The 57,671-nt window shown below is 47.6% G+C and carries 36 protein-coding genes (2 of these 36 only partly in view); 18 read left to right on the top strand and 18 right to left on the bottom strand.

The window, feature by feature from the left end; translation table 11 throughout:
- From cobA to nirB, 5 genes are all read right to left on the bottom strand, one after another.
- Positions 1-436 carry the start of a uroporphyrinogen-III C-methyltransferase gene (gene cobA / locus NYE43_RS01875; protein ID WP_340928047.1) on the bottom strand. The gene continues 1,016 nt to the left of window position 1, outside the view, so only the first 436 of its 1,452 coding nucleotides appear in the window; it begins with the start codon at positions 434-436; its stop codon lies off the left edge, out of view.
- Positions 437-495: 59 nt separating this feature from the next.
- The gene (gene nirD, locus NYE43_RS01880) at positions 496-816 is read right to left on the bottom strand and encodes a nitrite reductase small subunit NirD (protein WP_024120163.1); all 321 of its coding nucleotides are present in this window, start codon (positions 814-816) and stop codon (positions 496-498) included.
- A 31-nt stretch (positions 817-847) separates the two neighbouring features.
- Positions 848-3,265 (bottom strand): NADPH-nitrite reductase, encoded by a 2,418-nt coding sequence (gene nasD / locus NYE43_RS01885; protein ID WP_340928045.1) that lies wholly within the window; start codon positions 3,263-3,265, stop codon positions 848-850.
- A gap of 120 nt (positions 3,266-3,385) precedes the next feature.
- Positions 3,386-5,518: an assimilatory nitrate reductase catalytic subunit NasC gene (gene nasC / locus NYE43_RS01890; RefSeq protein ID WP_185848304.1), complete on the bottom strand. Its 2,133-nt coding sequence runs from the start codon at positions 5,516-5,518 to the stop codon at positions 3,386-3,388.
- Between the two features lie 6 nt (positions 5,519-5,524).
- Positions 5,525-7,843, bottom strand: a complete 2,319-nt coding sequence (gene nirB / locus NYE43_RS01895; RefSeq protein ID WP_340928043.1) for a nitrite reductase large subunit NirB — start codon at positions 7,841-7,843, stop codon at positions 5,525-5,527.
- Between the two features lie 181 nt (positions 7,844-8,024).
- On the opposite strand from nirB, the gene NYE43_RS01900 reads away from it, so the two are divergent.
- The 6 genes from NYE43_RS01900 (at position 8,025) to zinU (ending at position 13,321) form a co-directional block, all read left to right on the top strand.
- Entirely contained in the window at positions 8,025-9,230 is a 1,206-nt protein-coding gene (locus tag NYE43_RS01900; RefSeq protein WP_024120167.1) for an MFS transporter, read from the top strand.
- A gap of 128 nt (positions 9,231-9,358) precedes the next feature.
- Complete coding sequence (gene folE2, locus NYE43_RS01905; RefSeq protein ID WP_185848301.1) at positions 9,359-10,267, top strand: GTP cyclohydrolase FolE2; 909 nt, start codon at positions 9,359-9,361, stop codon at positions 10,265-10,267.
- A gap of 2 nt (positions 10,268-10,269) precedes the next feature.
- Entirely contained in the window at positions 10,270-10,845 is a 576-nt protein-coding gene (locus tag NYE43_RS01910; RefSeq protein ID WP_024120168.1) for a L,D-transpeptidase, read from the top strand.
- Between the two features lie 84 nt (positions 10,846-10,929).
- Positions 10,930-11,997 (top strand): lysine N(6)-hydroxylase/L-ornithine N(5)-oxygenase family protein, encoded by a 1,068-nt coding sequence (locus NYE43_RS01915; protein ID WP_260627292.1) that lies wholly within the window; start codon positions 10,930-10,932, stop codon positions 11,995-11,997.
- Positions 11,976-12,098, top strand: coding sequence for a hypothetical protein (locus NYE43_RS01920; RefSeq protein ID WP_260627291.1), 123 nt, complete (start codon positions 11,976-11,978; stop codon positions 12,096-12,098). Before NYE43_RS01915 ends, NYE43_RS01920 begins: the two co-directional genes overlap by 22 nt.
- A 29-nt stretch (positions 12,099-12,127) precedes the next feature.
- The gene (gene zinU, locus NYE43_RS01925) at positions 12,128-13,321 is read left to right on the top strand and encodes a zinc metallochaperone ZinU (protein WP_024120169.1); all 1,194 of its coding nucleotides are present in this window, start codon (positions 12,128-12,130) and stop codon (positions 13,319-13,321) included.
- Between the two features lie 47 nt (positions 13,322-13,368).
- On the opposite strand, the gene NYE43_RS01930 is transcribed toward zinU, so the two are convergent.
- Together NYE43_RS01930 and NYE43_RS01935 are read right to left on the bottom strand one after the other, a co-directional pair.
- Entirely contained in the window at positions 13,369-14,049 is a 681-nt protein-coding gene (locus NYE43_RS01930; RefSeq protein WP_026014657.1) for an amino acid ABC transporter permease, read from the bottom strand.
- Positions 14,050-14,058: 9 nt separating this feature from the next.
- Entirely contained in the window at positions 14,059-14,922 is an 864-nt protein-coding gene (locus tag NYE43_RS01935) for a transporter substrate-binding domain-containing protein (RefSeq protein ID WP_185848300.1), read from the bottom strand.
- A 167-nt stretch (positions 14,923-15,089) separates the two neighbouring features.
- Between NYE43_RS01935 and NYE43_RS01940 the strand changes: the two genes are divergently transcribed.
- From NYE43_RS01940 to NYE43_RS01960, 5 genes are all read left to right on the top strand, one after another.
- Complete coding sequence (locus tag NYE43_RS01940; RefSeq protein ID WP_185848299.1) at positions 15,090-16,226, top strand: zinc-dependent alcohol dehydrogenase; 1,137 nt, start codon at positions 15,090-15,092, stop codon at positions 16,224-16,226.
- Between the two features lie 12 nt (positions 16,227-16,238).
- Positions 16,239-16,694, top strand: coding sequence for an RDD family protein (locus NYE43_RS01945; RefSeq protein ID WP_185848298.1), 456 nt, complete (start codon positions 16,239-16,241; stop codon positions 16,692-16,694).
- A gap of 81 nt (positions 16,695-16,775) precedes the next feature.
- Positions 16,776-17,111, top strand: a complete 336-nt coding sequence (locus NYE43_RS01950) for a YckD family protein (protein WP_185848297.1) — start codon at positions 16,776-16,778, stop codon at positions 17,109-17,111.
- 151 nt (positions 17,112-17,262) lie between these two features.
- Positions 17,263-17,991 (top strand): AAA family ATPase, encoded by a 729-nt coding sequence (locus tag NYE43_RS01955; RefSeq protein WP_024120175.1) that lies wholly within the window; start codon positions 17,263-17,265, stop codon positions 17,989-17,991.
- Positions 17,992-18,063: 72 nt separating this feature from the next.
- Positions 18,064-19,497, top strand: a complete 1,434-nt coding sequence (locus NYE43_RS01960) for a glycoside hydrolase family 1 protein (protein WP_095714429.1) — start codon at positions 18,064-18,066, stop codon at positions 19,495-19,497.
- 35 nt (positions 19,498-19,532) lie between these two features.
- Here NYE43_RS01960 and NYE43_RS01965 read toward each other — a convergent pair whose 3' ends face one another.
- The 5 genes from NYE43_RS01965 to hxlA form a co-directional block, all read right to left on the bottom strand.
- Positions 19,533-19,931: a competence protein ComJ gene (locus tag NYE43_RS01965; protein WP_024120177.1), complete on the bottom strand. Its 399-nt coding sequence runs from the start codon at positions 19,929-19,931 to the stop codon at positions 19,533-19,535.
- A 26-nt stretch (positions 19,932-19,957) separates the two neighbouring features.
- Complete coding sequence (gene nucA, locus NYE43_RS01970; protein WP_024120178.1) at positions 19,958-20,395, bottom strand: DNA-entry nuclease; 438 nt, start codon at positions 20,393-20,395, stop codon at positions 19,958-19,960.
- Between the two features lie 184 nt (positions 20,396-20,579).
- A complete protein-coding gene (gene tlpC, locus NYE43_RS01975) occupies positions 20,580-22,304 on the bottom strand; it encodes a methyl-accepting chemotaxis protein TlpC (protein ID WP_185848296.1) in 1,725 nt (574 codons plus the stop codon).
- Between the two features lie 112 nt (positions 22,305-22,416).
- Entirely contained in the window at positions 22,417-22,974 is a 558-nt protein-coding gene (hxlB, locus tag NYE43_RS01980; RefSeq protein ID WP_185848295.1) for a 6-phospho-3-hexuloisomerase, read from the bottom strand.
- 5 nt (positions 22,975-22,979) lie between these two features.
- Positions 22,980-23,612, bottom strand: coding sequence for a 3-hexulose-6-phosphate synthase (hxlA, locus tag NYE43_RS01985; protein ID WP_003224929.1), 633 nt, complete (start codon positions 23,610-23,612; stop codon positions 22,980-22,982).
- Positions 23,613-23,843: 231 nt separating this feature from the next.
- Here hxlA and hxlR point away from each other — a divergent pair, with 231 nt between their 5' ends.
- From hxlR to NYE43_RS02025, 6 genes are all read left to right on the top strand, one after another.
- The gene (gene hxlR / locus NYE43_RS01990; RefSeq protein ID WP_003241118.1) at positions 23,844-24,206 is read left to right on the top strand and encodes a transcriptional activator HxlR; all 363 of its coding nucleotides are present in this window, start codon (positions 23,844-23,846) and stop codon (positions 24,204-24,206) included.
- 576 nt (positions 24,207-24,782) lie between these two features.
- Positions 24,783-35,540 carry a surfactin non-ribosomal peptide synthetase SrfAA gene (gene srfAA / locus NYE43_RS01995; RefSeq protein WP_185848294.1) on the top strand — a complete coding sequence of 3,586 codons (10,758 nt, stop codon included), beginning with the start codon at positions 24,783-24,785 and terminating at the stop codon, positions 35,538-35,540.
- A gap of 12 nt (positions 35,541-35,552) precedes the next feature.
- Positions 35,553-46,307 (top strand): surfactin non-ribosomal peptide synthetase SrfAB, encoded by a 10,755-nt coding sequence (gene srfAB, locus NYE43_RS02010; RefSeq protein ID WP_445662050.1) that lies wholly within the window; start codon positions 35,553-35,555, stop codon positions 46,305-46,307.
- Between the two features lie 37 nt (positions 46,308-46,344).
- On the top strand, positions 46,345-50,172 hold the full coding sequence (srfAC, locus tag NYE43_RS02015; protein WP_185848292.1) for a surfactin non-ribosomal peptide synthetase SrfAC: 3,828 nt from the start codon (positions 46,345-46,347) through the stop codon (positions 50,170-50,172).
- Positions 50,173-50,199: 27 nt separating this feature from the next.
- Positions 50,200-50,928 carry a surfactin biosynthesis thioesterase SrfAD gene (gene srfAD / locus NYE43_RS02020; protein ID WP_095714068.1) on the top strand — a complete coding sequence of 243 codons (729 nt, stop codon included), beginning with the start codon at positions 50,200-50,202 and terminating at the stop codon, positions 50,926-50,928.
- Positions 50,929-51,032: 104 nt separating this feature from the next.
- A complete protein-coding gene (locus NYE43_RS02025) occupies positions 51,033-52,277 on the top strand; it encodes an MFS transporter (RefSeq protein ID WP_095714069.1) in 1,245 nt (414 codons plus the stop codon).
- 88 nt (positions 52,278-52,365) lie between these two features.
- Here NYE43_RS02025 and NYE43_RS02030 read toward each other — a convergent pair whose 3' ends face one another.
- On the bottom strand, positions 52,366-52,896 hold the full coding sequence (locus NYE43_RS02030) for a YcxB family protein (protein ID WP_106021043.1): 531 nt from the start codon (positions 52,894-52,896) through the stop codon (positions 52,366-52,368).
- A 49-nt stretch (positions 52,897-52,945) separates the two neighbouring features.
- A complete protein-coding gene (locus tag NYE43_RS02035) occupies positions 52,946-53,887 on the bottom strand; it encodes a DMT family transporter (protein ID WP_185848291.1) in 942 nt (313 codons plus the stop codon).
- A 123-nt stretch (positions 53,888-54,010) separates the two neighbouring features.
- Here NYE43_RS02035 and NYE43_RS02040 point away from each other — a divergent pair, with 123 nt between their 5' ends.
- Positions 54,011-55,345: an aminotransferase-like domain-containing protein gene (locus tag NYE43_RS02040; protein WP_185848290.1), complete on the top strand. Its 1,335-nt coding sequence runs from the start codon at positions 54,011-54,013 to the stop codon at positions 55,343-55,345.
- On the opposite strand, the gene NYE43_RS02045 is transcribed toward NYE43_RS02040, so the two are convergent.
- From NYE43_RS02045 to tcyB, 4 genes are all read right to left on the bottom strand, one after another.
- A complete protein-coding gene (locus tag NYE43_RS02045) occupies positions 55,340-56,014 on the bottom strand; it encodes a 4'-phosphopantetheinyl transferase family protein (protein ID WP_095714074.1) in 675 nt (224 codons plus the stop codon). The genes NYE43_RS02040 and NYE43_RS02045 overlap by 6 nt on opposite strands.
- Positions 56,015-56,118: 104 nt before the next feature.
- Positions 56,119-56,766 (bottom strand): YczE/YyaS/YitT family protein, encoded by a 648-nt coding sequence (locus tag NYE43_RS02050; RefSeq protein ID WP_024120192.1) that lies wholly within the window; start codon positions 56,764-56,766, stop codon positions 56,119-56,121.
- Positions 56,767-56,890: 124 nt separating this feature from the next.
- On the bottom strand, positions 56,891-57,634 hold the full coding sequence (gene tcyC / locus NYE43_RS02055; protein WP_024120193.1) for a cystine ABC transporter ATP-binding protein TcyC: 744 nt from the start codon (positions 57,632-57,634) through the stop codon (positions 56,891-56,893).
- Positions 57,635-57,647: 13 nt separating this feature from the next.
- Positions 57,648-57,671, bottom strand: partial view of a cystine ABC transporter permease TcyB gene (gene tcyB / locus NYE43_RS02060; protein WP_024120194.1) — the 3' end only. Its footprint extends 681 nt past the window's final position; only the last 24 of its 705 coding nucleotides appear in the window; its start codon lies off the right edge, out of view — the gene reads right to left on this strand; the stop codon is at positions 57,648-57,650.

Raw genomic sequence — 57,671 nt, forward strand, 5'->3', positions numbered from 1 at the left:
TCATGGCGAAAGACGAAGCGAAATCCCGGTGCGTGACGGGGATTCCCGCATACAGCGGCGCTGCGATTCCCGAGGTGATGCCCGGTACCATTTCATAGCGGATGCCATGCTGGTGGAGAGCGTCTGCTTCCTCGCCGACTCTGCCAAACACGCTGGGATCTCCGCCCTTTAAACGGACAACAGTTAATCCCTCCGACGCTTTTTCGATCAGCAGGGCATTGATCTCTGCTTGTTTCATAAAATGGCGGTCCGGCAGTTTTCCGCAATAAATGAACTGGCAGTCTGGTGATGCGTATTCGAGCAGCTTTGGGTTTGCGAGCCGGTCATACAAAATGACATCCGCTTCCTCCAGCGCCTGTTTTCCTTTTATGGTGATGAGCCCTGGATCTCCAGGTCCGGCGCCCACAAAATATACGATTCCGTTTTTCATGATCATGTCATCCTTCCGTCACTGTAAAAAATGAAGGATCACTTTGAAAGTGATCCGGTCTTTGATCAATATACGAGATAAACGTATTCTCCTTCGATCAGCGTTTCGTATGTTTTGACACAGCCGTGATCCGGCTCTTGAACGATTCCGTCTTCCAAGGAGATTTTCCAGTCGTGCATCGGACAGAAGACATATTCGCCGCTGACGATACCTTCTGCAAGGACGCCGCCCTTATGGGGACAGCGGTTTTCAATGGCGCGGATGCTCCCGTTTGAAAGCTTAAAGACCGCAAGCTCCTTATCTTCAATATACACTGTTTTTCCTAATTGTTCAGGCAATTCTTCGATTTTTCCGATACATACTTTTGTGACGTCTTTGTTCACCATGTCCATTCCTCCTCAATGTTTGTTTCTGTCATTATGATGTGGTCACGACATTTTCAAATAATTCTTTAGAGGTTTGTTTATCTTCCAGGAAGTCCTTCCACGGATCTTTGTGGACAGAGAGCGTTTCATTCATTCGGTCGTTCAGCTCCAGCCGTTTTTCCGGATCGTTTAAAATATCTTGGACATGGGATAAACCGACGCGCTCCAGCCATGCGGACGTGCGTTCTAAGTAGTTTGCGGTTTCCCGGTAGTATTGAAGATAAGCGCCTGCGTATTCCAAGACTTCTTCATTTGTTTTCACCTTCATCAGCAAGTCGCCGGCACGCAGATGGGTTCCGCCGTTTCCGCCGACGTAAAGCTCCCAGCCTCCGTCGATGCCGACAACGCCAAGATCTTTAATGCCGGACTCTGCACAGTTTCGCGGGCAGGCAGATACGGCCATTTTCACTTTATGAGGCGTGTTGAGTCCTTCAAATTTTTTCTCAAGGTCGATGCCTAAGGCCATGGAGTCTTGTGTGCCGAAGCGGCAGAATTGTTCGCCTACACATGTTTTTACCGTGCGGAGTGTTTTTCCGTACGCGTAGCCTGACGGCATATCAAGATCGGCCCATACCTTTGGCAGGTCTTCTTTTTTCACGCCGATCAAGTCAATACGCTGGCCGCCTGTCATTTTGACGAGCGGGATCTCGTATTTGTCGACGACATCAGCGATTTTGCGAAGATCTTGAGAGTTGGTTACACCGCCGTACATCCGCGGTACGACAGAGTAGGTTCCGTCTTTTTGAATATTGGCGTGCATCCGTTCATTAACAAAGCGGGATGTTCTGTCATCCTCATATTTGGACGGATTGATCATGCCTAAGTAGTAGTTCAGAGCCGGACGGCATTTGGAACAGCCTTCTGGCGTTCTCCAGCCGAGCACGTTCATGACTTCTCTTGTATGTGACAGCCCTTTGGCTTTGATTTCTTCGACTACCTCGTCTCTCGACAATGAGGTGCAGCTGCAAATCGCTTCTTTTTGGGCTGATGCGTCAAAGTCTGATCCCAGCGTATACTGAAGGATGTCTTCTACGAGCGGCTTACAGCCTCCGCATGAGCGGGACGCGCCGGTGCATGCTTTGATTTCATCTGTTGATGAACAGCCCTGTTCCTGGATGGCCTGAATAATTGCTCCTTTTGACACGCCGTTACAGCCGCAGATGATTTCATCATTGCTCATGGCAGCGGTCAGACTTGTGCCGGCTTCTTGGTTGAGAGGCTGTAAAATTGAGATTTTAGAGGTTTCAGAGATATCTGCTTCTTTTTGAATCATCGAAAACAGGCGGTTGCCCTCACTGCTGTCGCCGAATAATACGGCTCCGACAATCTGATTGCCTCGCAGCACGACTTTCTTATAAATGCCATCCTGTTCATCAAAGACCTTAATCGCTTTTTTCTCGTCTGATTCGTTAAAGTCACCGGCAGAAAAGACCTCGACTCCTGATACTTTCAGTTGAGTGGAGAGAACGGAGCCTTCATAAGGTTTCGTTTCAACACCGCAGATATGTTTAGCGAGCACTTTCGTCTGTTCATAGAGCGGCGCCACGAGTCCGTATGCGATTCCTCGGTGCTCGGCGCATTCACCGACCGCATAAACGTGCGGGATTTCGGTTTGCATATAATCGTTGACAATGATGCCGCGGTTGACTGGAATTCCGCTTTCGGCCCCAAGCGCTGTATTCGGACGGATGCCGACGGCCATGACGACCAAATCGGCTTCAACACTTGTGCCGTCTTTGAATCTGACGCCCTCGACCCGGTCATCTCCGAGAATTTCTTCTGTTTGCTTTTCAAGCAGAAAGGTCATTCCTTGTTTTTCTAATTCGTTTTGCAGCAGGCGTCCGGCCGTTGCGTCAAGCTGGCGTTCCATCAGGAAGGGAGCGAGATGGATAACGGAGACTTCCATACCGAGATTCAGCAAACCGCGCGCAGCTTCTAAGCCAAGCAAGCCTCCGCCAATGACGGCTGCTTTTTTATATTGTTTTGACGCGGCGAGCATCGTGTCTGTGTCTTTTATGTCCCGGAAAGCTGTGACGCCTTTTTTGTCTGCACCCGGAATCGGCAGGATAAAAGGGACAGAACCCGTAGCCAGGATCAGTTCATCATAAGGCTGTATTCTGTCTGCATCGGTGATGACGGTTTTGTTTTCGGTGTCCACTTTAATAACTGTTTCATTGGTATACAATTGTATATTGTTTTCTTCGTACCAGTTCCAATCGTTTAACGTAATATCTTTGATATCTGTATCGCCTTGCAGCACTTTTGACAAAAGGATTCGGTTGTAGTTGGGATGCGGTTCGGAGCCAAAAATTGTGATTTGAAATGCGTCTTTTGAAACATTCAGTATCTCTTCAATGGCCCTTACCCCGGCCATTCCATTACCAACAAGAACTAGCTGTTTTTTTCCCATCAGATGATCCGCTCCTTATCAATGTTTTTTCCAGCGTAGCACAGCGAAAAGAAATATTTAAGATGCATGTTATAAAATGTAACAAAAAATACGAAAATTTCTAAAAATTTTATGAAAATTTTAAATAGGTCTGACTCGGACGGCGCATACCTTAAAACCGGGCATTTTACACGCTGGATCTAGGCTGTCGCCAATCAAATCATTTACGTTTTGGGCATCCGCCCAGTGGATGGGAACAAATACTGTGTCTTTTCTGATGTGTTCTGACCATTTGCTGCGGACGGTGATGCTTCCGCGAGTAGATTCGATGTTCACGAGAACGCGGTCTTCGATATTGTAGGCTGCTGCTGTTTTCGGATGGATTTCCATAAATGATTCAAAATGTCTTGCGGCCAAAGAGGCGCTTTTTCTCGTTTGGACACCTGTTAAATAATGAGACATAACCCTTCCGGTCGTTAAAAACAACGGATATTCGGCGGTCGGCTTATCTTTTGGAACAACGGGTTCGTTTGGGATCACACTTAATGCCGCTTTTTGATCCGGATGTGCAAATGAGTCCTCAAATAAGCGCCCGGTTCCGGGATGATCAGGCTCCGGACACGGCCAGTGAATCCCGCCTTCTTGTCTGAGCCTGTCATATGTGATGCCGGAATAATCGGCGATTCCGCCGCGGCTCGCTTCTCTCAATTCGTTAAAGATATCCTCCGCAGACGTGTAGGAAAAATAACGGCCTTTTCCGAGAACGGACGCGATTTTGCAAATGATCTGCCAATCATGCTTTGCTTCTCCCGGGCAGGGGCGGCTCGCTTCCCTCAATGTCACGCGGCCTTCGACATTTGTCATCGTGCCTTCGTCTTCTAAGTAAGAGGATGCGGGCAAAATGACATCAGCGAATTTCGCAGTTTCAGATAGAAACAAGTCGATCGCAACAAAGAATGTCAGTTTCGACAGCGCCTGTTTGACAAGGTTGGCATTTGGGCTGGAGACTGCTGGATTGGAACACATTAGAAACAGCCCTTTAATGTCTCCATCGTTGATTTTTTCCATCATTTCATAGGCTGAGACGCCTTTTCGCGGGAGCTCATCCGGATTGACTCCCCACACTTTTGCAATATAAGCCCGATGTTCTTCGTTTTCAATGGAACGGTAGCCGGGAAGCTGATCTGCTTTTTGGCCATGCTCTCGGGCGCCTTGCCCATTGCCCTGGCCGGTGATCGCTCCGTAGCCCGAGTAAGGCTTGCCGATTTTTCCTGTGATCAGCACCACATTTAAGAAGCCTTTCACAGCTGCGGTTCCGTCGGTTTGCTGTTCAATGCCGCGGGCTGTAAACAGCATGCCGGACGTTTCCTTGGCAAACTTCATAGCGGCCTTTCGTATTTGCTCTAAAGGAACACTTGTCTGTTCGGCGATGTCTTTCAGATTTAAAGCGCCGGTATGCTGTTTGAGCTCATCAAATCCGTTTGTGCGCGTGCGAATGAAGTCTTCGTTTATCAGCTGTTCGTCTATGATGATTTTGACTAAACCGTTGGCAAGGGCTGCGTCTGTTCCGGGTTTGATTTTCAGATGAAGGTCAGCTATTTTTGTCGTCGCTGTTTCCCGGGGGTCAATAGCAATGAGATAAGCCCCGTTTTCTTTCGCTTGTTCAAAATACGGCATGATGGTCGGCTGGCATTCCGCGATATTGGTGCCGGCCAAAATGATCACTCGGGTGTGGGGGATTTCCGCTAAGGGATTCGTCAAGCCTCTGTCTGCTCCGAATGTTTGGTTGGCTCCGGTTGCTGCGGCGGACATACAGAGCCGGCCGTTGTAATCGATGTATTTTGTCTGTAAGCCGACTCGTGCGAACTTTCCTAACAGATAAGCCTCTTCATTCGTAATCGAGGCGCTTCCGTAGACAGCCATCGCATCATGACCGTGTTTGTCTTGGATCAGGGTGACTTGCTCTTTTATATAGTTCAGCGCTTCAGCCCAGGAAACAGGCACAAACTCACCGTTTTTTTTGAGCAGCGGCCGGGTGATGCGGGAGGAGTGCAGGGCATGCTGGTGGGCGTTCATCCCTTTCAAGCATAAACGGCCTTGTGTCGTGGGATTGTCGATGCCGATGGCTGTATACTTTTTCCGTGTGACGACGGTTTGTTCCACAAGCTGCATTTTGCATTGCATGCTGCAAAACGGACATTGGGTGTCGTATGTTTTTTCTGATTGGACGTCTTGCTGTTTTTCGCGGAAATATCTAAGCAGTCGTTCAGTCAAAATGCCTCATCCTTTCTTAAGTGCGCCAGCCTGTATAGGCTGATCTTGTATCAATGACAGGTCAGTTTGAAGGTTTTCCAGCAGCTGCGTCCGCAAATCCTGTTCAAATAATACCTCTCTGATATGAATGATGCCGAGGCGGTCAATCCACTGATGAACCGCTTCTGCGTAGTGAGCCGTTTCGCGATAATACTGAAGAAGGCCTTTCATCATAATGGCAGTATTTTCTTCGCTATCCGTCACACAAAACAGCATTCCGGCACGGGCATGCCCTCCCCGGATGCCGCCAGTGTAAATGTCCCAGCCCTCTTGTGTTCGAATGGCGCCGATATCCTGTATAGCAGCGGCGGTGCAGTCTTTTTCACACGACAAGCTGATGGATATGTGATCGGGCATGGAAAGCATGTCAGTATGTCTTTCGATATGGCTTGCCAGCTTTTGAATAGAGCGATCTTCCCCGCACGTACATGCTATGACACTTTGCAGCGAGCGGCGGTGCTGATGAGTGAAAACTGGCATGTGCAGTTCTTTTCTGATGTTTGCAAGGTCATTCGGCCGGATTCCGGAAAGCTTCAGCCTCTGGCCGTGAGTTATTGAAACATTGGGGATGCCGTATGTCTCGATGATGTTTGCGATGTTTCTGAGTTCCTTTGCATTTGTCAGCCCGCCGTACATTTGCGGAATGAGGGTGCATGTATCCTTGGGCGATGTTTCAGGAGACTGGATATACCCAGGCTGCAGCAATTCCATGTAATAGTGAAGCGCCGGAACACAAACGCGGCAGCCGTTTTTCGTTTTCCAGCCAAGCTGATTCATTGCCTCAGCAGGATCGGGGAAATGACATCGGTGCAGTTCGGCGATGACTTCATCTTCCGTCAAATCAGTGCAGCCGCAAAACGAAGGCTGGCCGGCTGGTTCTGTATATTCGCTGCTTTCCATGTATTTCAGAAGGTCTTCAACGAGCGGCTTGCAGCCTCCGCAAGAGCCGGATGCTTTTGTGCACTGCTTAACTTCTTCGACCGTTGTTAAGCCTTTCGTGTGCACCGCTTCTTCAATCAAACCTTTTGTCACCGAGTTGCATTGGCAAATGGGTTCAGTGGGAGGCATGGATGCAAATGAAATGCCGCTTTGATCCGGTTCGATCAGCTGCTTTTTGACAATGGAAATGTCTCTTTGTTTAAGCAGGCTGTCGAGAAGCCGCTGTTTATCACGTGTGTCTCCGAATAAAATTACACCAGCCAGTTTGTCGTTCTCAAAGAGGACTTTTTTGTAGCAGCCGGCATGTTCATCATGAAGCTTAATGCTCGTCGTGCCTGCGTCTTCGTGCACCTTTCCTGCCGACCACACATCAATTCCCGCTATTTTTAGGGCTGCAGATTGGGCAGAGCCACGATATCCTTCACATGGAGCGCCGCAGATGTGTTGAGCGAGGACTTTTCCTTGTTCATAAAGAGGCGCGACCAATCCGTATACCATTCCGTTGTGCTCGGCGCATTCCCCGACGGCATACACATTCGGTTTGCTCGTCTGCATGAATTGATTGACGATGAAGCCGCGGTTTGCGGCGATTCCTGCTGATGCAGCCAATTGGATATTGGGTCTTACACCAGCCGCCATCACAATCAAGTCTGCTTTTATCGAAGTTCCGTCTCTGAACCGGATACCATCTGCCCGGGAGCCTCCTGTAATGGATGCTGTGTCTTTCTCTAAAAGAAAGGTTAAGCCTTTTCGTTCCAGCTCAGACTGCAGCAGACGAGACGCTGTTTGATCGAGCTGTTTTTGCATAATGCTGGGAGAGTGGTGAATGACGCTGACATCCATGCCCAGATGCCGCAGGCCGACAGCCGCCTCAAGGCCTAATAAGCCGGCGCCGATGACCGCTGCTTTTTGATAACGTTCCGCCATGCTGATAAAAGCTTGGCAGTCTTCTATTGTCCGAAAGCCGTAAACACCTTCTTTGTCTGTCCCGGGTATGGGGAGAATATGAGGGGAGGAGCCTGTTGCCAGAATCAATTTGTCGTAGGACAGGCTGCGTTTTTGATCTGTGATGACTTGCTGCAAGTCTGTGTTGATTTGAACGACTGTTTCTCCTGTGTAAAGTGTAATGCCTTGCTTGGCGTACCATTCACTGCTGTTCAGCACAATGTCATTGAGCGATGCCTCCCCCTGTAAAACGGAGGATAAGAGAATGCGATTATAGTTGGGATGCGGTTCGCTGCCGAAAATGACAATCTCAAACATGTCACGATGAAGCTTTAATATTTCTTCAATACAGCGAATTCCGGCCATTCCGTTCCCTGCTACAATTAATCTTTGTTTCTTCATTTGCCAGACCTCCTTTGCCTCAGCTTGTAAGTTTTTCTCCTATCAAAAATTATGGCACAATGCTCAGTTAACGCATTAAACGTGTCACATTAGCTTACACATGTCTTTTCCGAAAAAATAAGGTCATATATTCTTAATTCAGAAAATTGAAATTTTTGTAGGGTCAAGAAAGGGGAATGTTATGAAGCTGTCGGAACTGAAAACAAGCGGTCACCCGTCCACTTTGCTCTGCTCGTTTTTATACTTTGATGTAAGTTTTATGATATGGGTTATGCTTGGGGCGCTTGGTGTTTATATTTCTCAGGATTTTGGCCTGTCTCCCTTTGAAAAAGGGCTTATCGTGGCTGTGCCGATTTTATCGGGATCTGTGTTTCGGATCATATTAGGCGTATTAACGGACAGAATCGGGCCGAAAAAAACAGCTGTGACCGGAATGCTGGTGACAATGATCCCGCTGCTTTGGGGAACTTTTGGCGGCCGTACGCTGACTGAGCTTTACGCGATCGGCATTCTGCTTGGCGTGGCAGGCGCGAGCTTTGCTGTTGCGCTTCCTATGGCAAGCCGGTGGTATCCGCCTCATTTGCAGGGACTGGCGATGGGGATAGCCGGTGCGGGTAACAGCGGCACCTTGTTTGCGACACTGTTTGGCCCCCGGCTTGCAGAGCAGTTCGGCTGGCACAGTGTGATGGGAATTGCGCTTCTTCCTCTGATCATCGTCTTTATTCTATTTGTTTTCATGGCGAAGAATTCTCCTGAACAACCGGCGCCGCAGCCGCTCAAAAACTACTTGCAGGTGTTCGGACAAAAGGAAACGTGGTTTTTCTGTCTGCTGTACAGCGTTACTTTTGGAGGATTTGTCGGGCTGTCCAGCTTTTTGGCGATATTCTTCGTCGATCAATACCAGCTGTCAAAAATTCACGCGGGAGATTTCGTCACATTATGTGTAGCAGCGGGCAGTTTTTTCCGGCCTGTAGGGGGCTGGATTTCAGATCGAGTCGGGGGCACGAAGGTTCTTTCTGTTCTGTTTGTCATCGTGGCTCTTTGCATGGCCGGAGTCAGCAGTCTGCCGTCTCTTTCAATGGTTATCATCCTTTTATTTGTCGGAATGATGGGACTCGGAATGGGCAACGGAGCAGTGTTTCAGCTCGTCCCGCAGCGCTTCCGGAAAGAAATCGGAATGGTGACGGGGATCGTCGGCGCAGCAGGAGGCATCGGAGGGTTCTTTCTGCCAAACATTTTAGGGTCATTAAAACAGATGACAGGCACATATGCCATCGGATTTATCACGTTTTCCTGTATCGCATTGCTGGCGTTTGTGCTTGTGATTGCCGCAGGATATTACTGGAGAAAAAGCTGGAGCGCGGAAAGCAGCCCGGCGGATGTTTGATGTTGGATGGGAGACACGCGATTGCGCGTGTCTTTTTTTGCTGTTTTCAACTTTCTCTTGATTTTAACTCGTGAAACAATCAGAATAAATAGTAATTATTACGATTTAAAACGGAAGGAGTTTTCTGATTGGAACAACACATTCTGCTCCCGGAAAAAACGGAGCGTCTTCGATATTTTGGGTCGGTCAGTCCCGTGAAAGGGCAAAAGCCTGTGGAAAAGGAGAACATGAAGGATCTTCAGAATATCAGAAAAGACTATTTTTTTGATATTCAGCAAGTAGGTGTCACCAATGTGTCTCACCCGGTCACTGTTGCCTCAGCGATGAAGCCTTGTCAGCAAACGACAGCAGCGAATTTTACCATGACCGCCAGCCTGCAGCGGAATCAGAAAGGCATCAATATGAGCCGATTAACAGAGCAGCTCCAACGCTATCATCAAAACGGCTGGATTCTCACATTTTCTTCTCTTCAGCAATTTACGAAAGAGCTTGCAGAAAACATGGATCAAATCTCGGCTTGCGTCGAAGTGCGGTTTCCATGGTATTTCGAAAGAAAGAGTCCAATGCTTGAGAAAGCGGGGCTGATGCATGCTGAGATGTTGATGTCTGTCACCTATCACGAAGATCAGCCGTTTAAACAGCGGGCCGGTATCTCGGCGAAAGTAACGACTCTTTGCCCTTGCTCTAAGGAAATCAGTGAATACAGTGCCCACAATCAGAGAGGAACGGTCAGCATTTTGGCCGATATTCATCCGGCGGCACTGCTCCCAGTCGATGTCAAAGCCGATTTGCTTCACGTTGCAGAATCAAATGCCAGCGCGAGACTGCACCCGGTGCTAAAGCGGCCGGATGAAAAGGCCGTAACGGAAACCGCATATGAAAATCCCAGATTTGTTGAGGATCTGGCCCGTCTCATTGCAGCAGACTTATATGAGCTTGAATGGGTGTCGGCCTTTGATATTGAATGCAGAAATGAAGAATCAATTCATCTGCACGATGCCTATGCGAAGCTTAGGTTTTCGAAACAGGAGGAATGACTATGAAACTTTCATTCTTATTAATTGCTGTTTTTGCGCCGGCAATTCTGCTGTCAGCCTGTTCTTATCATGCGGACGAGAAAGCGGGAGCTCAAATGAAGAAAACAGACAAACACATAGCGGCAGAGAAAACAAGCATTGATTGGACAAAGCCTTCCGGCGGAGAATACCCCGATATCAAGCAGCTGAAAAATGTCTGGATTGATGTGGACGTGAAACAGCAGAAGGCTTATATCAATGCCGGAAGCAAAACCATCTATACCATGATCGTTTCATCAGGACTCGATCAAACCCATGATGATTCCACACCGAAAGGCACATTTCATATCGAGCCTGAACGGGGAGAATGGTTTTTCTCTGAAGGATATCAGGAAGGGGCGGAATACTGGGTCTCATGGAAAAACCATGGAGAATTTCTTTTTCACAGCGTACCCATGACAAAGGACAAAAAAGTCATTGAAAAGGAAGCAAAAAAATTAGGGGCAAAAGCATCCCATGGCTGTATCAGACTATCCATTCCAGATGCGAAATGGATATACGAAAACATACCTGAACACACAAAAGTTGTGATCAGCTGAATAGAAAGCAGTTGACAAAAAGGAAAAAAGAACATACGATTTAAATCGTAATAATTACGTTTTGTTCGGAAAGGAGTTACTCCTATGTATAAATGGCTTATCATCGGCGGCGGAATTCAAGGGTCGACCTTGGCTGTGTATCTGGTGAAGAGCGGAAAGGTGTCTATCCATGATCTTGCGGTCATTGATCCTCATGAACAGCCCCTTGAGTGCTGGAAGCGAAATACGGCCCGCATTCGGATGAATGATTTACGCTCTCCATCGGTCCATCACATGGATACCGAGCCGTTCAGCCTGCAAACGTATGCGGATAAAAGCCAGTGGCCGGAGGTATTCTTCGGGAGGTATAAGCGCCCCTCTTTATCGCTTTTTAATCAGCATTGTGAAACTGTATTGGATGAGATACATATTGATCAGGCGTGGAAGACAGGCATGGTGACAGACTTGAGAAGAAAAAACGGATTGTGGGAAGTGAGGACAGATGCCTCCGAAACAATCAGGGGCGAAAGAGTTGTACTAGCCATGAGTTTTTCACAACAGCCTTGCTGGCCGGAGTGGGCACAGCCATTTCAGAATGACGGCATTTATCATGTGTTTGACAGGGATGTGCAAGGGTTAAAACAGGAAGGCGTAAAAGCGGCAGTTGTGGGCGGAGGGATCACGGCGGCTCATTACGCCATAAAGCTCTCAGATGACGGGCGCGACGTGACGATGTTCGTGAGGGATCCGTTCCGCACCTATGATTTTGACAGTGATCCGGGCTGGCTTGGCCCGAAGTATATGAAAAGATTCAGCAAAACGTCAGACTATCAAAAGAGAAGACAATGGATCACAAATGCCAGACATCGCGGCTCCTTCCCGAAGGACATCTCAAGAAAGCTTGCTGTCTATAGAGAAGAGGGCAGGATAAAGGTCATTCAGGATGAAGTGATATCATGTCAAAAAACAGCTGACGGCCGGCTGCAGATACAGCTGAAGAAAAATGAATCGTCATACACATTCGAACATATCGCGCTGGCAACAGGCTTTGCCTCTGACATCAGCCGATTCGAGTGGGTTCAAAAAGCAGCGCAAGCAGAGCAATTGCTTTTTGCCGGCTGCGGCTTTCCGATTGTCGGCAAGGATTTGCAATGGGGAACGGGTTATACGTGATGGGTGCCTTTGCGGAACTTGAAATCGGGCCGACAGCGAGAAATATTTCCGGGGCGCGAAAAGCGGCATTCACCATTACACATACGGCATTTAAATCGTAATGATTCTATTTTGAGAGGGTATGATCACAATGAAAAAAATTCCGGTTACAGTACTAAGCGGCTATCTTGGCGCGGGAAAAACAACACTGCTCAACAGCATTTTGCAAAATCGCGAAGGCTTAAAAATAGCCGTTATTGTAAATGACATGAGCGAGGTAAACATTGACGCGGGGCTGGTCAAGCAGGAAGGCGGGCTTTCCAGAACAGATGAAAAGCTAGTGGAAATGTCAAACGGCTGCATTTGCTGCACACTTCGCGAGGATTTGTTAGTCGAAGTGGAGAAGCTGGCAAAAGACGGACGGTTTGATTATATCGTAATCGAATCGACGGGAATCAGCGAACCGATCCCGGTGGCCCAGACATTTTCTTATATTGACGAAGAGCTGGGAATCGATCTCACCAAGTTTTGTGAGTTAGATACGATGGTGACAGTGGTCGATGCGAACCGTTTTTGGCATGACTATCAGTCGGGTGACAGCCTTCTGGACCGCAAAGAAGCACTTGGGGAAGAAGACGAAAGAGAAATTGCCGACCTGTTAATCGATCAAATTGAGTTTTGCGATGTTCTGATCTTAAATAAATGTGATTTAGTCAGCGAGCAAGAGCTTGAACAGCTTGAGAAAGTCCTTCGCACCCTGCAGCCAAGGGCTACATTCATTCGTGCTGTCAAAGGGAACGTCAAGCCGCAGGAGATTTTACATACGGGGCTATTTAACTTCGAGGAAGCGAACGGATCTGCCGGCTGGATAAAAGAGCTGACGGCAGGCCATGCAGCCCATACCCCGGAAACCGAGGAATACGGCATTTCTTCATTTGTTTATAAAAGACGGCTGCCATTTCATTCAACGCGCTTTTATCACTGGATGGATCAAATGCCTAAAAATGTTGTCCGCGCCAAAGGTATTGTCTGGTGCGCATCGCATAACAGCCTCGCTCTTCTGATGTCCCAAGCCGGCCCGTCCGTAACGATTGAGCCGGTATCTTATTGGGTGGCGGCAATGCCGAAGCTTGAGCAGGAGCAAATCAAACAGCAGGAGCCGGAAATATTAGAGGATTGGGACCCGGAATTCGGCGATCGTCTGACGCAGCTGGTGTTTATCGGAACAGACTTGGATGAAGACGCCATTACGAAGGAGCTGGATCAATGTTTGCTGACTGAATATGAGTTTGATTCCGATTGGTCGCTGTTTGAAGATCCATTTAAATGGAAGCTGAATCAATAGGAAAAAGCCGTCTCCTGCGGAGCGGCTTTTTTTAATGAAACGTTTGTTTAAAGATAATGCGCGTATTTCTTCTCAAGGATATTCTGAAAAGCCGCCGCTACGGAGCAAATGGCCCAATAAATGAGCGCGGTCAGAATATACATGGTCATGTAATCAAACTCTCGGCCCCCAATAATTTTCGCATGCTGGAGCAATTCCGGCACCGTAATCATCGCGGCGAGCGAGGATGCCTTGATCAAATCGAGCAATACATTGGCGAGCGGAGGCAGCGCAATACGGATCGATTGCGGCAAAATGATGCCCCTCATCGTCTGCCAATAGGAAAGACCGAGCGAGGATGCGGCTTCCCACTGCCCTTTTTCAACGGATGAAATGGCTGAACGGTTAATTTCCGCAATATAAGCGGCGCTGTTGAGGCTAAAGCCGATCAAAGCGGCCGTAACGGCAGAAAATTCAATGCCGATATAAGGGAATCCAAAATAAAGGATAAACAGGATCACCAAAATCGGAACGCCGCGCATAAAAGAAATGTAAAGACGCGCCGGCCATCTCAGCAGGGCAATCTTAGACATTCTGGCGAGTGATATAAACAGCCCGATTACCGTTCCCGCAAACATGCTGACAAAAGAAATAAGCAACGTGTACCCTATACCTTTTATGACATAAGGAAACGATTCAATCGCCAGCTGTGTGTTGAAAATATATTCCCACTGAATGCTGTACATCATGGCGTCTGATTACAGGTCAACGTCTTGAACGTCGATATCCAGTTTCTTTGATACATCCGCTTTATTAAAGAATTGTTTCGACAGCTTTGTCAAAGTGCCGTCCTTGCTCATCTTTTTCAGCGTCTCGTTCATTTGTTTCTGAAGCTCAGTATTGCTTTTTTTCATGACAAGGGCCTGTTTGTTCGGCATGTACTTGATGTCAGGATGGATCGTGATGTTAAGATCCGGAAATGCCGCAAGTGCCAGTGTCTGCAGGTAATAGTCGTTTAAGATGACATCAGTGCGGCCGTTGGCAACATCTTTTAAATACTGCTCGTTGGTCGCGTTATCATAAATGACTTCTTGTGCGCCGTATTTTCTGGCAACGTCCATATAGACAGTTGTCGCTGCGCCAGCCGCTTTTTTCCCTTTTAAATCTTTCAGTGTTTTAATCCCTGATAAATCATCTTTTCGGACAATGGCTGTGCCATATGAATATTTATAAGGAGAAGAAAACGCGAACTTCTTCTCGCGGTCCTTTGTCACATCTATATCATTGGCGGCAGCGTCAACCTGGCCGCTGTTCACCGCTGTCAGCATCCCGTCGATGCCCATTTCCTTGAACTCGACTTTGAGCCCGAGACGCTTAACCGCTTCTCGAACAACTTCAACCTCATAGCCTGTCAGTTGATCCTTACCTGAATCGGTATCATGATAGGACGTAGGATAAAGTGTGCCGGACGTAGCAACGACGATTTTTCCTTTTTCTTTGATCTGCTCCCAGCCTGTATGCTTGGAACCGGCTTCATCTTTGCCGGAACAGGCTGCCAGTATAAGAAAGAAAGCCATTGTAAAGCTAAAGATAACGGCTTTTGATTGCTTACATGATTTCACCTATGTTTCCCCCAATCTGTTAATCAACTAAAAAGATAGCATTGAACATAAGGGGTTGCAATATGTTGATGGCGTTTTCAAAAAGTTCGAATTGTGTATACAAATGAAGCTGCGAGTTTAAAACCAGCCGGGAAGGGAAGGAGTCATAAAAAAGGAGTTGGCCAAGGATGAAAGCACTGACATACCAAGGGAAAGAGCATGTGGAAGTGAAAGAGGTTGAAGCTCCACGGATTCAGGATGCAAGAGATGCTATTATCCGCATTACGGCAACGGGTATTTGCGGCTCTGATCTTCATTTGTATAAAAACGGGATTCCGGCTGCGCCGGATTATATTATCGGACATGAACCGATGGGAGTAGTTGAAGAGACCGGAAGCGAGGTTCAATCACTAAAAAAAGGCGATCGTGTCGTGATTCCGTTTAACATTGGGTGCGGCGAATGCTTTTATTGCAAGCATCAAATGGAGAGCCAGTGCGACGAATCAAATCCAAACCCGCATACCGATGCCGGCGGTTTATTTGGTTTCTCTGAAGATAACGGCAATTTTCCCGGAGGGCAGGCTGAATACTTGCGGGTGCCGTTTGCTGATTTTTCATCCTTCAAAGTTCCTGCCGACAGTGAGCTTAAGGATGAACAGGTCTTGTTTCTATCCGACGTGATGCCGACAGCATATTGGAGCGTGGAGCACAGTGGAGTGAAAAAAGGCGATACCGTCTTGATTCTGGGAGCGGGGCCGATTGGATTAATGGCGCAAAAATTCGCTTGGATGAAGGGAGCGAAACGCGTCATCTCCGTTGATCAAGTTCCTCATCGCCTGGAGCATGCAAAACGGACAAACAGCGTGGAAACGTTCAACTTTACAGAACATGATGAGATCGGGAAGCTTCTTTATAATGAAACGGACGGCGGAGCGGATGTCGTTATTGATTGTGTCGGAATGGACGGGACCCCGCTGTCGAAAGAAAAAACATCTGAAAAGCCGAACCAATTCGGAACCATCAGCCCGATTCTCACCGCGTCTGAAGCAGTCAGAAAGTTCGGCACAGTTCAGCTGACAGGGGCATATATTTCTCAAGCGGACGGTTTTCCGCTCGGCGATTTCTTCACCCGCAATGTCTCTGTCAAGATGGGACAGGCACCCGTCATTCATCTGATGCCGATGCTGTATCAAATGGTTGAGCAGCAAGAAATTGATCCTACTGATATCATTACGCACAAATTAAGTCTTGCTGATGCCCCTAGAGCATATGATATATTCGATAAGAAAGAAGACGGCAACATCAAAGTCATATTGAAACCATAATGGGGGAGTTACATGAAGAACTATAAACCGGCCGGATTTTGGATCAGACTAGGAGCTTCATTACTGGATTACATTATTGTCTCGGTGCCCCTTTTGCTGATCTATTGGCTGATCACAGGAAAAGACCCGAACGACAGCATGATTATCAGCCTGGTCGTTTTGCTGTACTCTATTTTGCTGCCGGTATTTTGGCAAGGTTATCTCATCGGAAAAAGGATTTGCGGAATCAGAATCGTAAAAAAAGATGGGTCACAGGTCGGCCTGGTTACCATGATTATGCGAGTCATCATTGCCGGACTGGTTTACGGCATAACCTTCGGGCTTGGCTTAATTGTCAGCCTTTTTATGATTGGGCTGAGAGAAGACAAACGGACGCTGCATGATTTTATCGCAGGAACATACGTGACTTACGCATCACCGGGAGAAGAAGAACTATATACGGACGAACAGATCAGAAAGAGCGAATAGTGGTTCGCTCTTTTTATTTTGTATACATAAAAAACCAAAAAGAAGCAAAATATATGAAAAAAGCTAGGAGGAATAAACTGGATGAAAAAAGTGAAAGTCAATATCATCGGAATGCTCATTGCCGCGGCTGTTATTTCTTTAACTGGCACAGCTGAAGCAGCGGGAAAACAGAATCAGCAGCCGCCTGCAAACGTTACACTGACTGAACAGCAAAAGAAAGAAATTGAACAGCTGGAAGCAGACATATTAAAAAAACGCAAGGATGTCATCTCAAAGTATGTAGAATACGGAGTTCTGCCTAAAGAAAGAGGAGATCACATCAAAAATCACATGGTCAAACACTTTGAAATGATGAAACAAAACGGCTTTGTTCCGAAGCCTCATCCTCATCCGCATAAATTTGAAAAGAGACATTAGGCTGTAAGCATCCAATTAAGGTTGGGTGCTTTTTCATTACCGTTAAAAAGAATATACTGACAATATAATATATAATTTGGAATATGAGAACGCATTCTTATGGCTCAAAAGATTTTACTTAATATATTCATTTAACGCGAGAGGAGAAGCTATGTTTTTAAAAAGAGTAACACTCCTTAGAGATAAGATCCCGTCCTTTAACAGATACCCATTCACTATCCCTGCTGTAAGTCAATTACACGACATTTCATTTACCAGAGAAGTGACTTTTTTTGTCGGGGAAAATGGCTCGGGGAAATCGACGTTGCTTGAAGCAATTGCTGATAAGTGTGAATTTAATACAGCGGGCGGCAGCCGTAATAATATCTATGAATTGCAGGAGTCAGACTCTCATTTGGGAGATTACATACGTTTATCATGGCTTCCTAAGATCACAAATGGTTTTTTCTTAAGAGCAGAATCGTTTTATCAGCTTTCTCTTCATCTTGATGAAGTGGAACGGGATGCTCCGCAGCCATATCTCTCCTATGGTGGAAGGCCGCTGCACAAGCAATCGCATGGTGAGTCTTTTATGTCGCTGTTCCAACATCGTTTTAAAGGAAAAGCTATTTATCTTTTAGATGAGCCTGAAGCTGCTCTTTCTCCCGCGCGTCAGTTAGCTTTTTTGAGAGTCATACACGATTTAGTGAAGGGCGGAAATGTACAGTTCATCATTGCCACTCACTCCCCAATTTTGCTGGGTTATCCGAATGCTGACATTTTCAGCTTTGACGGGGGCAGTATTCATCATACAGAATACGAAAGCACTGAACACGTCCAGTTAACAAGATATTTTCTTGAACAAAGAGAGAAAATATTAGCTGAGCTGTTCCGGGATTAACATCGTGTTGCTATGAAACGCGTTTCATAGCCTATGATAGGCTTATCAAATATTTCAGGAGTGATTAACACAATGATCCATCAACATCCAGAATCTTTTCCGAAACATTTTTTATGGGGCTCGGCTTCAGCAGCTTACCAGGTTGAAGGAGCTTGGAACGAAGATGGCAAAGGCCCTTCTGTATGGGACGTGTTTACGAAAATCCCCGGCAAAACGTTTAAGGGCACCAATGGTGATGTTGCAGTTGACCATTATCACCGTTATAAGGAAGATGTCGCTCTGATGGCTGAGATGGGGCTGAAGGCATATCGATTCTCTGTCAGCTGGCCGCGTATTTTTCCAAAAGGAAAAGGAGAAATCAATGAAGCCGGTCTGGCATTTTACGATAACCTGATTGATGAATTGCTTTCTCATAACATAGAACCGGTTTTGACTTTATATCACTGGGATTTGCCTCAGGCGCTTATGGACGAATATGGCGGATTTGAGTCGAGAAACATCATAGAGGATTTTAATCATTACTGCATTACTCTTTATAAACGCTTTGGGCAGAAAGTGAAATATTGGGTAACGTTAAATGAACAAAACTACAATTTTAATCACGGCTTTCTAACAGCTATGCATCCGCCTGGCGTGAAGGACAGAAAACGATTTTACGAAGCAAATCATATTGCGTTTCTGGCAAATGCGAAAGCCATTGAGTCCTTCAGAAAATATGTGCCCGAAGGCAAAATAGGACCAAGCTTTGCTTATTCTCCCGCATACCCTTTAACCAGTCATCCAGAGGACATTACGGCATTTGAAAATGCTGAAGAATTTATGAATAATTGGTGGCTGGATATGTACTGCTGGGGAACCTACCCGCAAATTCCTTTCCGCTATTTAGAAAAACAGGGATGGGCGCCGACAGTCGAACCGGGTGATATGGAGCTGCTTGCCAAAGGGAAGCCGGATTTTGTAGGTGTCAACTATTATCAAACGATTACTTACGAACGAAATCCGCTCGACGGTGTCTCAGAAGGGAAAATGAATACGACGGGACAAAAAGGGACCAATCAGGAAACAGGGATGCCGGGACTATTTAAAACTAAGAAAAATCCTAACCTAACAACGAGCAACTGGGATTGGACGATTGATCCGGTAGGATTGCGTATCGGGCTTCGCCGTATTACGACACGTTATCAGCTTCCTGTGTTTATTACAGAAAACGGTTTAGGAGAATTCGATAAAGTTGAAGAAGGCACTATACATGATGATTATAGAATTGATTATTTGCAATCGCATCTTGAGCAATGCAGACAGGCCATTAGTGATGGAGTCGATTTGATTGGATATTGCAGCTGGTCATTTACTGATCTGTTAAGCTGGCTGAACGGTTATCAAAAAAGATACGGCTTTGTTTATGTGAATCGTGACGAAGAGAATGAACATGACTTAAAACGATTGAAGAAAAAAAGCTTTTATTGGTATCAGGATGTCATTAAGACAAATGGAGAAAATGTATAAAGAGTCCCTGAGAGTATTCCTCTCAGGGCTTTTCATTAGACGGAAACAGCATCAATGATATAAGTGTCAGCGTGCAGATCTGACAGCTCAGCCGGCACAGTGTAGCATGTGAATTGATAGTCTCCTTTAGGAAGGTCAAAGGACAGCCTCTTGGACATGATGCTTTCAATTTCAATTCCGTCTGTTGTGACGTGAAAAGGAACAGTCACTTTTTTTTCATAGGATGCAACTGTTTCTGAACTGTTAAGGCGTAAAAGAATATATACCTTTGAATTTCGCTGTGCCTCAAACGAAATGGCTTCGTCCGCTTCCGCATATCCTTTTTCAATCGCTTCATCTGTCCAATCGATGACAGGCGGTGCGGAACCCTTTTGAAATACAGTAAATTGATGATATGAAATCGTCAGTTCTTGCGGCTTCCATGATTTGATCAATGTGCTGTTCCTCCTCTTTTAACTGTTTACTGAATCGTAAATAAAACCTTTGTGCCATCAGGGTAATCGGTCAGCTGATGCCCGACCCAGGAGCCTGCGCCGCGATTGTCAGCGGGAGAAATATATTCTACAGAAGCCCCTTCACCGCCTTCTTTGCACATGGCCATTGGCCATTCATCTCGGTCATACCCTGTTTTGGAAGGTACGTCTTTTAATGATTGTTCGCGGCGTTCCTCAGCTCCGTCTCTGTCTATGGTGCACACATCTGAATGCCCCTCACTTATTGCGTCCTTGATATGATTTGCTGTCTCAGGATAACGCTCAGAAGGGAAGGCCAGTGTTTCGTCATATTCTTCTGTTTGAGACGTTTTTTGATCGTCTGAGAAAAAGTCTCCCTTAATCAGGCCAACAGCTGCAGCTGCTATGACGACTATTACGAGAAGTAAAGTTTTTATAATGTCCATTCGTGATGATCACCTCCCGCGTCAGCAACTTTAAAACTGCTCCAAGAGTAATGCAGAAAGGGCTGGGTGTAAAGATTAAAATTTTTTGTTTTGCCTTAGGTTTATTGCAGAAATCGTAATTTTAGCAGATCGAAATATTCATTTTAAAAAAATAACGTTATCAAATTGAAATATTGATACTAGATTATAGGCTGTTTTCAGGTTGATCAATCATTTTAAATTGACTTATGATACTCGTAAGCTCTTCAGCCAATTGAGATAACGTTTCTGAGGCTGCAGTAATCTCTTCCATTGCGGCAAATTGCTCTTCTGTTAAAGCTGCCGCCTGCCGGGTACTCTCTGTTGATTCTTTAATGTCTGTTGTATTGGCGGCAAAGGATTCATTGATTTTTTGCGTACTTGCTGAAATGTTGGTAACAGATGCTGATAAATCGCTGATTTCCGCAGTGATTTCATCTGTTGCGGCTGCAATTTCTTTAAATGCGTCTCTGGTGCGGTGAATCATGTTTACACCTTCAGCAGCTTCTGTTTTCACATGTTCAACAGACTGCGCAGATTCAGTCATATCATTTTTTATCTCAGCGATTAATTTGGAAATCTGTCCGACAGACCGTTGAGATTCCTCTGCTAATTTGCGAACTTCATCAGCAACAACGGCAAAGCCTTTACCGTGTTCTCCTGCTCGGGCAGCTTCAATTGCTGCATTAAGAGCAAGCAGGTTTGTCTGATCGGCAATTTGGGTGATAACGGATAAAATTTGTTCAATTTGTTTAGAACGACCGTCCAGCTGCTGAATGATCTCTCCGCTTTTTTCAATCGAATGGTGAATGGTATCCATTTGTGCCTGAACATTTGAAATTTCATTTTGGCCAATGTCTGCTTTTGATTGCGCAAGCTGTCCTTTCTCAGCAATGGCAGCAGTATTTGAAGAAATATGCCGTATGTCAGCTGTTGTTTGCTCCAGTGATTTTTCACTGTTTTCGATTCGTGTGATTTGATGTTTGGCACCGTTTGCAATTTGCTGAACAGCTTCTGTGATCTTTTCGGAGGCTTGATTGGTTTCTTCTGCTCCGGCTGAAAGCTGCTGAGAGGCTGATGCAAGCTGAAGGGCGGATTGCTGTACCGTTTGGATTGTCTGATTCAGCTTCATTCTCATCTTATTATAGTAGACACTTAGTTCTGCTAACTCATCAGCGGACTTGTCTGAAACTTCTATTGTCATATCTCCGTTTCCGGCGCTTTCAAAGGCGTATTTTAATACGTTCAGCCGACGGTTGATTCTTCTGGTGAAAAGCAAAACAAGGATGACAGATATAATAATAACTACAGCAAGAACGATAGCGAATTGAGTGAACAGCGATTGGGTAAGCGATGCTAAAATGCTTTGATTGGCTCCTGTATACAGCATACCGATAATGTTGCCTTCCTTATCTTTTAAGGGCATATATGCTGTTTGATAAGAGGAGCCTGCCACATCTGCTTGTCCGTAGAATTGCTTCCCGTTTTTTAAAACAGCGTCAGTGACCTCAGCAGAAGCTTGAGTGCCGACAGCTCTTTCGCCGTCTTTCATTACGTTGGTTGCGACCCGAGTATCTCCTTGGAAAATCGTTACGGTGTCACCTGTTTTTTTGCCAAGCAGATCAACAATTTCTTCATTTCCGTTTATTTGTGTCTCGCCTTTATACAGCTTATCGTTTTTTACCTCCCAGTTCCCTAAAATCACGTCGTCAATATACGTGCTGCTTAAAGCAAGATCGCCTTTTGCTTTTTCAGTGGCCATTTTTTTCATGCTGCTTGTAATGTCTTTTAGCATTACGGCGCCGACTGATAGAGAAAACAATAGAATAACTGCGAAGACCAAGCTGAGAATTTTAGTTCCAAGCTTCAGCTTTATTTGTTTTTTCAACATAATTCCTCCCTCTGTTTGTTTGTAGGTCATATTACTTATCGGGTTTTTCGGTGTAAAGTTTTATTTTAGGGGATATTAAAACCGGCCTGATCTCCAGGCCGGCTGTGTGACGCTATTCAAGGTTTGCGTGGTAAGTGAACATGGTTTCAGAATCGAGTCCTTTTTTCTCCATGAGTTTTAAAATTATTGCATCATAGAACAGCAGCAATGTTTGCTCAAATAATGAACCCATTGGTTGCATCGTTTTATAGCTTCCGTTTGACTGGTCTTTAGGAGAGCCAGGCATTTTGACGATGAGATCCGATTGTTTTCCAATGCTCGAATCCGGATTGATGGTTAAAGCGGCAACAATTCCGTGTAAGCTTTTTGCTTTAGCTGCTGTATGGATCAGGCTCTTTGTCTCGCCTGATCCTGAGCCGATAATGACGAGGTCTCCTTTGCGGAGCGGCGGAGTGAGAACCTCACCGGCAATATGAGCGTTAAAGCCCATGTGCATCAATCTCATCGCGAAGGATTTTGCCATCAGGCCAGACCGCCCCGCGCCCGCAGTGAAAATTTGATTGGACGAAAAAATGTGATCGGCAAGCTGATCAGCTTCTTCATTAGAAATATAAGCCGCTGAACGGTGTAATTCATTGAGAATTTCCGTTACGTATTCAGTCGTTTTCATTTTATTTATCCTTGGGCAATAAGCTGTTTCATTTTTGAAGCTGTTTCTGCTTTATCGGCTGCGCTTGTAATTCCGCCCCCAACAATGACAAGGTCAGGGTTTTGTTTGATCACTTCTGGCAGTGTATCAAGTTTGATGCCGCCCGCAATTGCGGTTTTTGCGTTTTTTACGGTATTTTTGATGGTCGTTAATTCTTCGAAAGAGTTTTTGCCCTCTGCTTGAAGATCATAACCAGTGTGGACGCAGATGTAGTCAACACCGAGTGCGTCAATTTCTTTCGCACGGGATTCAATATCTTTCACGTTAATCATGTCCACTAAGATTTTCTTCTTCTGTTTTTTGGCTTCTTCTACTGCGCCTTTAATTGTTGCATCGTCTGTAGCCCCTAAAACGGTGATGATGTCAGCTCCAGCTTCCGACGCTTTCATAATTTCGTATCCGCCGGCATCCATGATTTTCAGGTCTGCCAGGACCTTCAATTGCGGAAATGTTTCTTTTATTTCTTTAACGGCTCTAAGGCCTTCATTAATGACAACCGGTGTTCCGATCTCAACCACGTCGATGTATTGTTCTACTTCTTTGACAAGCTCGATGGCTTCCGGGATATTTACTAGGTCTAATGCCAGCTGTAATTCCATTGTTGATCCACTCCCTTATTCGAATTATTTTTCATTCTATAGGTTCCCTCTTTAGCTGAGAAGTAGGCACTTTGAAGTCAACTAGTTACTTTGAGGATACTGTGAGAAGGGGCAATCAGATTTCTTTCGCTTGGTTTTATGAGTGAGTATAATGAAAAAGAGTCTGCCAAAAAGTAAGTAAGTGATGATACGTATCTAACATACAAAAAGGATACTAAGGGGGGATTTCTTTTGAGCCGGATGGACGACAAAAGGTTTAATTGTGAGAAGGAATTAACGCTTGCGGTGATCGGTGGCAAATGGAAAATGCTCATTTTGTGGCATTTAGGAAAAGAAGGCACAAAACGTTTTAATGAATTGAAAGCTTTGATTCCTGATATTACGCAGAAGATCCTCGTGAATCAGCTGAGAGAGCTTGAGCAGGATATGATTGTTCACAGGGAAGTGTATCCGGTTGTCCCGCCGAAGGTTGAATATTCCTTGACCCCGCAAGGAGAAAGCCTGATGCCTATTCTTGATGCCATGTATGAGTGGGGGAAAGGCTATATGGAATTGATTGATATCGACAAAAATGTCATTAAGGAATCGTTGTAAGGCGCTCTTGGCTAAGGGTGTCTTTTTTTTGCCTGTTTTTCGGTTTTTGCGCGGTAAACATATGGGATGTAAAGATTGTAAATGGCTTTCAACAATAAATGGGAAATAGCGTGAGAGTGCATTTTAAAAATTTTTATTTTTCTGTAAATAATGTTTAGTGGAAATTATTGCGGTATCCCGCAAAAATATCCCAGTGAATAAACTGGAATCTTTTCGGTATCCCGCATGAAACTTTTCACCCATTTTTCGGTGATAAAAACATTTTTTTCATTTAAAGTGAACGTTAGAAAGGTTAAAAATATTGAAAACAATGAAGAAATAGGCAAAAATGTTTCACTTTAGGGCAAGAGGGCTTGCGGTCTTTATCTGCCTGTGCCTGACACCGCAATCAATGCTTACGGCTGGCTATTTTTAGGTCGCTTTGTGTTTTTTGTTTAGATGCAACGCTTTTGAGAAGTAGTACTTTTGGCTTTTTGAGCAGTTAGTTCATTAGATTCAAAAGCTGTCAAAGGATACGAAATAGAAATAATCCTGCACATGTTACAGATTATTGAAGATTAGGGGAGGTAAGATAATATGGAAATAACTTTTTATCCTTTAACGGATGCTCAAAAACGAATTTGGTATACAGAAAAATTTTATCCTCATACGAGTATTTCAAATCTTGCGGGGATTGGTAAGCTGGTTTCAACTGAAAAAATTGACTGGAAGCTTGTGGAGCAAGCGATTCAAGAGTTTGTCCGCAGAAATGACGCAATGCGCCTTCGTTTGCGTCTCGATGAAAATGGAGAGCCCGTTCAATATATAAGCGAGTATCGGCCTGTTGATATAAAACATACTGACACCACCGGAGATCCGAATGCGATAGAATCTATTTCACAATGGGGCCGGGAGGAAACGAAAAAACCTCTGCCTCTGTACGATTGTGATTTATTCCGTTTTTCCCTGTTTACCATCAAAGAAAATGAAGTATGGTTTTACGCAAATGTTCATCATGTGATTTCTGACGGGATCTCCATGAACATCCTCGGAAACGCCATTATGCACATTTACTTGGAATTAGCAGGCGGATCAGAAACAAAAAAAGGAATCTCGCATTCATTTATCGATCATGTTTTGTCTGAACAGGACTATGCTCAATCGAAGCGGTTTGAAAAAGATAAAGCGTTCTGGAACAAGCAATTCGAAAAGGTGCCTGAACTCGTTTCCCTGAAACGGAATGCTCCTGCAGGCGGAAGTTTAGATGCTGAGAGATTCTCTCAAGATGTGCCTGAGGCGCTGCATCAGCAAATTTTATCCTTTTGTGAGGAGCACAAGGTCAGCGTTTTATCGGTATTTCAATCGGTGCTTGCAGCCTATTTGTACAGAGTCAGCGGCCAGAATGATGTGGTTACAGGAACATTTATGGGCAACCGGACAAATGCGAAAGAGAAGCAGATGCTCGGCATGTTTGTTTCTACGGTTCCGCTTCGGGCAAACATTGACGGCGGACAGGCGTTTTTTGATTTTGTTAAAGACCGGATGAAGGATTTAATGAAAACTCTTCGCCATCAAAAGTACCCGTATAATCTTCTCATCAATGATCTTCGTGAAACAAAAAGCTCTGTGACAAAGCTGTTTACGGTTTCTCTTGAGTATCAGGTGATGCAGTGGCAGAAAGAAGAAAATCTTGCCTTTTTAACTGAGCCCATTTTCAGCGGAAGCGGATTAAATGATGTTTCGATTCATGTGAAGGATCGATGGGATACTGGGAAACTTACAATTGACTTTGACTACCGTACTGATTTAATGACGCGCGAAGAAATCAAAATTGTTTGTGAACGCATGATGACATTGCTTGAGAACGCACTTACGCACCCGAATCATACGATTGATGAATTGACGCTGATTTCTGAGGCGGAGAAAGAGCGGCTGCTATTGCGGGCTGGCGGTGAACCGGTCAATTACCGCAAGAACATGACGATTCCGGCGCTGTTTCAAGAAAAGGCTGAATCGCTTGCTGATCAGCCCGCGGTTGTGTTTGAAAATCGAGCATTGTCCTATCGAACGTTACATGAACAATCATCACGTATTGCCAGTGTGCTGAAAGAGAAGGGTGTCCGTGCAGACAGCCCGGTTGCCGTTTTGCTCGAACGCTCTGAACGAATGATCACGGCCATTATGGGGATTTTAAAAGCCGGCGGAGCCTATGTGCCGATTGACCCCGAGTTTCCGGCAGAGCGCATCCAATTTATTTTGGAGGACTGCGGTGCGGATTTCGTCTTGACTGAATCGAAGGTTGCGTCTCCAAGTGCATCTGCTGAGCTTATTGACTTTGATCAGGCGATTGCAGGCGGTACAGATGCTATTTCGGATGTCAATCTGAACGCTGGTGATCTTGCCTACATTATTTATACGTCGGGAACAACCGGACGTCCAAAAGGAGTGATGATCGAGCATCGCCAGGTTCATCATTTGGTTGAATCTCTGCAGCAGACCATTTATCAGAGTGAGAGTCAGACCCTGCGGATGGCATTGCTTGCGCCGTTCCACTTTGATGCGTCAGTGAAACAGATTTTCGCGTCGCTCCTTTTGGGACAGACCCTTTATATTGTACCGAAGAACACGGTGACGAATGGCGCTGCTCTTGCTGAGTATTACCGCAGATACGGGATTGAGGCGACGGACGGAACACCGGCCCATCTGCAAATGCTGATTGCTGCGGGAGATTTGACTGGTCTTAAGCTCAAACACTTACTGATTGGCGGGGAAGGTCTTTCTTCTGTTGTGGCGGACAAGCTTCTGACATTGTTCAAAGAAGCGGGTGCCGTTCCTCGTTTGACCAATGTGTACGGGCCGACTGAAACGTGTGTGGATGCTTCCGTTCATCCGGTCCACCCGGACAGTTCAGTTCAATCAGCGTATGTGCCAATCGGTAAAGCACTTGGGAATAACCGCTTGTATATTTTGGATCAAAAAGGCCGTCTGCAGCCGGAAGGCGTGGCGGGCGAGCTTTATATCGCGGGTGACGGTGTAGGACGAGGCTACTTAAACCTTCCGGAATTGACAGCTGAGAAATTTTCACAAGACCCGTTTGTGCCCGGTGACAGCATGTATCGTACCGGAGATGTGGTGCGCTGGCTTCCAGATGGAACGATCGAATATTTAGGAAGAGAAGATGATCAGGTCAAAGTTCGCGGATACCGCATTGAGCTTGGAGAAATTGAAGCCGTGCTTCAGCAGGCGCCTGATGTTGCCAAAGCTGTCGTCTTGGCGAGGCCTGACGACCAAGGGAATCTTGAGGTTTGTGCGTATGTTGTGCAAAAGGGGGGAAGCGAATTTGCTCCAGCACGTTTGCGGGAACACGCGGCAAAACAGCTTCCTGACTATATGGTGCCGGCTTACATCACAGAAATCACAGAAATCCCGCTCACACCAAGCGGTAAAGTTGACCGCCGCAAGCTGTTTGCGCTTGAGGTAAAAGCGGTAAGCGGAACAGCTTATACCGCACCTCGAAACGAAATGGAAAAAGCAATCGCTGAGATTTGGCAGGATGTGCTGAACGTTGAGAAAGCCGGGGTCTTTGACAATTTCTTTGAAACGGGCGGTCATTCATTGAAGGCCATGACGCTTTTAACAAAGATTCATAAGGAGACGGGCGCTGACATCCCGCTGCAATATGTGTTTGAGCATCCGACCATCGCCGCTCTTGCTGAGGCGGCCGAGCGTAAAGAAGGCAGGACGTTTGCGGCAATTGAGCCAGCTGAAAAACAGGAACATTACCCGCTTTCTTTGGCGCAGCAGCGGACGTATATTGTCAGCCAATTCGAAGATGCGGGAGTCGGATATAACATGCCGGCGGCAGCTATTTTAGAGGGGCCTTTAGACATTCTAAAACTGGAACGCGCATTTGACGGATTAATCAGCCGCCACGAGTCGCTGAGGACGTCATTTGTGCTTGAAGGCAGTACGCCGAGACAGCAAATTCATGACAGTGTTCAGTTCAACATCGAGATGATTGAAAGAAGCGGCCGCTCAAATGAGGAGGTTATGACTTCTTTTGTCCGCCGGTTTGACTTATCGAAAGCGCCGCTGTTGAGAATCGGATTGATGGAGCTTGAAGAAAACCGTCATATGCTTCTGTTTGATATGCACCATTTGATTTCTGACGGTGTTTCCATCGGCATTATTTTGGAGGAACTGGCACAGATTTACCGCGGTGAACAGCTTCCTGAGCTCCGTCTTCAGTATAAAGATTACGCCGTCTGGCAAAGCGCGCGGGCTGCTGAGGGATACCAGGAGGATCAGGCGTATTGGAAGGAAGCCTTTGCGGGTGAGCTTCCAGTGCTTCAGCTTCTATCCGATTATCCGAGACCGCCTGTCCAAAGCTTTGAAGGAGACCGGGTTTCCATCAAGCTGGATGCGGAGTTAAAGAATCGCCTGTATCGTTTAGCTGAAAAAAATGGAGCCACACTTTATATGGTCATGCTGTCAGCCTACTATACGCTCCTGTCTAAATATACCGGGCAGGATGACATCATTGTCGGCACTCCTTCAGCGGGCAGACATCATTCTGATACAGAGGGCATTGTCGGCATGTTCGTCAATACGCTCGCGATTCGCAGCGAGGTGAAGCAGGATGAGACCTTTAACAGCCTGCTCACACGTGTGCGCCAGCAGGTCCTGAATGCTTTTTCTCATCAGGATTATCCATTTGAATGGCTTGTTGAAGACCTGAATATACCGCGTGATATCAGCAGGCATCCATTGTTTGACACGATGTTCAGTCTCCAAAACGCAACGGCGGGCATTCCGGCTGTCGGCGATTTGACATTGTCGATTCATGAGACCAATTTCAACATTGCCAAATTTGATGTAACGGTTCAGGCAAGAGAAACGGACCAAGGCATTGATCTTGATTTAGACTACAGCACCAAACTGTTTAAACGAAGCACGGCAGACAGGCTGCTCACGCATTTTGCGCGGTTGCTTGAAGATGTAGCGGCTGAGCCTGAGAAACCAATTTCTGAATACAATCTTCTTTCTGAACAGGAAGCCGCTTCACAAGTTCAGCAGTTTAACCCGGAAAGAACGCCTTATCCGAAAGACAAAACGATTGTTCAGCTGTTTGAGGAGCAGGCTGCCAAAACGCCGGATCGTCCGGCACTTCAATATGAAGGACAATCGCTCACATATCGTGAGCTGAATGAACGGGCCAACCGTTTAGCGCGCGGCATTCTTTCAATGGGAGCAGGCGAAAGCAGGACAGCGGCCGTCCTATGTGAACGGTCAATGGATATGATTGTGTCAATCCTGGCGGTATTAAAATCCGGTTCGGCTTATGTACCGATTGATCCGGAACACCCGATTCAGCGGATGCAGCATTTCTTCCAAGACAGCGGAGCGAAAGTGCTTCTCACCCAGAAGAAATTAAAGGCGTTAGCGGAAAAAGCGGAATTCGAAGGCGTCATCGTGCTCGCTGATGAGGATGATAGCTATCACGGCGATGCGCAAAACCTCGCTCTGCCGTTTGATTCGGCGGCTATGGCCAACCTGACATATACATCCGGTACGACAGGAACGCCAAAGGGGAATATCGTGACACATGCCAATATTATGCGCACGGTTAAGCAGACGAATTATCTCAGCATTACGGAACAGGATACGATACTCGGCCTCTCAAACTATGTATTTGACGCATTTATGTTTGATGTGTTCGGTTCTCTTTTAAACGGCGCGAAGCTTGTCATCGTTCCGAAAGAAACAGTTCTGGACATGGCTCGTCTTTCTCGTGTCATTGAGCGGGAGAACATCAGCATTCTCATGATCACGACAGCTCTGTTCCACCTTCTTGTGGACTTGAATCCGACATGCTTGTCGACTTTGCGCAAGATTATGTTCGGAGGAGAACGGGCTTCTGTAGATCATGTGAAAAAAGCGCTGCAGACCGTTGGAAAAGGCAAGCTGCTTCACATGTACGGCCCATCTGAAAGCACGGTTTTCGCGACGTATCATCCAGTTGATGAATTGGATGAGCACACGATGTCCGTTCCGATTGGAAAACCGGTCAGCAATACGGAAGTATACATTCTTGACCGCGCGGGACATGTTCAGCCTGCCGGCATCGCCGGAGAACTGTGTGTCAGCGGGGAAGGCCTCGTGAAAGGCTATTACAACCGACCTGAACTGACTGAGGAGAAATTTGTGCCGCATCCGTTTAAAAAAGGCGAACGCATGTATAAAACAGGTGACTTGGCAAGATGGCTGCCGAATGGCGATATCGAATTTATCGGAAGGATCGACCACCAGGTGAAAATCCGCGGACAGCGCATTGAGCTCGGAGAAATTGAGCACCAGCTGCAAAGCCACGATCGTGTGCAGGAGAGCGTTGTGCTTGCTGTCGATCAAGGTGCGGGAGACAAACTGCTTTGCGCGTATTTTGTCGGACAGGGTGAGATTACAGCGCAAGAGCTGAGAGAGCATACGGCAAAGGATCTGCCGGCTTACATGATTCCTGCGGTATTTATCCAAATGGACGAGCTGCCTCTGACCGGAAACGGAAAAATCGACCGTCGGGCGCTTCCGCTTCCTGACGCCAACATCTCAAATGGTGTTTCATATGTTGCGCCGCGCAATGAAATAGAACAAAAAGTCGCAGACATTTGGGCACAGGTGCTTCAGGTTGAACAGATCGGCATCTATGACCAATTCTTTGATATCGGCGGACACTCGTTAGCGGGCATGAAGATGCTTGCCGTGATTCATCAGGAACTGGGCGCCGAGCTTTCTCTGAAGGATCTTTTCCAATCACCGACTGTTGAAAGCTTAGCGCAGGCTATTGCCGCCGCTGAAAAAGGAACAGCGATCAGTATCAGACCGGCAAAGAAACAAGAGACTTATCCTGTTTCTTCTCCGCAAAAACGGATGTACGTGCTTCAGCAGCTTGAAGGAGCGGACACAAGCTACAACATGCCATCGGTTCTGCGTCTGAAGGGTCATTTGGACGTTGAAAGGCTCAAATGCGTAATGAATCAGTTAATGGAGCGCCATGAAGCCTTCAGAACAACCTTTGAAATAAAAGACGGAGAAACGGTGCAGCGAATCTGGGATGAAGCAGCGTTTGATATGGCATATTTCGAAGCTCCAGAAGAAGAGACCGAGCGGATCGTTTCTGAGTTTATCCGTCCGTTCACACTCGACCGGCTGCCGCTGTTCAGAATGGGGCTGATCAAGCTTTCAGAAACTGAGCATCTGCTGCTGTTTGATATGCACCATATTATTTCCGACGGAGCGTCTGTCGGCGTGCTGATTGATGAACTCTCGAAGCTGTACGACGGAGAAAGCCTTGAGCCGCTTCATATTCAATATAAGGATTATGCCGTGTGGCAGCAGCAGTTTATTCAGTCCGAGCTGTACCGGAAGCAAGAGGAGCATTGGCTGAAGGAGCTTGAAGGAGAGCTGCCGGTGCTGACTCTTCCAACTGATTACAGCCGTCCTGCGGTTCAAACGTTTGAGGGAGACAGGATTGCATTTTCATTAGATGCAAGAAAAGCAGATGCTCTTCGCAAGCTTGCGAAGGAAACGGATTCCACATTGTATATGGTTCTTCTGGCATCTTACAGTGCGTTTTTATCAAAATTGAGCGGGCAAAACGATATCATTGTTGGCTCGCCGGTAGCCGGACGCTCTCAAGCAGACATCAGCCGCGTCATCGGCATGTTTGTCAATACGCTGGCGCTGCGCACGTATCCGAAGGGCGATAAGACGTTTGCGGATTATCTTGGCGAAGTGAAAGAAACAGCACTTAGCGCATTTGAAGCGCAGGATTACCCGCTTGAAGACCTGATCGGAAAAGTTCAGGTTCACCGTGACACAAGCAGAAACCCTTTATTTGACGCAGTATTTTCTATGCAAAATGCGAACATTAAAGATTTAACGATGAAAGGGGGCGAGCTTGAACCGCATCCGTTTGAGCGGAAAACGGCCAAGTTTGATATCACGCTGACAGCTGACGAAACCGGCGAGGGGCTCACATTTGTTCTTGAATACAATACGGCGCTGTTTACACCGGAAACGATTGAACGATGGAAGCAATACTGGATTCAGCTTTTAGGAGCAGTAACAGAAAATCCAAACCAGCCGCTTTCCAGCCTGTCACTCGTCAACGAAACAGAAAAACAAACGCTTCTGGAGGCATGGAGAGGGAAAACACTGCCTGTGCCGACAGACAAAACGGTTCATCAGCTGTTTGAAGAAACGGCTCAGCGCCACAAAGACCAACCGGCTGTTACGTATAACGGGCAGTCATGGACGTACGGCGAGCTGAATGCGAAGGCGAACCGTCTGGCGCGGATTCTGATCGACTGCGGCATCGGCGCGGATGAGCGCGTCGGCATTCTCACAAAGCCGTCGCTTGAAATGTCCGCTGCGGTGCTCGGCGTCTTAAAGGCAGGAGCGGCATTTGTGCCGATTGATCCTGACTATCCGGATCAGCGGATTGAATATATCCTACAGGACAGCGGCGCGACGCTTCTCTTGAAACAGGAAGGCATCACAGTGCCGGACAGCTACACGGGCGAGGTCATTCTTCTTGACGGCAACCGCACGATCCTGCCGCTTGATGAAAACGATGAGGAAAATCCGCAGACCGACACAACCGCGGATCACCTTGCTTATATGATTTATACGTCAGGAACGACCGGACAGCCGAAGGGTGTTATGATCGAGCACCATGCGCTTGTGAACCTGTGCTTCTGGCATCATGACGCGTTCGGCATGACGGCGGAGGACCGCAGTGCGAAGTACGCGGGCTTCGGGTTCGACGCTTCTATTTGGGAGATGTTCCCGACCTGGACGATCGGCGCTGAGCTTCACGTCATTGATGAAGCGATTCGCCTTGATATCACCCGCCTGAATGATTATTTCGAAACGCATAACGTCACAATCACGTTCCTGCCGACGCAGCTGGCGGAACAGTTCATGGAGCTTGAGAACACATCACTTCGCGTCCTCTTGACCGGAGGAGACAAGCTGAAGCGCGCAGTGAAAAAGCCGTACAAGCTCATCAACAACTACGGGCCGACCGAAAACACTGTCGTTGCGACGAGCACAGAAATCAATCCGGAGGAAGGCTCGCTTTCCATCGGGCGCGCGATCGCCAATACGAGAGTGTACATTCTCAGCGAAAGCCATCAGGTTCAGCCGGAGGGCGTGGCCGGAGAGCTTTGTGTGGCGGGACGCGGACTGGCGCGCGGCTATCTGAACAGGGAAGACGAAACCGCGAAGCGGTTTGTCCCCGATCCGTTCGTGCCGGATGAACGCATGTACAAAACAGGCGATTTGGTGAAATGGACGAACGGCGGCATCGAATACATCGGCCGGATCGACCAGCAGGTCAAAGTCCGCGGCTACCGAATCGAGCTGTCAGAAATCGAAGTGCAGCTGGCCCAGCTGTCTGAGGTGCAGGATGCGGCAGTGACAGCTGTAAAAGATAAAGGCGGCAATACAGCGATCGCGGCGTATGTCACACCGGAAACCGTCGACACAGAAGCGCTGAAGTCAGCGCTCAAGGATACCCTGCCGGACTACATGATCCCGGCGTTCTGGGTGACATTAAACGAGCTTCCGGTTACCGCAAACGGCAAAGTAGACCGCAAAGCGCTGCCGGAGCCGGACATCGAAGCAGGGGGCGGAGAATACAAAGCGCCGTCCACTGACATGGAAGAGCTGCTTGCCGGCATTTGGCAGGACGTGCTCGGTATTTCTGAAGTCGGTGTCAGCGACAATTTCTTCTCGCTCGGCGGAGATTCTATTAAAGGAATCCAGATGGCGAGCCGCTTGAACCAGCACGGCTGGAAGCTGGAAATGAAGGATCTCTTCCAGCACCCGACGATTGAAGAACTGACACAATACGTGGAGCGTGCCGAAGGCAAACAGGCAGACCAAGGCCCTGTGGAGGGCGAAGTTATCCTGACGCCGATTCAGCGCTGGTTCTTTGAAAAGAATTTCACGAACAAACACCACTGGAATCAGTCGGTCATGCTTCATTCTGCGAAGGGCTTCGATCCTGAACGGGTTGAAAAGACATTACAGGCACTGATTGAGCATCATGACGCGCTTCGCATGGTCTACCGCGAGGAACAAGGGGAGATCGTTCAATTTAACAAAGGGCTTGATGCTGTCTCTGTTCACTTAGAGATCACCAAACTTGAGGGGCAGGCTATAGATCATGAAGACCGCATAGAGAGAGAGGCGGAGCGTCTGCAAAGCAGCATCAATTTGAAGGAAGGCGGCTTGTTAAAAGCAGGCTTGTTCCAAGCAGAAGACGGAGACCACTTGCTGCTTGTGATTCACCACTTAGTGGTTGACGGTATATCGTGGCGGATTTTACTGGAGGATTTCGCTGCGGTTTATACACAGCTGGAGCAAGGGAACGAGCCGGTTCTTCCGCAGAAAACCCATTCGTTTGCGGAGTATGCAGAGAGATTACAAGACTTCGCAAATTCCAAGGCCTTTTTGAAAGAAAAAGAGTATTGGAAACAGCTTGAAGAACAGACTGTCCCGGTGAAGCTTCCGAAGGACCGCGAATCTAGTGATCAGCGAATGAAACATACAAAGACAATCGAATTTTCGATGACTGCTGAAGAGACAGAACAGCTTACCACCAAGGTGCATGAGGCTTATCACACAGAAATGAATGATATTTTGCTGACGGCATTCGGATTGGCGATGAAGGAGTGGACAGGTCAGGAGCAAGTGAGTGTTCATTTAGAGGGGCATGGACGTGAAGATATAGTAGAAGACCTGACCATTTCCCGGACAGTCGGCTGGTTTACGAGTATGTTCCCGATGGTGCTGGATATGAAGCACGCGGATGATCTGGCTTATCAGCTGAAGCAAATGAAAGAAGACATCAGACATATCCCGAATAAGGGAGTGGGCTACGGCATTTTGCGCTATTTGACGGCGCCGGAGCATAAAGAAGATGTGGCGTTCTCCATTCAGCCGGATGTCAGCTTTAACTATTTAGGTCAGTTCGATGAAATGTCGGATGCAGGTTTATTCACGAGATCAGAGCTGCCGTCAGGACAGTCATTAAGCCCGGAAACGGAAAAACCGAACGCGCTTGATGTTGTCGGATATATTGAAAACGGAAAACTGACGATGTCACTGGCCTATCACTCTCTCGAATTTCATGAAAAAACGATACAGACATTCAGTGACAGCTTTAAGGCCCATCTTCATAGAATCATTGAACATTGCCTATCTCAAGATGGCACGGAACTGACGCCGAGTGACCTTGGCGACGACGATTTGACGCTGGATGAGCTTGATAAATTAATGGAAATTTTTTAATAGAGGTGGCATATGAGCAAAAAATCGATTCAAAAGGTGTATGCACTTACACCGATGCAGGAAGGAATGCTGTATCATGCGATGCTTGATCCGCATTCTTCCTCTTACTTCACACAATTAGAGCTTGGCATTCAAGGTGTTTTTGATCTGGAAATCTTTGAGAAAAGCGTCAATGAACTGATCCGGTCATACGATATTCTCCGTACGGTATTTGTGCACCAGCAGCTGCAAAAGCCGCGTCAGGTTGTGTTAGCGGAACGCAAGACAAAGGTGCACTATGAAGATATCAGTCATGCAGACGAAGATCGCCAGAAAGACCACATCGAGCGTTACAAACTAGACGTTCAGCGCCAAGGCTTTAACCTGGCCAAAGACATTTTGTTTAAGGTGGCAGTTTTCCGCCTTGATGCAGATCAGCTGTATCTTGTCTGGAGCAATCACCATATTATGATGGACGGCTGGAGCATGGGCGTGCTGATGAAAAGCCTGTTCCAAAACTACGAAGCGCTCAGAGCAGGCCGCACACCTGCAAACGGGCAGGGCAAGCCATATTCCGACTACATTAAGTGGCTTGGAAAACAGGATAATGAAGAAGCGGAAGGCTACTGGAGCGAACGCTTGGCGGATTTTGAACAGCCAAGCGTGCTCCCGGGCCGCTTGCCGGAGAAAAAAGACGAGTATGTGAACAGAGAATACTCATTTACATGGGATGAGGAACTGGTTGCACGCATTCAGCAAACGGCGAACCGCCATCAAGTGACGGGGCCTAACCTGTTTCAGGCGATCTGGGGAATCGTCCTCAGCAAATATAACTTTACGAATGATGTTGTCTTCGGCACGGTCGTATCGGGACGGCCGTCTGAAATCAACGGAATTGAAACAATGGCGGGGCTCTTTATCAATACCATTCCGGTGCGTGTAAAGGTTGATCAGCAGTCTACATTCGCTGATATTTTTACAGACGTTCAGCAGCATGCGGTGGAGGCGGAGCGCTACGATTACGTGCCGCTTTACGAGATTCAAAAACGTTCAGCCTTGGACAGCAGTCTTTTGAACCATCTCGTCGCTTTTGAAAATTATCCGCTTGATCAAGAGCTTGAAAACGGCAGCATGGAAGACAGGCTCGGGTTCTCTATCAAGGTTGAGAGCGCATTTGAACAAACAAGCTTTGATTTCAACCTCATTGTTTACCCGGGTAAAACCTGGACCGTCAAAATCAAATATAACGGCGCTGCATTTGATTCTGCTTTTATTGAACGGGCAGCAGGACATCTCACCCGCATGATGACAGCCGCTGTCGAGCGGCCGGACGCCTTTGTGCGTGAGCACGGGCTTGTGGGAGAAGAAGAGCAGCGGCAAATTGTGGAGACCTTTAACAGCACTTCATCAGAACTCCCTGAAGGAATGGCTGTTCATCAAGTATTTGAAGAACAAGCAAAGCGGACACCGGCAAGTACTGCCCTCGTATGTGAAGGAGCCGAGCTGACATACCGCGAGCTGAACGAAGCGGCGAACCGCCTGGCGAGAAAGCTCATTGGGCAAGGTCTGCAAAAGGGTGAAACAGCAGCCATTATGAATGACCGTTCGGCAGACACTGTTGCCGCCATGCTGGCTGTTTTAAAAGCAGGCGCCGCATATGTGCCGCTTGATCCCGCACTTCCGGAGGATCGGCTCCGTTTCATGGCGGAGGACAGCTCGATTCGGATCGCTTTAGCTGGAGAGGCATATACAAAACAGGCAAATCAGCTGCAAGTACCGGTTCTCCCGCTGGAAGGTGTCTTTGAAGGGAATGAAACGGCAGACAATCTGAATCTGCCCGCCGATCCGTCTGACCTGGCTTACATCATGTACACGTCAGGTTCGACCGGAAAACCGAAAGGCGTCATGATCGAACATAAAAGCATTCTGCGTCTCGTTAAAAATGCAGGATACGTTCCTGTTCATGAAGAAGACCGCATGGCGCAAACGGGAGCTGTCAGCTTTGATGCCGGTACATTTGAGGTCTTTGGCGCGCTGCTGAACGGCGCTGCGCTTTATCCGGTGAAAAAAGAGACACTGCTTGACGCGACACGGTTTTCAGCGTTCCTCCGTGAACAGAGAATTACGACGATGTGGCTGACCTCGCCATTATTCAACCAGCTTGCTGCAAAGGATGCCGGCATGTTCGGCACACTGCGCCATTTAATCATCGGCGGAGACGCGCTCGTGCCGCATATTGTAAGTAAAGTGAAACAGGCATCGCCGTCGCTTTCTCTGTGGAACGGGTACGGCCCGACAGAAAATACGACATTCTCTACAAGCTTTTTGATTGATCGCGAGTACAGCGGTTCAATTCCAATCGGGAAGCCAATCGGAAATTCCACTGCATACATCATGGATGAGCAGCAGCGCCTGCAGCCGATCGGAGCGCCCGGTGAACTGTGTGTCGGGGGAAGCGGCGTGGCACGGGGCTACGTCAACCTCCCAGAGCTGACGAAGAAGCAATTTCTCGAAGATCCATTCAGACCGGGTGAAAAAATGTATCGAACTGGCGACTTGGCGAGATGGCTTCCGGACGGGAATATCGAGTTTTTAGGAAGAATTGATAACCAGGTGAAGGTGCGCGGGTTCCGGATTGAGCTTGGGGAGATCGAAAACAAATTGAACATGGCCGAACATGTGACAGAGGCTGCCGTGATCATTCGCAAAAACAAAGCGGATGAAAATGAAATCTGCGCGTACTTTACAGCGGATCGCGAAGTGTCTGTGAGCGGGCTGAGAAAAACGCTGTCTCAATCATTGCCTGACTATATGGTTCCTGCCCATTTGATCCAGATGGACAGCCTGCCGCTTACACCAAACGGAAAAATCAATAAAAAAGAACTGCCTGCGCCTCAATCAGACGCTGTGCAGTCTGAATATGCAGCACCCAAAACAGAGAGTGAAAAGAAATTAGCCGAGATTTGGGAAGGGATACTCGGCGTTAAAGCAGGCGTTACAGATAACTTCTTTATGATCGGCGGACATTCTCTGAAGGCCATGATGATGACTGCGAAAATTCAAGAGCATTTCCACAAGGAAGTACCGATTAAAGTGCTTTTTGAAAAGCCGACCATTCAAGAACTGGCACTGTATTTGGAAGAGAGCGAAAGCAAGGAGGAGCAGACGTTTGAACCGATCAGGCAAGCACCTTATCAGCAGCATTATCCTGTTTCCCCGGCCCAGCGGAGAATGTACATCCTCAATCAGCTTGGACAAGCAAGCACAAGCTACAACGTCCCTGCTGTACTTTTGCTGGAGGGAGAAGTAAACAAAGACCGGCTTGAACATGCGATTCAGCAATTAATCAGCCGGCACGAAATTCTCCGTACGTCGTTTGACATGATAGACGGAGAAGTCGTACAGACCGTTCATAAAAACATATCGTTCCAGCTGGAGGCTGCCAAGGGACGGGAAGAAGACGCGGAAGAGCTGATCAAATCGTTTATTCAGCCGTTTGAGTTAAACCGCGCGCCGCTCGTCCGTTCGAAGCTTGTCCAGCTTGAAGAAGAACGCCATCTGCTGCTCATTGATATGCACCATATCATTACAGACGGCAGCTCGACAGGCATTCTCATCGGCGATCTCGCCAAAATCTATCAAGGCGCAGATCTGGAGCTCCCGCAGATTCACTATAAAGATTACGCTGTCTGGCAAAAAGAACATGCGGATCATCAAAAGGATGAAGCATACTGGCTGGATACGTTTAAAGGCGAGCTGCCGGTTCTTGATCTTCCGGCGGATTTCCCGCGGCCTGCAGAACGGAGCTTTTCCGGGGAGCGCGTCATGTTCGGGCTGGATAAACAAATCACAGCTCAAATCAAATCGCTGCTGTCAGAAACAGACACAACAATGTACATGTTCCTTTTAGCCGCATTTCATGTACTGCTTTCTAAGTACGCGTCACAGGATGACATCATCGTCGGCTCACCGACTGCGGGCAGAACGCATCCTGATCTGCAAGGTGTGCCGGGTATGTTTGTCAACACGGTGGCATTACGGACAGCGCCTGCGGGGGATAAAACCTTTGCACAATTCCTAGACGAAGTCAAAACGGTCAGTCTTCAAGCATTCGAGCACCAAAGCTATCCGCTTGAGGAATTGATTGAAAAGCTGCCGCTCACAAGGGACACAAGCCGTAGCCCGCTGTTCAGCGTTATGTTCAACATGCAGAACATGGAGATTCCTTCTTTGAAATTAGGAGATTTGAAGATTTCTTCCTATTCTATGCTACATCACGTGGCGAAATTTGATCTGTCCTTGGAAGCTGTCGAACGTGAAGAAGAAATCGGTTTAAGCTTTGACTACGCAACTGCCTTATTTAAGGACGAGACAATCCGCCGCTGGAGCAGCCACTTTGTCAATTTGATCAAAGCAGCTGCGGTTAACCCGAACGTACGGCTGTCTGATTTGGAGATTCTTTCACCGGCTGAAACGGCAGCTTTGCTTGAAGAGAAAAAACAAACCACTCATTCTGGCGAAGACACGTTTGTATCACTTTTCGAAAAACAGGTGCAGCAAACACCTGATGATCCAGCTGTCATTTCTGGCGGAAACCAGCTGACCTATCGTGAGCTTGATGAACAGGCGAACCAGCTGGCGCATCATTTACGCGCGCACGGGGCAGGAAGTGAAGACATCGTAGCCGTTGTCATGGATCGTTCAGCTGACCTAATGACAGCTGTTCTTGGGATCATGAAGGCGGGAGCCGCTTTTCTTCCGATTGATCCGGATACGCCTGAGGAACGAATCCGCTATTCATTAGAAGACAGCGGTGCGAGATTTACAGTCGTGAATGAAAGAAATATGACTGCCATAGGGCAATATCAAGGAACCACGATCAATATCGATCAAGCGGATTGGCGGAATGAAAACAAGGAGCGCCCGGAATTGATGTCTGGGCCTCAGAATCTTGCATATATCATTTACACATCCGGCACGACCGGGAAGCCGAAGGGTGTGCAGATTGAGCATCGCAATCTGACAAACTATGTTTCTTGGTTTAGCAAAGAGGCGGGCCTGACAAAAACGGATAAGTCTGTCTTGCTTTCGTCTTACGCATTCGACTTGGGTTATACAAGCATTTTCCCTGTGCTCCAAGCAGGCGGTGAGCTTCACATTGTGCCGAAAGAGACATATACGGCGCCCGATCAGATTGGCCGTTATATCAAGGAGCACGGCATCACGTATATCAAGCTGACACCGTCCCTGTTCCATACGATGGTGAACACGGCCAGCTTTACAAAGGAGCCGCACTTTGAATCCCTGCGCTTGATTGTGTTGGGAGGAGAAAAGATCATTCCGGCTGATGTTTTAGCTTTCAGCAAGGTATATCAGCATACCGAATTTATCAATCACTACGGTCCGACCGAAGCAACGATCGGCGCCATTGCCGGACGGGTTGACCTGACTGAACCTGACACATTCGCGAAACGGCCGACAATCGGACGGCCGATTGCCAATACCGGCGCACTTGTCTTAAATGAGTCATTGAAGCTTGTGCCTCCGGGAGCGAGCGGCCAGCTATATATCACGGGACAGGGGCTTGCCAGAGGATATCTCAGCCGTCCTCAGCTCACATCCGAGAAATTTGTGGAAAACCCGTATGCGCCGTGCAGCCTGATGTACAAGACCGGAGATGTCGTCCGGAGACTGGCTGACGGCACGATTGAATTTATCGGCCGGGCTGATGATCAGGTGAAAATCCGCGGCTACCGCATAGAGCCGAAAGAAATTGAAACGGTCATGCTCAGCCTCAGCGAAGTTCAGGAAGCGGTTGTGCTTGCGGTTTCTGAGGGCGGGCTTCAGGAGCTTTGCGCGTATTATACGGCGGATCAAGCCATTGAAAAAGCAGAGCTCCGGAAACAGCTTTCACAAATACTGCCGTCTCATATGATCCCTGCCTTCTTTGTGCAGGTGGACGCTATCCCGCTCACGGCAAATGGGAAAACCGACAGAAACGCATTGCCGAAGCCGAATGCAGCGCAATCCGGATATGAAGCGTCAGCTGCTCCGGAAACAGCGCTTGAAGAAAGCCTTTGCCGCATCTGGCAGAAAACACTTGGCATTGAAGCGATCGGAATCGATGACAACTTCTTCGATTTAGGCGGCCATTCACTAAAAGGAATGATGCTCATCGCCAATATACAGGCAGAATTGGAGAAAACCGTGCCGCTTAAAGCGCTGTTCGAGCAGCCGACTGTACGCCAGCTGGCGGCTTATATGGAGGAATCGGCAGCATCAGGCGGCTATCACATGCTGAAGCCGGCTGACAAACAGGATGTGTATCCATTGTCATCCGCGCAGAAACGGATGTACGTGCTCAATCAGCTTGACCGGCAGACGATCAGCTATAATATGCCATCGGTTCTTCTTATGGAAGGCGAGCTTCATATTTCGCGCCTGCGGGAATCACTCAACCAGCTCGTAAACCGTCATGAATCATTGCGCACGTCATTTACGGAAGCAGACGGAGAGCCTGTCCAGCGCATTGTTGAGGAGGCTTCAATTGATCTTCACGTGTTTGATGCAGAAGAGGGCGAGGCGGAACAGAAGATTAAAGAATTTATCCGGCCATTCGACTTAAGCGGCGCTCCGCTCATTCGCGCGGCATTACTCCGAATCGCAGACCAAAAACATCTGCTTCTATTGGATATGCATCATATTATCGCGGATGGTGTATCAAGAGGTATTTTCGTTAAAGAATTGGCACTGCTTTATAAAGGCGAACAGCTTCCGGAGCCGAAGCTTCATTACAAGGATTTCGCTGTTTGGCAAAATGAAGCCGGACAGAAAGAACGGATGAAGGAGCATGAGCAATACTGGCTATCAGTTCTCTCAGGCGAACTGCCGGAGCTTGACCTTCCGCTTGATTACACCCGACCGCCTGTTCAAAGCTTTGAAGGGGATACTGTCCGTTTCCGCGCGGGAAGCGGGACGGCAAAGGCGATTGAAAAACTGCTCGCAGAAACGGGAACGACTTTGCATATGGTGCTTCACACCGTCTTCCATGTCTTTTTAAGCAAAATCTCCGGACAGCGGGATATCGTGATCGGCTCGGTTACAGCAGGCCGCACGAATGCCGACGTGCAAAACATGCCGGGGATGTTCGTCAATACGCTTGCACTGAGAATGGAAGCAGGAGAAAAGCAGACATTTGCAGAGCTTCTGGAGCAAGCGAAGGAGACAAATCTGTCAGCACTTGAGCATCAGGAGTATCCGTTTGAAGACTTGGTCAACCAGTTAGACCTCCCTCGGGATATGAGCCGGAATCCTTTGTTTAATGTGATGGTTACGACAGAAAACCCTGATAAAGAACAGCTTAAGCTGCAAGATCTCACGATTTCACCTTATGAGGCACATCAAGGAACATCCAAGTTTGACCTCACATTAGGCGGTTTCGCTGACGAAAACGGCATCGGTCTGCAGCTGGAATATGCGACTGACCTATTCTCAAGAGAAACTGCTGAGCAATGGAGTGAATACGTCCTGCGATTATTGCGGGCTGTGGCGGAAAATCCAAACCAGCCGCTTTCCAGTCTGTCACTCGTCAACGAAACAGAAAAACAAACGCTCTTGGAGGCATGGAAAGGGAAAACACTGCCTGTGCCGACAGACAAAACGGTTCATCAGCTGTTTGAAGAGACGGCTAAGCGCCATAAAGACCAACCGGCTGTTACGTATAACGGGCAATCATGGACGTACGGTGAGCTGAATGCGAAGGCGAACCGTCTGGCGCGGATTTTGATTGACTGCGGCATTAGCGCGGATGAGCGCGTCGGCATTCTCACAAAGCCGTCGCTTGAAATGTCAGCTGCGGTGCTCGGCGTCTTAAAGGCGGGAGCGGCATTTGTGCCGATTGACCCTGACTATCCGGATCAGCGGATTGAATATATCCTACAGGACAGCGGCGCGACGCTTCTCTTGAAACAGGAAGGCATCTCAGTGCCGGACAGCTACACGGGCGAGGTCATTCTTCTTGACGGCAACCGCACAATCCTGAGTCTGCCACTTGATGAAAACGATGAGGAAAATCCGCAGACCGACACAACCGCGGATCACCTTGCTTATATGATTTACACGTCAGGAACGACCGGACAGCCGAAGGGTGTTATGATCGAGCACCATGCGCTTGTGAACCTGTGCTTCTGGCATCATGACGCGTTCGGCATGACGGCGGAGGACCGCAGTGCGAAGTACGCGGGCTTCGGGTTCGACGCTTCCATTTGGGAGATGTTCCCGACCTGGACGATCGGCGCCGAGCTTCACGTCATTGATGAAGCGATTCGCCTTGATATCACCCGCCTGAATGACTATTTCGAAACAAACGGCGTGACGATCACCTTCCTGCCGACGCAGTTGACGGAACAGTTCATGGAGCTAGAAAACACGTCACTCCGCGTGCTCTTGACCGGAGGAGACAAGCTGAAGCGCGCAGTGAAAAAGCCGTACAAGCTCATCAACAACTACGGGCCGACCGAAAACACGGTCGTTGCGACGAGCACAGAAATCAATCCGGAGGAAGGCTCGCTTTCCATCGGGCGCGCGATCGCCAATACGAGAGTGTACATTCTCAGCGAAAGCCATCAGGTTCAGCCGGAGGGCGTGGCCGGAGAGCTTTGTGTGGCGGGACGCGGACTGGCGCGCGGCTATCTGAACAGGGAAGACGAAACCGCGAAGCGGTTTGTCGCCGATCCGTTCGTGCCGGGTGAACGCATGTACAAAACAGGCGATTTGGTGAAATGGACGGGCGGCGGCATCGAATACATCGGCCGGATCGACCAGCAGGTCAAAGTCCGTGGCTACCGAATCGAGCTGTCAGAAATTGAAGTGCAGCTGGCCCAGCTGTCTGAGGTGCAGGATGCGGCAGTGACAGCTGTAAAAGATAAAGGCGGCAATACAGCGATCGCGGCGTATGTCACACCGGAAACCGTCGACACAGAAGCGCTGAAGTCAGCGCTCAAGGATACCCTGCCGGACTACATGATCCCGGCGTTCTGGGTGACATTAAACGAGCTTCCGGTTACCGCAAACGGCAAAGTAGACCGCAAAGCGCTGCCGGAGCCGGACATCGAAGCAGGGGGCGGAGAATACAAAGCGCCGTCCACTGACATGGAAGAGCTGCTTGCCGGCATTTGGCAGGACGTGCTCGGTATTTCTGAAGTCGGTGTCAGCGACAATTTCTTCTCGCTCGGCGGAGATTCTATTAAAGGAATCCAGATGGCGAGCCGCTTGAACCAGCACGGCTGGAAGCTGGAAATGAAGGATCTCTTCCAGCACCCGACGATTGAAGAACTGACACAATACGTGGAGCGTGCCGAAGGCAAACAGGCAGACCAAGGCCCTGTGGAGGGCGAAGTTATCCTGACGCCGATTCAGCGCTGGTTCTTTGAAAAGAATTTCACGAACAAACACCACTGGAATCAGTCGGTCATGCTTCATTCTGCGAAGGGCTTCGATCCTGAACGGGTTGAAAAGACATTACAGGCACTGATTGAGCATCATGACGCGCTTCGCATGGTCTACCGTGAAGAAAACGGCGACATCATTCAAGCGTATAAACGGATAGACGAATGCGAGGTCAGCTTCGAAATCGTTGATCTGTACGGCTCAGATGAAGATATGCTGAAAAGCCAGATTAAGGTTCTCGCTGACAGTCTGCAAAGCAGTCTCGACCTGCAAAACGGTCCGCTTCTGAAAGGGGAGCTGTACCGCACGGAAGCAGGGGATCATCTGCTCATCGCTGTACACCATCTCGTGGTCGACGGCGTATCATGGCGGATTTTACTTGAGGACTTTGCATCAGGCTACGTGCAGGCTGAGAACGAAGAGAAAATCGTCTTCCCGCAAAAAACGAACTCCTTCAAGGATTGGGCGGAAGAATTGGCGGCATTCAGCCAATCAGCACACCTTTTGCAGCAGGCTGAATACTGGGCGCAAATTGACGCTGAAGAGGTTTCTGCTGTACCGAAGGATGATGAAACAGAGGAGCGGGTTGTCAAACATACATCATCCGTCATCTGCGAATTAAATGAAGAAGACACTAAACATCTCTTAACAGATGTTCATCAGCCATATGGAACCGAGATCAATGATATTCTCCTCAGTGCGCTCGGATTAACGATGAAAGAATGGACAGGCGGTGTCAAAATCGGCATCAATCTTGAGGGGCACGGACGGGAAGACATCATCCCGAATGTGAACATCTCCAGAACGGTTGGCTGGTTTACGGCACAATATCCTGTTGTGCTCGACATGTCTGAAACAGATGTCTCAGCGGTCATCAAAGCAGTCAAAGAAAACCTGCGCCGCGTTCCGGACAAAGGTGTCGGATACGGCATTCTCCGCTACTTTACAGAACAAGCGGAAGCGCAAGGCTTCACACCGGAAATCAGCTTTAACTATTTAGGCCAATTCGACAGTGAAGTGAAAACGGATTTCTTTGAACCGTCCGCTTTCGATATGGGACGCCAAGTGAGCGAAGAATCAGAAGCCCTGTACGCTTTAAGCTTCAGCGGCATGATCCGAAACGGACGTTTTGTCCTTTCTTGCTCCTACAATGAGAAGGAATATGAAAGAGCAACGGTCGAAGCACAAATGGAGCGGTTTAAAGAAAATCTCCTCCTGATCATCCGCCATTGTACGGAAAAAGAGGACAAGGAATTCACACCGAGCGACTTCAGTGCGGGAGACCTTGAAATGGATGAGATGGGCGATATCTTTGACATGCTTGAGGAGAATTTGAAATAAAAACGCAAGGGAATTACAGAAGGCGGGAGCGAAACATATGAGTCAATTTAGCAAAGATCAGGTTCAAGATATGTATTACCTATCGCCGATGCAGGAGGGGATGCTGTTTCATACCATCCTTAATCCCGGCCAGAGCTTTTACCTTGAACAAATTACGATGAAAGTAAAGGGCGACTTCAATATCAAATGCCTTGAAGAAAGCATGAATGTCATCATGGACCGGTACGATGTATTTCGTACCGTGTTCATTCACGAAAAAGTAAAAAGGCCCGTTCAAGTCGTATTAAAAAAACGTCAATTTCATATAGAAGAAATGGATCTGACACGTTTATCCGAAAGTGAGCAAACGGACAAAATCAATGAATACAAAGCACAGGATAAGATCAAAGGCTTTGATTTAACGCGGGATATTCCGATGAGGGCAGCCATCTTCAAAAAAGCTGACAACAGCTTTGAATGGGTGTGGAGCTACCACCACATTATTTTGGACGGATGGTGCTTCGGCATCGTCGTGCAGGATCTGTTTAAGGTATACAACGCCCTGCGCGAACAAAAGCCGTACAGTCTGCCGCCTGTCAAACCGTATAAGGAATACATCAAGTGGCTTGAAAAGCAGGATAAACAAGCATCGCTCCGCTACTGGCGCGAGTACTTGGAAGACTTTGAAGGACAGGCGACGTTTGCGGAACAAAGAAAGAAACAAAAGGAAGGGTACGAACCGAAAGAACTTCTCTTCTCACTGCCGGAAGCGGAAACAAAAGCTTTTACAGAGCTTGCGAAATCTCAGCACACCACTTTGAGTACCGCTTTGCAGGCAGTCTGGAGCGTACTGATCAGCCGTTATCAGCGGTCTGACGATTTAGCTTTCGGTACAGTCGTTTCCGGGCGTCCCGCGGAAATCAAAGGCGTTGAACATATGGTCGGCCTGTTTATCAACGTTGTTCCAAGAAGAGTAAAATTGGCTGAAAACATGACGTTCAACGGTTTGCTCAAGCAGCTTCAGGAGCAGTCACTTGAGTCAGAACCGCATCAATATGTGCCGCTTTATGACATCCAAAGCCAAGCCAACCAGCCGAAATTGATTGACCACATCATCGTGTTTGAAAATTATCCGCTTCAGGATGCAAGCAATGAAGAAAGCGGACAAAACGGATTCGATATGGAGGATGTCCATGTATTTGAGAAGTCAAATTACGATCTCAATTTGATGGCCTCCCCGGGTGACGAAATGCTGATCAAGCTTGCCTATAATGAGAATGTGTTTGATGAAGCGTTTATGCTGCGCTTAAAATCCAAGCTTCTCACAGCGATTCAGCAGCTTATTCAGCATCCGGATCAGCCTGTCAGCACCATTGATTTCATTGACGAAAAAGAAAAAGAGTACTTGCTTAACGGCTTAAATCCGGCACCTCAAACGTGTGAGCCAAAACCTCTGACGGATTGGTTCAAGGAGGCGGTGGACGTCAATCCAAGTGCACCGGCGCTCACATTTGCAGGCCGAACGCTGTCCTATCACGAATTAGACGAGGAAACGAACCGCCTCGCACGCCGTTTGCAAAAGCAAGGGGCAGGCAAAGGCTCAGTTGTTGCATTGTACACGAAGCGCTCGCTGGAACTGGTGATTGGGATTCTCGGTGTGTTAAAAGCGGGAGCTGCTTATGTGCCGGTTGATCCTAAGCTGCCGGATGACCGAATTTCATATATGCTGACCGACAGCGGGGCGGCATGTCTGCTTACACATCAAGAGATGAAAGAGCAAGCGAGTCAGCTGCCGTTTACAGGCCAAACGCTCATCATTGATGATCCCATCCGTTTTGAAGAAGAGGCAAGCGATCCTGAAACCGCGATTGCACCAGATGATGCGGCGTATATCATGTATACATCAGGCACAACCGGAAAGCCAAAGGGAAATATCACGACGCATGCCAATATTCAAGGATTAGTGAAGCACGTTGACTACATGACGTTTTCTGAAAAAGACACGTTCTTATCTGTATCGAATTACGCTTTTGACGCATTTACCTTTGATTTCTACGCTTCCATTTTGAATGGAGCAAGGCTGATTATCGCAGATGAAAATACACTGCTTGATACAGACCGTCTCACGAGCCTCATCCGTCAAGAGAATGTCAGCGTCATGTTTGCGACCACAGCTTTATTTAATCTTCTCACAGATGCGGGAGAGGATTGGCTGAAGGGGCTTCGCTGTGTGTTATTCGGCGGGGAACGCGCGTCTGTGCCTCACGTCAGGAAAGCGATGCGGATCATGGGGCCGGGCAAGCTGATTAACTGCTACGGTCCGACTGAGGGCACGGTGTTTGCTACGGCTCACGTCGTGCACGAGATTCCGGAGTCTATCTCCTCACTGCCGATCGGAAAGCCAATCAGCAATGCAAGTATTTATATTCTCAATGAATCAAATCAGCTCCAGCCATTCGGAGCGGTCGGTGAACTATGCATCAGCGGAATGGGTGTATCAAAAGGCTATGTAAACCGTGATGAGCTGACGAAGCAGAAATTTACCGCCAACCCGTTCAAACCGGGAGAAACACTTTACCGCACCGGGGATCTCGCTCGCTGGCTGCCTGACGGTACGATTGAATACGCCGGCCGCATTGATGATCAAGTGAAAATACGGGGACACCGGATCGAGCTGGAAGAAATCGAAAAGCAGCTGCAGGAATATCCCGGAGTAAAAGACGCGGTCGTCGTGGTGGACCGCCGCGAGTCTGGGGACGCATCAATTAACGCCTACCTTGTGAACCGGACACAGCTTTCAGCAGGAGACGTTAAGGCACACCTGAAAAAACAGCTTCCTGCTTATATGGTGCCGCAGACATTTACGTTCTTGGACGAGCTTCCTTTAACAACAAACGGAAAAGTCAATAAACGTCTGCTGCCAAAACCGGAGCAAGATCAGATATCGCAAGAATGGATTGGGCCTCGAAATGAAACGGAAGAAACAATCGCGCAAATCTGGTCCGAGATTCTCGGCAGAAAGCAAGTCAGCATCCATGACGATTTCTTCGAGCTTGGCGGCCATTCCTTAAGGGCGATGACAGCCGCTTCTCGCATCAAAAAAGAGCTCGGAATGGACCTTCCGGTGAAGCTATTGTTTGAAGCGCCGACGATTGCCGGCATTTCAGCATATCTGAAAAACGGAGGCTCAGAAGGACTTCAGGACGTTACAATCATGAATCCGGATCAGGATGACATCATTTTCGCATTCCCGCCGGTATTGGGATATGGCTTAATGTATCAGAATCTGGCCAAGCAATTGCCGTCATACAAGCTGTGCGCCTTTGACTTTATTGAAGAGGAAAACCGTCTTGACCGTTATGCCGCTCTGATCAAGGAGCTTCAGCCGGAAGGTCCTGTGACACTGTTTGGTTATTCAGCAGGATGCAGCCTGGCGTTTGAAGCCGCTAAAAAACTTGAAGAGCAGGGACGCACCGTACAGCGGATCATTATGGTGGATTCCTATAAAAAACAAGGCGTCAGTGATCTGGACGGACGCACGGTCGAAAACGATGTCGAGGCGCTGATGAATGTAAATCGGGACAATGAAGCCCTCAATAGCGAAGCCGTCAAGCAGGGGCTCAAGAAAAAAACACATGCCTTCTACTCATACTATGTCAACCTGATCAGCTCGGGCCAAGTGAAAGCGGACATTGATTTGCTGACCTCTGATATTGACTTTGAAATGCCTGAATGGCTTTCGTCGTGGGAAGAGGCGACAACGGGCGCTTATCGTGTGAAAAAAGGCTTCGGTACACACGCCGAAATGCTGCAGGGCGAATGTCTTGATAGGAATGCCGGGATTTTGCGCGAATTTCTTAATAAACAAACCATAACGCTTTCTTAAGGAAGCGATGAAAGGGGGAGCCGGCCAATGAGCCAACTCTTCAGATCATTTGATGCATCGGAAAAAACGCAGCTCATCTGTTTTCCGTTTGCCGGCGGCTACTCGGCGTCATTTCGCCCTCTCCATGCTTTTTTGCAGGGGGAGTGTGAAATGCTTGCAGCTGAACCGCCCGGGCACGGCACAAATCAGACGTCAGCAATTGAGGATCTCGAGCAGCTGACTGATTTGTACAAGCAAGAATTACATTTGCATCCAGATCGGCCGTTTGTGCTGTTCGGGCACAGCATGGGCGGCATGATTACCTTCAGGCTGGCGCAAAAACTGGAGCGTGAAGGCATTTTTCCGCAAGCCGTGATTATTTCTGCGATTCAGCCGCCGCATATTCAGCGGAAAAAAGTATCGCATTTGCCTGATGATCAATTTCTCGATCATATTATCAAATTAGGCGGAATGCCCGCAGAGCTCGTTGAAAATAAAGAAGTTATGTCATTTTTTCTTCCTTCGTTCAGATCGGATTACCGGGCTCTTGAACAATTCGAGCTTAACGACATGACACCGATCCAATCGCCGGTCCACGTCTTTAACGGACTGAATGACGAAAAATGCATCCGGGATGCGGAAGGCTGGAAGAAGTGGGCGAAACACATCATGTTCCATGAATTTGACGGCGGGCATATGTTTCTGCTGTCAAATACAGAGGAAGTGGCGGAACGGATTTTTGCGATTTTGAATCAGCATCCGATTTCCAGTTCTTAATGAAAAAGCGGACAGCGCTGTGCTGTTCGCTTTTTTTATATAGAATGTAAATTTTTTCATGATATAATAGTCGCAATACTCAAATAAAGGCAGGTCAGGAAAAAATGTCTCGGCACATCCTTTGCGCGTCTCCTAAGATGAAATGGTTAGTATTGCTGTTCACGTTTGTCTTCGCCATCGGAATGAACTCATTCAGAAATTCCTTTCAATTTTTTATGCTCCCGATGGCAGAGACCTTTCACGCCGATCGGTCGCTGATTTCGGCTTCCGTCAGCATTTTTATGATCACAACGGGAGTCGTTCAGTTTTTTGTCGGCTTTTTTATTGACCGGTTCAGCGTCAGAAAGATTATGGGGATCGGCGCCATTTGTATCAGCGCAAGCTTTTTGGCGCTCCCGCATTCGCCGAATGTCCATATATTTTCCGTGATCTACGGAGTGCTCGGCGGAATCGGCTATTCCTGCGCTGTTGGCGTGACGACACAGTATTTTATCAGCCGCTGGTTTGACACGCATAAAGGCTTGGCGCTCGCCATTTTGACCAATGCAAATTCAGCCGGTTTGCTGCTGCTGTCACCGATTTGGGCTGCGGCTCCTTACTATGCAGGCTGGCAAACTGCGTATACAATATTGGGCATTTTCTTAGCGGCTGTCCTGCTGCCTCTTTTGGCCTTCGGAATGAAGCACCCGCCCAATGTCCAAGGGCAGTCCGTGAAAAAATCTTATGACTGGCAGGGATTTTGGAAGGTGTTAAAGCAGTCCCGCCTCATTCATATCCTGTACTTCGGCGTATTTACGTGCGGATTTACGATGGGAATCATTGATGCTCATCTCGTTCCAATGCTGGAGGATGCGCATGTCTCTCATATCAACGGAATGATGGCTGCATTCGGGGCGTTTATTATCATCGGGGGATTATTGGCAGGCTGGCTGTCAGATTTGCTTGGCAGCAGAAGCGTGATGCTCTCCATTTTGTTTTTCATTCGTCTCATCAGCTTGATCTGCCTGCTCGTTCCCGCACTCGGCATTCATAACAGTGAGCTCTGGTACTTGTGCTTTACGCTGTTATTCGGGCTCAGCTACACAGGCGTGATCCCGCTGACTGCTGCGTCCATTTCTGAAAGCTTTCAAACCGGGCTTATCGGTTCGCTCCTAGGCATCAATTTCTTTATCCATCAAATCGCCGGCGCTCTCAGTGTGTATGTGGGCGGATTGTTTTTTGACATGAATCATAATTATTTGCTGGTTACTGTTGTGTGTTTGGTGCTTGTAAGTTTATCAGCATTATTGGAGCTGGCGCCAATCAAAAAAAACAATCATGTTCATAACGAAGAGAGTGTTGAGGGGTAAATCTCCATTAGCTGAAGAGAATGTTACTCAATGGAGCGGCATATCTCATTAACATAAAAAAAGAGGGAAAACCCTCTTTTTAAATTTGTCATTTTACTTTTTTGGCACGTACATGTTCTTTTACAAGCTGTCTGAATGAGTGGAGCTCATTTTCGAATACAAAAAAACGTTTAGGAACTAAGATGACCTGGTGACTAGAAGTTTTGATTGAGAAAAAGTGTTTATATTCTGCAACTGCCCTTATTTCATCCCATTCAAACAATGCATTATCGTTTTTGGATTGAATTTGAATGCCTTGCCGGTTAATGGTATATGTCCTTTTGCGTTTTAGCCGTGTATTGTTCTTATAGCTGGTACGCAGCCTTATATAATGAAAAGCAATCAAAAGCAATGTACAGATCAAGGATAGAATCGCTATGAAAATACCATTATATATCACTTCAAGTGTTTCGCTGTCATAAACGGTAATCGGAAATCCATAAAGCGAATACACCAATAAAGATAGAAGAAAAATATAAATAAAATAAAACAATGCTGATATTCTTTGCCGGGATAAAAAGTAACATCTCATATCTTGTAATGAAATGGCTCCCTCTAGGAAGACACTGTGTTGAATCATTCTTACACTGCACCTCAAACCATTTTTTCTTCAACTCTAACATAACATCTCATTTGTTCATAGAAATGGATTTTTTGGTTTGCTTTCTTTTTCGGAGACCGGCATTGCTTCCCAGCACGCCGATGATAATACAAACCGCACCGGCAAGGTGATACCAGGCTAGGCTTTCGTGCAAAACCACAACTCCGGCAATCATCGTCACGATGGTGGACAAATGATTAAAGGCGCTCATTTTAAACGCCTCAATCCGGGACAGCGCATAGTTGGACATAAACGAAGTCACGAGCGAAGATAACACGCCCAAATACACTATCGCGAGAATAAAGCCGGGCTCCCGGAATGGATGGAAGTAAGTGCCGATCGTTCCGGAAGCGCCGTGCCGCACCAAGGCGATGGCATTGAAGACGACAAATCCGATCGCTGACATGATGTAGGTGAGCTCCATCAGCCGGAAACGCTGTGTCATTTTTCTTGCGGCGGTATTGTACATAGCTGAAGACAGAGCGGACAAGAGAATAAGTACAGATCCTTTTAGGCTGGCCGATTCAACGTTCACGCCCTTCATCACAAAAATAAACATGACGCCCGCAACTGATAACACAGTGAACCCTTTTTGAGCCCACGTCGATCGCTCTTTTAAAAAATAAGCGGCAAAGACCATTGTAAAAATCGGAATTGATGCCTGAATGATCCCGGCTTCAGAGGATGACGAGTACACCAGGCCGAATGCCTGAAAGCTGAAAAACAGCGCCGGATACAGCAGGGCGAGCGGCAAAATAGCCATTACATCTTTTAAACGGATGGACAGCTTCACCCATCCGAATAAGACAGGTATAGTAGCCGCTGCAAACGCAAGGGTGAACCGGTGTGCAAGAATATCAAATGGTTCTGCCGATTGCAGCGCGATTTTCACAAAAAGAAAGGATAAACCGATAATCAAAGCGTATAACATAGCTGCAAGATAAGCTGAGGTTTGCTGGTTTTTATACATACAGGAAGTGCTCCTTTAAATAAATAATAGAGCCGGCCGCTCCCTTTTATTGTATGGGGTGGATAGGAACGGTACAATAAGAAAAACAATGAACTGTACCGGTACAAAACAGGGGGAGAAAGAATGGAGAAGTATATCAGTCTCTTCATACAGATAGAGGAAATGATGCAAAGCAGTGTCTATCAAGAAGGAGACAGGCTTCCTTCCATCAGGCAGCTGTCCGCCCGCTATCAAGTCAGCAAAAGCACGGTGATCCGCGCGCTGCAAGAGCTGGAAAAACGCCATCTCATCTATTCTGTTCCGAAAAGCGGCTATTATCTTGTGAAAAAGACGAGGAAGCCGCATCACGGCAAGTCAAGCCCAATCGACTTTGCAACGTCTGCGCCGGACCCTGATATTTTTCCGTATGTGGATTTTCAGCATTGCATCAACAAAGCGATTGATACATACAAGCATGATTTGTTTCTCTACGGAACGCCGAAGGGCCTCCCGTCGCTCATCCGTGTATTGCGAAAGCTGTTTGCTGATCAGCAGGTATTTGCGGACGAGCGGCATATGTTTATCACATCCGGCGTCCAGCAGGCACTATCCCTGCTATGTGCAATGCCGTTTCCCAATGGGAAAGAGAAGATCGCCATTGAACAGCCAGGCTATCATTTGATGATTGAACAACTGGAGACACTGGGCATCCCCGCAATCGGGATAAAAAGAACGGAGCAGGGGCTTGATTTAGCGGAAGTCGAGCGGCTGTTTCAAACAGAATCGATCAAATTTTTTTATACGATGCCACGCTTCCATAACCCGCTTGGGAGCTCACTGGCCGAACGGGACAAACGTGAGCTGGTAAGATTGGCGGCAGCCTATGACGTCTATCTTGTTGAGGATGACTATCTCGGTGATCTCGAGGAAAATAAAAAGGCAGACCCGCTGTACGCATACGATCTGTCCTCACATGTGATTTATTTAAAAAGCTTTTCAAAAATGATATTTCCCGGCCTTCGCGTGGGGGCCGCCGTTTTGCCAAATGCGCTGACTGACACATTTCATACGTACAAAAAGCTGAACGACATTGACTGCTCGATAATTTCTCAAGCCGCGTTAGAAATTTACATCAAAAGCGGAATGTTCGGCAGGCACAAGGAGAAAATCAGAAATTCCTATAAGGAACGGTCCCTTAGGCTACATGAAGCCATTCAAACACACGGACAATTGAGCCGCGGCCGCTTTCTATTTTCCAGCGGCCAGGCCCCGTGCATGCATACCCATCTGGTGCTTCCTGAGGATCTGCCGGCATCAAGAGTGATTCAAAAGATGAAAAAACAAGAGGTTCTCCTTGAAGCGATTGACCGCCATTATTTATCAGACTATCCGAAAGAAAATCTATTAAAAATCAATCTTTCCAATGTGAAGACTGAAGATATTGAGCGCGGCATTAAGCTGCTGATGAGCCATTTATAAAAGCGCTTCGTACGAGATCATCGTGATGTCCTCCGGGAAATCAGGTCGGGCGGCGCACACAGCCATTTTATAGCCGGGATCTACCTCATACGTTTTGATAAAGCAAGGCGTATGGTGCTCCGGAAGCTCGACGGATACTCGGCCATCCTCATGCAGGCGCACGGAGAAGGAATCAAGCGGCAGCGACAGGCCTTTGCCTTCCTGCTTGATAAAGCTCTCTTTCATAGACCATAGATGATAAAAATAATCGTTTTGCTCGTCTTTATGTTTGGATAAAAGATCGCTGTACTCTTTCTTCGAAAAGAAACGTTCGGCAATCCCGAGGCTGATTGGCTTCATTTTTTCAATATCGACGCCGATCGGATCTGAATCAAACGCGCCGATGACCCAATGGCCGGAGTGGGAAATGTTAAAGTGGGCATTGGGGAGGTCAGGGATGCAAGGCTTCCCGTATTCCTGCGCGCTGAATCGGATATCGGCTTTATTCAGCTGGTACTGCTCGCTGATGACAGAGCGAACAAGCACATCTCCCAGCAGGGTGCGGTGAGCATCTTCTTTATGATAAAATCTCCGGCATTTCTCCCGTTTTTCAGCAGAAACGAAAGACATCAGCCGATCCGATTCTGCCTGTGAAAGCGGGCGGTCCATATAAATTCCGTAAATTTTCATTCTAGATCCTCCGTCTGCAAAAGATTGTCAAAACCATCCTATCATACTTCAACAAGACTCATATAGAGGAGAAAATAAAAAAACAAAGCCGAAGCGGCTTTGTTTTAGTGTATAGGCGGAGTTGCTTTCACAGCGGCTGTCCGCCTTGCCACAGCATAATTCAGCAGCTGGATTGACTGCGGCAACGAAAAGCGCAAAATGATACCGGTGAGGATGGCGGTCAAAATTGTACCTAAACCGATCGGACCGCCCATGCCCCATGCTGCAAACAAAATTGTTATTTCCATGCCGTTCCGCACCCATTGCACATTCCAGCCGGTTTTTTCTGTAATCAGCATCATCAGTGAATCACGCGGCCCCGCGCCAAGGCCCGCTGATACATAAACACCGACGCCGTAGCCGATCAGCAGCACGCCGAGAGAGAAGACGATGACGGAGCCTGTGTAGGTGGAGGGGGCAGGCAGAAGAAAATTGAAAAAATCTATAAAAACACCAATGAGCACCATGTTCAGGATCGCCCCAATTTTTGGCCAAGCCCTCGTAAACAATGACGTGAATCCGACGATGAGCGCTCCAATAATGATGGACCACTGGCCGACGGTAAGCCCGAAGTGCTGAAACAGGCTGTAATGAAATGCATCCCACGGACTGATCCCCAGCGTTTTTCCTTCTATCGTAAGGGATACACCAAAAGACAAAATAAGCAGACCGGCAAAATAAAATGTCCAGCGCAGAACAAGTTCTCGCTTCACGTGAAGTCCCTTCTTTCGTAAAAATCAATCGATTGTCATTGTAGCATATCTGACAAAAGGGCGGAATAGGCGAAAGGGGCTCAACAAAAAAACAGGGCCGCCGGCAGGCGCCCTGTTTTGGGTTTTACAACGGGTTCAAAATCCGATTCAAAAACCGCTGGGTCCGTTCTTCTTTTGGAGCAGAGAAAATTTCCTCAGGCGGCCCCTGCTCCACGATGACGCCGCCGTCAATGAAGACGACTTCGTCCGCCACTTCTTGGGCGAATTTGATTTCGTGGGTAACAACGACCATGGTCCAGCCTTCATTGGCTAAATCCTTGATAACCTTCAGCACATCACCCACAAGCTCAGGGTCAAGCGCTGAGGTCGGTTCGTCAAACAGCATCAGCTCAGGCTGAATTGCCAGTGCACGGGCGATGCCGACGCGCTGCTGCTGGCCTCCGGAAAGCTGGAACGGATATAAATCCATTTTGTCCTTCAATCCGACTTTATCAAGAAGCTGAATCGCTTCTTTTCTGACTTCCTCTTTGTTTCGTTTTTGCACCTGAACAGGGCCTTCCATCACGTTTTCAAGGGCTGTGCGGTGAGGGAAGAGGTGATACGCCTGAAACACCATTCCCGATTTCCGGCGGAGCTGAAGGATATCCGACTGCTTCACTTTCTTTGAAAAATCGATGGAGAAATCATCAAATGCAAGCTCCCCGCGATTCGGGATCTCCAGCGCGTTCAGACAGCGAAGCAGCGTCGTTTTCCCTGAACCGGAAGGCCCAAGTATAGCGATGACTTTTCCTTTTTCTATCTTCATATCTATCTTTTTTAAAATTTCATTTTGACCGAATGATTTGTTTAATCCTTTAACGGAAAGCATACTCGGAACCTCCTTATTTGGCCACGTAGCGGTCAAG

Source organism: Bacillus sp. FSL R5-0434 (assembly GCF_038004745.1).
Taxonomy (GTDB): Bacteria; Bacillota; Bacilli; order Bacillales; family Bacillaceae; genus Bacillus; species Bacillus halotolerans.

Excerpts from the sequence above, each read along its gene's own strand:
- nirD (WP_024120163.1), bottom strand. The coding sequence starts at position 816 with ATGGTGAACAAAGACGTCACAAAAGTATGTATCGGAAAAATCGAAGAA.
- nasD (WP_340928045.1), bottom strand. The coding sequence starts at position 3,265 with ATGGGAAAAAAACAGCTAGTTCTTGTTGGTAATGGAATGGCCGGGGTA.
- nirB (WP_340928043.1), bottom strand. The coding sequence starts at position 7,843 with ATGAAGAAACAAAGATTAATTGTAGCAGGGAACGGAATGGCCGGAATT.
- NYE43_RS01900 (WP_024120167.1), top strand. The coding sequence starts at position 8,025 with ATGAAGCTGTCGGAACTGAAAACAAGCGGTCACCCGTCCACTTTGCTC.
- NYE43_RS01910 (WP_024120168.1), top strand. The coding sequence starts at position 10,270 with ATGAAACTTTCATTCTTATTAATTGCTGTTTTTGCGCCGGCAATTCTG.
- NYE43_RS01915 (WP_260627292.1), top strand. The coding sequence starts at position 10,930 with ATGTATAAATGGCTTATCATCGGCGGCGGAATTCAAGGGTCGACCTTG.
- NYE43_RS01920 (WP_260627291.1), top strand. The coding sequence starts at position 11,976 with ATGGGGAACGGGTTATACGTGATGGGTGCCTTTGCGGAACTTGAAATC.
- zinU (WP_024120169.1), top strand. The coding sequence starts at position 12,128 with ATGAAAAAAATTCCGGTTACAGTACTAAGCGGCTATCTTGGCGCGGGA.
- NYE43_RS01930 (WP_026014657.1), bottom strand. The coding sequence starts at position 14,049 with ATGATGTACAGCATTCAGTGGGAATATATTTTCAACACACAGCTGGCG.
- NYE43_RS01940 (WP_185848299.1), top strand. The coding sequence starts at position 15,090 with ATGAAAGCACTGACATACCAAGGGAAAGAGCATGTGGAAGTGAAAGAG.
- NYE43_RS01945 (WP_185848298.1), top strand. The coding sequence starts at position 16,239 with ATGAAGAACTATAAACCGGCCGGATTTTGGATCAGACTAGGAGCTTCA.
- NYE43_RS01950 (WP_185848297.1), top strand. The coding sequence starts at position 16,776 with ATGAAAAAAGTGAAAGTCAATATCATCGGAATGCTCATTGCCGCGGCT.
- NYE43_RS01955 (WP_024120175.1), top strand. The coding sequence starts at position 17,263 with ATGTTTTTAAAAAGAGTAACACTCCTTAGAGATAAGATCCCGTCCTTT.
- NYE43_RS01960 (WP_095714429.1), top strand. The coding sequence starts at position 18,064 with ATGATCCATCAACATCCAGAATCTTTTCCGAAACATTTTTTATGGGGC.
- nucA (WP_024120178.1), bottom strand. The coding sequence starts at position 20,395 with ATGGACATTATAAAAACTTTACTTCTCGTAATAGTCGTCATAGCAGCT.
- tlpC (WP_185848296.1), bottom strand. The coding sequence starts at position 22,304 with ATGTTGAAAAAACAAATAAAGCTGAAGCTTGGAACTAAAATTCTCAGC.
- hxlB (WP_185848295.1), bottom strand. The coding sequence starts at position 22,974 with ATGAAAACGACTGAATACGTAACGGAAATTCTCAATGAATTACACCGT.
- hxlA (WP_003224929.1), bottom strand. The coding sequence starts at position 23,612 with ATGGAATTACAGCTGGCATTAGACCTAGTAAATATCCCGGAAGCCATC.
- srfAA (WP_185848294.1), top strand. The coding sequence starts at position 24,783 with ATGGAAATAACTTTTTATCCTTTAACGGATGCTCAAAAACGAATTTGG.
- srfAB (WP_445662050.1), top strand. The coding sequence starts at position 35,553 with ATGAGCAAAAAATCGATTCAAAAGGTGTATGCACTTACACCGATGCAG.
- srfAC (WP_185848292.1), top strand. The coding sequence starts at position 46,345 with ATGAGTCAATTTAGCAAAGATCAGGTTCAAGATATGTATTACCTATCG.
- srfAD (WP_095714068.1), top strand. The coding sequence starts at position 50,200 with ATGAGCCAACTCTTCAGATCATTTGATGCATCGGAAAAAACGCAGCTC.
- NYE43_RS02025 (WP_095714069.1), top strand. The coding sequence starts at position 51,033 with ATGTCTCGGCACATCCTTTGCGCGTCTCCTAAGATGAAATGGTTAGTA.
- NYE43_RS02030 (WP_106021043.1), bottom strand. The coding sequence starts at position 52,896 with ATGATTCAACACAGTGTCTTCCTAGAGGGAGCCATTTCATTACAAGAT.
- NYE43_RS02035 (WP_185848291.1), bottom strand. The coding sequence starts at position 53,887 with ATGTATAAAAACCAGCAAACCTCAGCTTATCTTGCAGCTATGTTATAC.
- NYE43_RS02040 (WP_185848290.1), top strand. The coding sequence starts at position 54,011 with ATGGAGAAGTATATCAGTCTCTTCATACAGATAGAGGAAATGATGCAA.
- NYE43_RS02045 (WP_095714074.1), bottom strand. The coding sequence starts at position 56,014 with ATGAAAATTTACGGAATTTATATGGACCGCCCGCTTTCACAGGCAGAA.
- tcyC (WP_024120193.1), bottom strand. The coding sequence starts at position 57,634 with ATGCTTTCCGTTAAAGGATTAAACAAATCATTCGGTCAAAATGAAATT.